Genomic DNA, 54818 nt, shown 5'->3' on the forward strand with positions numbered 1-54818 from the left:
GTCGTACCGCTCCTCAGCAACCAGATCGAGGGCGGGCGTACGCCGATGCCGGGGGTCGGGAAGCTCGAGGAGATGGGCTACGCGATGGCGATCTTCTCCCTTGGCGTGGGATTCGCCGCCGCCAAGGGGATGAAGGACTTTCTCGAGACGCTCGCGGCCAAGGGTGACACCAGCGCCATGGCGGAGGACATGGTCGCCTTCGAGGACTTCAACCGGTTGGTCGGCCTCGACAAGCATGCCGAACTCGAGCGTCATTACGAGCGGTCGGGCTGAGGCATGGCCCACCCCCACCGCTGAGGGCTGTGGTCACAGCCCCATCGGTGAGGGGTTGTCGGCCGCCCCGACTCAACCCTGCGCCGCCTGGCGCTCCATGACGGTGGGGAGGATGCGGGGAGCGGGTATGGCGTTCGCACCGTCGGCGGCCAGAAGCATCGCCGCCTCCGCGAGCTCGGCATCCGTTGCCGGGGGAACGACCAGCAGCGCGACGTGGTAGCGGTCGGCGCAGCTGGCGGTGAGGAGGCCGTCCGGCTGAGTAGTGAACCAGCCGAGCCGGATCGACCGACCCGCGACGCGCAGCCGATTAGGCCGGCCATCCCAACCCGTGAGGCCGAGCATGATGCACGTGACGGGGGCACCGCGTTGCTCGTCGACAGCGAGGATCAGCGCGGGCAACTCCGCGAGCGGATCAGTTGATCGTGGCCACCAGGCACCGTGGAGGGTGGCGCTGCGCGACAGGCTCGGACCCCATCGCAGGCGGGGTTCCAGCGGTGCCGGTGACGAAGTCCCGGACCTACGGTCGCCAGCGGTGAAAGTCACGGATGCTCCTTCGCCATGGCCGCGCGGCGGCGACCGGTGTCGCCCCCCAGCGGGGCGGGTTGTGGAACCAACGCATCTGCACGGATGCCCTGGGCCCTGCCTGTTGCTGTGACGCCGCCAGGGGCGCCCTCGTGCCAGCGTGAGGCGTGGGTCGTACCTGAACCGAGGTTGTGCAGTCTGGGTCGGGGGTGGGGCCGACAAACCTGTGGCCGTCCTGACGCGGAACGCCAGGGCGGTGTGGCTGGGTAGCCTGAGAGTTCGATGTCGTTGTTCCGGATACTGTGACCCTACGCCGTAACTTGGTTTGGTGGCGTGCCCCGCGGTCGTGACCTCGGCACCCAACCGTCCGCGGCGGGCCTCATCACCCCCCGGTCGGAGCTCGAGTCCGCCCGCCCAACCACCTCTGACCTGCGGCGATAGCGCCTCGTGCAGCACCCGGGTGTCCGTTGGTCCTCTCTCATGATGCGAGTTGGTCCCTACTCGTCTGCGTGAGGATCGGCGCCGCGACTCCGACCACCCATCGGAGGCGGGTGGCCGAGTCCGGCCGTATCACCTGGATCCCGCGTAGGCGGGTTGACCCGGCGCGGGCGAGCTGCCTTAATGACCAATTACATAACCGGGTTTCATAATTGGCATGGAGTTCCCCTGTCCATACAGGATCCGGCCGGGGCGGCCGTGCGACGGGCCAACGCGGCCGCCTGCCTGGCGGTGCTGCGGGACCAGGAACGCCCGCTGACCATTGCCGAACTCGCGGTCGCGACCCGGCTCGCGCGACCGACCGTCGACGCGGTGATCGGTGATCTGCTCGAGACGGGTCCGGTTCGGCCGGCTCGACCGCAGCGCAGCCCGGGAGCTGGTCGTCCGGCACGGGCGTACACGTTCACCGCCGGCGCCGGACGGGTCGCCGGGATCGACATCGGCAGCGGCAGCGTCCGGGTCCGGATCGCCGACCTGGCCGGCGAGATCGTCGGTCGGGCGGAGGCGATCGTGCCCGCCGGAATCGACGGCTCCGGTCGGCTCCGGGTCGTTCGCGGCGCTGTCCGTCAGGCGATCCGAGCCTCGGGGGCAGACCCCGCCGACCTGCGCGCCGCCGGCATCGGCGTACCCGGCATCCTCGATCACGACGGCCGGATCACCCAGAGCCTGGCCGTGCCGGACTGGATCGGTGTCGACCCGGCCGAGCGTCTCTCGGCGTCCTGGGGTTGCCCGGTGCTGGTCGAGAACGACATCAAGCTGGCCGCCCTGGCCGAGCAACGGCTCCGGGCCGAGCCGGCCACGGGCGCCAGACCCGGATCCGACGCGACTTCGGACGACGACCTGATCTTCCTTCAGATCGGCCACCGGATCTCGGCGGCGTTGATCATGAACGGCGCGATCCTGCAGGGCCAGCACCGGTTGGCCGGCGAGCTGGGAAGCCTGCGCGGGATGCGCTGGACCGAGTCCTCCAAGCGCGGCCGGCTGCACTGGCGCGCCGGACGCACCGGGCAGCAAGTGTTCGCCCGGGCCCGGGAGGGTGATCGGCGGGCCGCGGCTGAGATCACCGAATTCTGCGCCGAGATCGCGCCGCAGATCGCCATCATCGCGTTGACCGTGGACCCGGCGTTGATCGTCATCGGTGGCGGACTCTCCCGGGCCGGCGACGACCTGGTCGCCCCGTTGACCGAAGCCGTTCATCACATGTTGATGGCCGACGGCAAGCCGGTGATCACCACCTCGCTGCTGAAGTCCAACGGCACCCTCTGCGGCGCCCTCGGTTCCACCTTCGAGACTCACTCGGCCCAGATTCTGGGCGTTCCCCGCGTTCCCCCTCGTTGGCATCGCTGGCCCGGCACCTTCGACGGCCCGCTGCCCGACGCACTCGTATCCGACGCACCGGCTGTACCCGACCGATCGACGAAAAGGATGTCCAGATGAAGTTCGGATTCAGCTCCTACAGCTTCAATCAGCGGCTCAGCACAGGGGCGATGACCCTGTTCGACGTGATCGACTGGATCGCTGACAGCGAGGGCGAGCACCTCGAACTCGCTTCGATCTATCCGGGCGCGGACAGCCCGGTACCCAATGTCGACTCCGACCCGGCGTTCGTCGACAAGGTCGTCGAACACGCGGGCAACCGCGGGGTCACGCTGTCCAACATCGCGATCGGCGCGAGTTTCCTTGGCGACGACGCCGAGAACGCGGCCGAGGTGGAGCGGGTCAAGGCCCATGTCGATCTTGCCGAACGGCTGGGCATCCACTTGATGCGGCACGACGTGGTCCGGCACGGCGGCATCGAAGGTGACGACACGCCGGTGTTCGAGGCGGCGCTCCCGAAGATCGTCAAGGCCAGCAAGGAGATCGCGCAGTACGCGGCGACCAAGGGCATCACCACCAGCCTGGAGAACCACGGCTTCTTCGTCCAGAGCAGCGACCGGGTACGCCGGATCGTGCATGCCGTCGACGAGCCCAACTTCAAGACCACGCTGGACATCGGGAACTTCCTCTGCGTCGACGAGGACCCGACGGCCGCGGTTCCGGCCAACCTGCCGTACGCCATGATCGTCCACTTCAAGGACTTCTACGTCCGGCCGGCGGGCCGCAACCCGGGTGAGGGCTGGTTCCGCAGCCGGGGCGGCAAGTTCCTGCGTGGCGCGATCGTCGGCAACGGCGACCTGGACACCTGGAGCGTCGCGAAGTCGATCAAGGAATCCGGCTACGACGGTTTCGCCTCGATCGAGTTCGAGGGTCACGAGGACTGCCTGATCGGCTGCAGCCGCGGTATCGCCAACGCCAAGCGCATCTACAACGAAGCCTGAAACAGAACAATCACCCGAGGAGATTCATGCAGCAGGTCAAGATCGGCGTTGTGGGTACCGGAGGCATCGCCGGTTGTCATCTCAAGGCCTACCAGGGCAACCCGCGCGCCGAACTGGTCGCGGTCTGCGACATCAACGCCGACCGCGCCACCGCGACGGCCCAGCAGTGGGGAGCCAGCCGGTCCTACAGCGACCCGGCGGAACTGTTCGCCGACCCCGACGTCGACGCGGTGAGCATCTGCACCTGGAACAACACCCACGCCGAACTGGCAATCGCCGCGGTCGAGGCTGGCAAACACGTCCTGGTGGAGAAGCCGATGAGCCGCACCTACGCTGAGGCGCAGCGGCTCGAGGATGTGGTGAACGCGCACGACCGGGTCGTCCAGGTCGGTTTCGTCCGACGGCACTCCGCCAACTGCCGCGTACTGAAGTCGTTCATCGACGGCGGAGATCTTGGTGAGATCTACTACGCCAAGGCCAGCTGCATTCGACGGATGGGCAACCCGGGTGGCTGGTTCGCCAACAAGGCGATCTCCGGCGGCGGGCCGTTGATCGACATCGGCGTGCACGTGATCGACCTGTGCTGGTACCTGATGGGGACCCCCCGGGTCACCTCGGTCAGCGCCAACACCTACGAGAAGCTGGGCAACCGGTCCAACATCACCACCCTGCCGCGGTACAAGGTGGCCGACTACGACCCGACGAAGAACGACGTCGAGGACATGGCCAATGCCTTGATCAGGTTCGACAACGGGGCGTCGTTGATCATGGACACGTCCTTCTCGCTGCACGCGCCGGACGACTCGCTCGTGGTTTCGGTCTACGGGGACAAGGGCGGGGCGGACCTCGAGCCGAAACTGCAGATCGCGTCTGAGAGGCACGAGACGCTCCTGAAGGTGACGCCGCAGATCGGGTTCGAGGGGTTCGACCTCGACGACGGCTTCAGCCACGAGATCGAGAACTTCGTTGCAGCCTGTCTGGGTGAGGCCGAGAGCATCGCACCGGCCTGGCAGGGCGCGGAGATGATGAAGATCCTGGACGGCGTCTACACCTCCGCCGCCCAGGGCAAGGAGGTCCAGATCTAGCGCGGGACCGACCCTCTCGATGCTGGTGCGTTCACGTCCATGTCCGTGACCTGACCGTCGACCGGGGCTCGTCTCAGGAGCCAGCCATAACGCACAGGGGAGTCCAGGGATGATCGCAGCGAGGATTCGTGAGAGCGTCGGCGCGGGGAAGACCCGCCTGGTCGTCGCGGTGGCCGCGGCCGCCTTCGTGGCGGCGGCGTCACCGGCATCCGCGTCGACCGACGACGGATTCGCAGCGGTGACAACACCCGCATCCGCTGACGGGGTCAACTGCGGAGCGGCTTTCTTCATCGATTATGGTCCGGGCGCCGAGGGCGGTGGAGACAACGATGATTACGTCTACATCGTTGATGCCTGCGGCGACTCTCATGGCGTCAAGGCGTGGGCATGGAACGGCAGCAAGTTGCTTGGTTCGAAGTATCTCGGCACCGGCGCGTCGACGCACACAGTCTGGGACCCGTTCCCCAACGTCGTCCCGGGTGAACTGGTGGGCCTGAAAGTCTGTCTCGTCGACGGCAGCAACGATCAGACTCCCTTCCAGTGCGGAACGGCCTCGCACAGAAGCGTCGACGGATGATCCAAGCCGCCCCTGCGGCAGCCAGCGTAGGGGCGGGTTAGACCGGCGGCGCGGGAGGGACCAGTCGACGACCGGCGGACGAGGGTGGCGGTCAGCCCGCCACCCTCGTTTGCCGAGGCGCCGTCAGCAGTACGGCGGCGCCGAGCCGACGTTCGACACGTACCGCGCGGCGACCCACTGACCACCGCTGTCGCCGGTGAGTTGGTACCAGCGGGAGTTGCCGTCGATCACCTGGCTGTCGACCTTGCAGACCAGGGGCAGGAGTGTGCCCTGCGGTGCCGACGACACTGTCGCGTTGGCTGTGTTCGGGCCGCTGCGGATATTCAGGAACGACAGGGCCCGTCCTTCGTACTCCCGTCCGTCGCCGCAGAACCGCGGCGCCGGCCCGATGTTGGCGACGTAACGCGCCGTCACCCACCTCCCGGTGGACAGCTTGTACCAGCGTGTGTTGCCGTCCACGGACGGCCCGAACACCTTGCACTGAATGTTGACCGTCGCCCCAGAGCGGAGCGTGCCCACGTCGGCAGCGGCCGACGTCGGCGCACTCCGGACGTTGAGCGTCGCGGTGACCCTGCCCTGGTAGGTCGTCGCTGCGTGAGCCTGCGGCGCGACGGCCAACATGCCCGCCGACAGCACGATCGTCGACGCGGCCGCGACGACGACCCCACCGACGCGGCGGTTCGTCACTTGGAGGTGGGCTCGCCCGCGTAGGGCTGCCACGCGCTCGCGGATGTGGACACCAAGCCGCCTGCGGCGGGCGCTGGCGGTGATACCGATGCGATGACTCAACATGCGCCTCTCCCCGAATGATCGCCGTACTTCGGCTCTGTGCAGACGCCTGAAAGTGCAAGAGCCCCCGTGGCTGGGTGGGAATGTCGCACTGAGTGTAGTTCGGATGACGTATCGCCTAACCATATTTTGGTCATAGATACAGTCGATCTGAGTTATTGGCCGCCGGATGCCTGCCGAGCAGATCAACGAAGGTGTGGCGACCAGTCGGCTCCTGCATGAATGGAGATCTTGTTCGCGTGCAGGTGGTGTGTCGCGGATCGAACCGACCAGGCTTCCGACTCGTCCACCTTCACGTCGCCGGCCTGTGTCGTGAGCCGCTCCGACGAATGCGCTGCGAGATAACGCCCCAGGCCGCCGCGACCGGGCGCGTCCATGTCCACCAGTAGGCGATTCCGGTCGCCAGGGACCCGACGAACGCCGCGACCGGGTGACCCCACAGCAGTTCGAGTGCCTGCCAGTGGATGACGTAGATGTACAGCGACGCCGCCGCGAGCACCTGGACGATCGGCACGAGAGCGGCCGGGAGGCGGGTCACCGGTCGCCAGAGCATGAGCAGGACGAACGCGATCGTGAGGCCGTCGCGGGTGAGGTGCTCATCCGGCCCGAGCAGCTACGCCTCGGCGATCCGGCCGCGTCCGCGTGCGTCGCCGAGGTGACGCGTACCGCGTTCGACGGCCACGACGCACTCGTCGAGCTGCGCCTCGAGGCCCACGCGGGCGGCGACGCCAACGTCTGCGCCCGCACCCTGGGTGGTGAGACCCCGCCGGTCGGGTCGCGTGTCGTTGGCGAGCCGCACGTCATCGGCATCCACGATGCCCCTGCTCGGTGAGCCAGCAAGAATCGGACGCACACAAGGTGACATTCGTCATCGCGCCGACCACATCGCGGCCAGTTCCTCCACCAGCCGTCGAAGCGGGAGGCAGGTGGCGTCGAGCTCCGTGTCGACGTCGAGGCCTGCGGCCGCGTCCTCGGCGTGCAGCCGCTCGAACTCCGCGGCTGTCAGGTGTACCGGCCGGGTCGCTGCCCGCCGCCGGGCTTCCTCCGGACTGACCCGCAGGCGTACGACCAGGCATCCGGGCAGCAACTCCCGGTAGACCGCGAGCGTCCGCGCCGTCACGACGTCGGCGACCACGGTCGAGAAACCCGCCGCGCCCAACTGTCGCGCCAGCAGGCAGGCGTTGCGGACGCCGAGCAGTTGCTGGCGGATTCCTTCCGGACCGTGCCAGGGAGCCGCGTGCCCGGCGACGACGAGGTGCCGGATGTCGTCCACGTCGACGTACGCCCCCTGCCGCAGCGACGCGGCCAACGCGCGGCCGGCCGTCGTCTTGCCCACAGCCGGCGGCCCGGTCAGCACCAACGGAACCCGCACCCGGTCGACTGTGCCAGAAACCGACCGACCGACCGACAGCCTGCGGCGAGCGAGCTCGCGAGCGGCGCCTACGCGGCGGGACGCGTACGCGAACCGGAGGTCGAGCGTCTGCTCTGGGTGGTCTGGGTCAGCTGTCGCCGGATGGTGGGTTGGAGGAGGGCGAGTGTCGCCGCGGTCAGTGCGCACGCGGTCCAGAGGGTGGCGGGGCCCGAAGCGGCGAGGAGCTGGATTCCGACGAGTGGTGCGATGGTGCCGGCAACGCCCCAGCTGACGCCGTAGGCGGCGAGGTAACGAGCACGGAGATGCTCGGGGGCCACGGAGGCGACGATGGCTTGAGTGTGGCCGAGCAGGATGAGTTGGCCCAGGCTCCAGAGCGCGGCGGCCCCCACGAAGGTCGACAGGCTCCTGGCGAAGCCGTTGGCGAGCAGTCCGGCGCCGAGGAGGGCATAACCGAGCGTCATCACGCGGAAGGTGTCGAGTCCGCGCAGCATGCGGGCGCGTAGGAGTCGCTGCCCGACCACCAGGGTGATCGCGGAGGCGCTGAGCACGATCCCGGCGGACGAGGCCGGTAGGTCGCGTTGGAGCAGCGTGAGGGGGAGTGTCGTTGTCAGCTGCAGATAGAGGACGGCGAACGCCGTTCCGGTGGCCAGCAGGATCAGGAGCCGCTGATCGCGCCAGGGGGACCCTCCGACTTCGGGGACTCGTTCGGGTTCGGTCTTCGGGGTCCGGGTGTGACGCGGGAGAGCCGCGGCGATGAGTGCGGCGCAGGCGAGACAGGTGGCTGCGTCGATCGCGAAGAGCCAGCGCAGGTTCCAGTGGCTGACGAGGGAGGCGAGCAGGCCCGCGGCCACGGCCGCGGTCCCCATCACGGCGCCGAAGAGGATGTACGCGGCGGGGCGGTTGGCCGGCTGGGTGAGGTCGGCGACGACGGCCTGGCTGGGTGGCTCGTAGATCTCGAACATCAGTCCCAGGAGGGCGACCGCCGCGACCGCCGACCAGAGGTCCTGCGCGAGCGCGATCAGGATCTGTGCGATGGCGCATCCGACCAGCCCGATCACGATCGTGCGCTTCCGTCCGAGGCGGTCCGCGAGCTGGCCGCCGACCAGTCGGGAGGGGATCGTGGCCACCCCGAACAGCGCGAGCACGAGGCTGGCGACGGGGAGGCTCGCGCCGAGCTCGACGGTCAGCACCACAGCGAGGAAGGGGAGGGTGAACGCACCGAGCTGGTTCACCGCGCGGGCGATCGCGAGCAGGCGAACGGCGGGCGGCAATCCAAGCCACGAGGTCGGTGGGTGGGACCTCCTCCCGGCGTGACTGGTCAACGGTCTATGGTTGGTCACGACGAGGGAGCCTAACGAGTGAGGGAGTGACTGGTCAATTGAAGTTCGATAGTCATATCCTCGTGGTGCTGACCGCCGCCGCCCAGCTCGTCAACCGCCTGACGCCTGGTCACTGCGGCGGTGCGGAGGTGGCCGCTCCCCGAGGTGCCGCACAGGTGAACGCCGTCGCCACCGCCCTCGCCGATGCGCTCGGCGAGGAGAGACCGCCGGACGTGACCGCCTCGGACGCTCGTGGCCTCGCCGACGTCGCGGCGAGGATGCGAGTGGTGTTCGAGGCGGCGAGCTCAGGTGCCACGGACCTGGCGGCCACGACGGTCAACGCGTTGCTGCTCGAGACCAGGGCGCGTCCGCAGCTCGATCGCACCGACCTCGGTTGGAACCTGCACTTCCACGGCGCCAAGGACACCCTCGCCACCGGATGGGCGGCCGGGTGCGCGGCGGGCCTCGCCGTCGCGCTCGGCAGCGACCTGGCCGGCAGACTCGGCGTGTGTGCCGCGGCGGCCTGCGACCGGGTCTTCGTCGACACCTCACGCAACGGCACCCGCAGGTTCTGCTCGCCCCAGTGCCAGAGCCGCGTCAAGGCGGCAGCGCACCGAGCCCGGCAGGCTGACCGGGTCTGATCGTTCACCACGGGCCCGGCTACTCGTCCGGTGCTGGCCTGCTCCTGCCGTGGCCGACTCTTTCACCTGTCTTTACACGCGTTCGACCCCGCACCACACTCGTGCGGGGCGCGCGGAGAGGCTTCCATGTGCCGGCTGCTGACGGAGTTTCGAGGGGGCGGGTCGAGTCATGTCCACGGTGCCTACACGTCGTCGACTCATAACCGTCCTGGTCGGACTCGTCGCCGTGATCATCGGCTTGGCGCCGGCCGCTGCCGCGCACGCCGAACGGGCCGACACCAAAGCGGCCGACGGTCCGACCGCGGTGGCGCGAGCACGCGTCGCGGCCGACGTGTTGATGTCCTCCTACGATCCGGTGAAGGCGTGGTTCCCTTCCAGCTGGTGGAACTCGGCCGTCGCGCTTCAGACCATCGGCGACTACATGCAGCGGACGGGCGACCGGCGCTACCTGCCGCAGTTGGACAACACGTTCGAGAAGGACAAGGGCGAGTTCCCGGCGGGGGAGTTGTCCGGCGATGAGCTGTGGGGCAACTTCACCAGTCGCGCCATCGACGACTCCGAATGGTGGGGCCTGACCTGGATCCAGGCCTACGACCTCACCGGTGATCACAAGTACCTCGACATGGCGGTGAAGATCGCCGAGTTCGCCCACGACTACTGGGATCCGAGCACCTGCGGTGGCGGCGTCTGGTGGAGCGCGGAGAAGACGTACAAGAACGCGGTGACCAACGGACTGTTCATCCGGCTGACCGCCGAACTGCACAACCGCATCCCCGGTGACGAGCGCTGGCTGGCCCGGTCGCAGTCCGCGTGGGACTGGTTCGTCGCCAGCGGCATGATCAACTCCTCGGGGCTGGTCAACGACGGCTTGAACGACGACTGTCAGAGCAACGGGCAGACCGTGTGGACCTACAACCAGGGGCTGGCCATCGGCTCGGCGCTCGAGTTGTGGCGGGCGACCGGCGACCCGCAACTGCTGAGCACGGCGCGTCGGCTCGCCGATGCGGCGATCGATGGGGGACTGACCACCGACGGCGTACTGACCGAGGCCTGTGACGCGCTTGATCGGACCTGCGACGACAACGCCAAGCAGTTCAAGGGGATCTTCCTGCGCTACCTGATGGATCTGGCCGACGTCACCCATGCTGACCATTACCAGGCGTTCGTGATCGGGCAGGCCGCGACCATCTGGGAGCAGGATCACGACGCCGCCGATCGTCTCGGTACGCGCTGGGCCGGCGGCACCAGCACCGAGCACCCCAACGTGTTCGACTGGCGTACCCAGGCCAGTGCACTGAGCGCCTTGCTCGCCGTGGTTCCGGTGCCGGCGCCGATGCGCTCGTTGGCGGCGACCACCTCACCGGCCCAGCCGGTCGTCATGCCCGCAAAGAGCGGCGCCACCAAGGTCAGGATCACCATCGGGGTGTCGGCCACCGGTCCGGCTTCGCGGCCGGTGACTGCCCGGGTGAGAGTCAAGGCGCCGGACGGTTGGACCGTCTCGCCCAGCACCGGGAAGGTCATCCTGCGCCCGCGGGGCAGCGAGCCGGTCAACGGCACGTTCCCGGTGGAGGTGACGGTCCCGGCGACTGCCGAGGACGGTCACCACGACGTGTCGGCAATGGTCGTCGCCGACCCGGGGGTGTCCTTCAGTACACGGTCCGACGTGCTCGTCTCGCACAAGATCGACTTCGACACCGGCACGTCCGAGGAGACGCCGTGGCTGTGGGACGCCGACGGCTCCCAGAGCAACGGCATCCAGAACCGCTTCGCCGACGGCAACCACTACTTCGTCTACAGGTTCCCGTTCCCGGCTGAGACCGTCACGGCCCGGTCCACCCTCACCATCGACAACGAGTACGTCGTCGAGGCCAGCCCCGACGGTGAGCACTGGACCATCGTCTCGAAGGAGGACCAGCGCGTCACCGACGGCAGCAACAAGGCCGACCAGGCGATCGACCTGACTCCCTACCTCGGTCAGGACAAGGCGGTCTATCTGCGGGTGTCGGACGCCTTCCCCGAAGACGGCTGGGGCGGCCGCGTCTACCACGTCACCGCCGACACCACCGAGTAGGCCGAGGCCCCCCGGGCGGCCGCACCGGCCCTGTCAGGGGAGGAAGACCGTGCCGCTTCTTCTGAAGGACTCCATCACTGCCTCGTTGAATCGTTCCTCTCCCCAAGGCTCCTGATGGACGCCCCGTTGAGGTTCGTCGCCGTGCTCCAGGAACACTTCCTCACTTCCTCCAGCCGGGGTGTAGAAGAAGAGGAGCTTCGCGGGTTCGAGCACCGTGTTGACGAAACGGTGGCGGGTGTTCGGAGGTACGAAGAAGATGTCGCCGGCATGACCGGCAAAGGTGGTGTCACCGTCCAGAAACTCAAGCTCGCCGGACACCAGGTAGAACGTCTCGCTCTGCTTGTCGTGCGTGTGGGCTACGGAGCCACCGCCCGGAGGTACCCATGCCTCCACGAAACCGATGGCGCCGTTCGTCTGGTTGGCCCTCAGCTTCATGGTGTAGAGGTCGGCTCCGAACCATCTGGCAGGCCCTTCGCCCGTGGGTACGTACACACCGCCTCGGTGGGTGTATCGAGGGTCGTCGTGTCCGACGTTGTCGAAGAGAGTCACGAGACTGCGCCTTCTGTTCGAATGGATTCTGTGAGCGGCGGCGCCTGCCGCCACCGTCATTCAAAGAACGAGGTCAGTTCACGTACGAGATCATCCGGCCGCTCCTCCGCCAGATAGTGACCAGCGCCCTGGAACTCGACGAAACGGGGATCCTTCACTCTGCCTTTGAGTGCGGCGGTCATGAAGTCGTAGTACATCCCACCGAGCACGAGGAACGGAATGTCGAGTTCGGGGTATTCGGCAGCGTCCTCGATGTCTTGCTGGATCGTCTTGTACCATCCGTTTCCCGCCCGAATGGCGGCCGGTGAATCGTAGGCCGTCGCGTACAGGGAGCGGGTCTCCTCGCTGAAAGCGCTCGGGTCGGACTCGTACTCGATCAGCCAGTCCAGGAGGACCCGGAAGCGTCCAGCGAGTAGGTCCTCGGGGAGTTGGTCGACGTGGTTGAAGGGGAACCACCACATGTTCGGCACGCCTTCTCGCGGCATGAGGCGCATGTCGTTGAAGAGTTCAGTGGGATGGAACCCCTCCCAGAGGGCGACTTTGCGGGTCACCTCGGGATGGTTGGCGGCAAGGCTGTAGGCGACCATCGCGCCGATGTCCTCGCCTGCAAGGTTGACCGAACCAAGGTCCAGAGAACGGACAAGTCCGTGAATGTCGGCAGCCATGGTCTTCTTGTCGTATCCCGAATCGGGTTTGTCGGAATCACCCATACCGCGAAGATCCACGGCGATGACCCGGTGTCGTTCAGAAAGTGCCGGCATCATCTTGTGGAACTGCCACCACGTTCGTGGCCAGCCAGGCAACAGCACCAACGGGTCGCCTTGGCCGCCAACCACATAGTGCAGACGTATTCCGTTCACATCAGCGAAATGATCTGTGAATCCGTCGATCCGCATCCAAAGGCCCCGATCGATGCATGACAGAACGTGGCGCTCACAGCTTGCCCTTGCACGGCGCCATCGCGGACCTGATCAGCGCAGGGCTTGGCATCGGTCTCGTCCCCGCCGCCGGGTGCGCCACGGCGCGCGGCGACAGTCCGGCGAACCCCAAGAGTAACGCCGATGACCGGCCCGCGGGGTGGGCGCGACACGCCTCGGGTCCTGGCCACCCTCGTAGGGCGGCCTGGGTCACACCTGGCCGGGTGAAGCTTGCCGGCGTTGCGCCATGGCCGAGATGTGCGCGCTGTGCCGCGCCACCTGACATCCGGAGGTGCTGTGTCGTCGTACCAGTGAGAAGCCAAGGTTCCGCATCGAACGGATGGGATGGGTAGCGATGCCTACGCAGCGCGAGGTAGACGAAGCCAGGATCAGGCAGCAGGTCGGCCTGATAGTCGAGGGACTTCGAGCCAAGGATCTCGAGGGTTTGAAGCAGCTCTACGCGACGGACGTGGTGTCCTTCGACGTCGAACCGCCGCTGCAGCATGTGGGGATAGAGGCGAAACTGAAGAACTGGGCGAAGGCGTTCACGTTCTTCCAGGAGATGTCCTACGAGGTCCGCGACCTGACGCTCACCGTGGGCGATGAGGTCGCTTTCGGGCACTGCTTCGGTCGGCTCAGCGGCACGCTGAAGAACGGTACGGCGACGAGTGGTATGTGGGTCCGGGTCACTTTCTGCTTCCAGAAGATCGACGGCAGTTGGTTGATCGCGCACGACCAGGTCTCCGTGCCGTTCGACATGCCGAGCGGCAAGGGAGTGACCGACCTCGAGCCCTGACGAGCCACGGAAGTTTCGCGATGCCGCCCGGTGGTGCACTTCAGCCAGTAGCAAGCCGTTATCCCCGCACGGTCCGCCTGCGCGACCTCGCGGCGGACCTCTCCTCGGGGAGGACCGACAGTAGCGCAAGGATTGCGGCCTTGTTCGCGTGTCTTTCATCTCGGGTTGCAGTCGTACCTGTTGCCTTGGGCCGACTCCACTCCGGAAGATCCACCATCGCCCGCCAGTCGTTCCCCGAGGACGGCTGGCCGGGCGTCATTCCGGCCCGATCATCGTGAATGAGGAGAGATGAAGACGAGGAAAGCGCTGCGCCGGCTCGTCGTCCTCGCCGACCTGCTCGACATGCACGCCTACTTCAGCCCGGTGCAGGAAGACTCCTCGCAGGGCGAGGGGCTGCCGCGCTGCCAGATCGGTAACGCGGTGTTCTCGCGGTACCCGATCCTCGAGGCGGACTGCGAGATCCTGCCCTGGACGCTGGACTATCAGCGCGGAGTGCAGGACCTGTTGGTCAACGTTCGTGGCGCACCTCTGCGGATCTACAACACCCATTTGCAGAACAACCCCACCAGCCCCCAGGCGAAGCAGGACCGCACCGACCAGGTACGCGCGATCCTGGCCTGTGCGGGCGAACTCGAAGAACCCACGGTTCTCACCGGCGACCTCAACTCCAACCCTGACTGGAGCGAGATCCAGCCGCTGTTCGGTGTGTTCGGGACAGTTGGGTTGCCGGCGGCGACGGTGGGCCCGGGTACACGCTGGACGGTCGGCGCATCGACTACGTGTTGCACTCGAGCGACATCGGGGTGCGGCGTACGCAGGTTGTACCTGTCGTCCCCAGCGACCACGAGCAGGTTGTCAGCGACCTTCTGCTGCCTGCCCGACAGCGCGGGCGGCACTGACCCGATTCGACCGAACCGGTGCGTCCGGCGCGCCTGGAGGAAATCGGTATCCGGGGCAGCGCCGTTGTGGCTATCCTCCGGCGGGTGACTGGGAATGTGGGCGTGGCGGATCTGCGGTTGGTCGACTGGGGCACGGCGGCGGCTGAGGAGCGTCATCGGATCCTGGCCCGGGGCGGCGACCACGCAGGTGTGGGCGAGGGCCTGCGCTCGGCGATCGCGGACATCGTGGAGGACGTCCGCAGCCGTGGGGACGCCGCCCTGGTCGACGCGCTCGGCGGGTTCGACAAGATGAACCTGCCCGTCGAGGGGCTGCGGGTGAGCGAGGAGGAGTTCGACGCCGCCCGCGCCGCGGTGAGCGAACCTCTGGTGGAGGCGATCCGCACCTCGATCGCACAGGTACGGGCATTCAACGAGTTGATCGTGCAGCGTGCATCCTGGACGGCGCGGCCCAGGCCGGGGTTGGTCGTCGGCGAGCAGGCCGCGGCGATCCCCTCGGTCGGGCTGTATGTCCCCTCCGGCAAGGGCTCCTTCCCGTCTGTGCTGATCCAGATCGCCACGCCCGCGGTGGTCGCCGGTGTGGATCGGATCGTGGTGATGGTCGCGCCGGTGCCCGGCGGCGCCGGCCAAGTCGACCCGGCGACTCTGGTCGCCGCGCGGGAACTCGGGCTCACCGAGGTGTACCGCAGTAACGGCCCGGCCGGGATCGCCGCCCTGGCCAGTGGCACGGAGACGGTGGCCAAGGTGCGGAAGATCGTCGGCCCTGGCTCGCCCGCGGTGACCTGCGCACAGCTGGAGGTTCAGCGGCTGGGTTGCGTGGTGGAGGTCGGCTTCGGCCCCACCGACGCCCTGATCGTGGCAGACGACAGCGCCGACCTGCGCTGGCTGGCCGCCGACCTGATCAACGAGGCCGAGCACGGAGCGGACTCCTCCGCGGTCCTGGTCTCTACCTCCCGCGCCGTACTGGAAGGCGTCCGCGAACACGTCGCACAGCAGGTGGCCGAACTGCCCGAGCCGCGCCGTACGTATGCGAGGACGTCGATCGCGGTCAACGGCGGCCTGGTGTTCGCCAGTAGCCGCGAGGAGGCGATGGAGGTGGCCAACGCGTACGCACCGGAGCACTTGCAACTGGCCGTCGCCGACCCCGAGGAGTGGCTGCCGCTCGCGCGCTACGCGGGCACGGTCCTGCTCGGGCAGTGGACCACCTTCGCGGCTTCCAACTTCGCTATCGGTACCCCTGCCACGCTGCCGACCACCGGGTTCGCGCAGGTCTCCAGCGGCGTGACGGCCAGCACCTATCTGGTCCGGGCGGCGGTCGCACACGTGGACGAGAGCGAGTTCCGGCGGTTGGCCCCGGTGGTGACGGCACTGGCCCACCACGAAGGCTTTCCGGCGCACGCCGCGACTGTGACCGTCCGCCAACCCGACAACGCGTAAAAAGGAGAGCCGGCCGGCCGGCGTTCAGGCGCGGGCCGTGGCCGGTGTCGATGGCCGCAAACCACGGGTTGACGGCCGGGGCGTTCGAGATCGGCTTCTGCCGGCGACCGAACATGGAACGCGGTCTTCGCCGCCGGCCTTCGGACCTGGTGTCGGACCGGCTCCGCCGGCCGGTTCGCCACGCTGGGCGCCGGCCAGCCCTCGTGGCGGCCGTTGCACCACCGATATGCCCACGACGAGAATCGTGAGCCAGCTGATCCCGATCGCCCAGGCGGCCAGTACGTCAGACAGGTAGTGAACGCCGAGGTAGACGCGGGAGCTGCTGACGCCGAGGGCGAGCAGCGCCGCTCCCGACCACAGGGCCATGCGTCCTCCTCGGCTCCGCACGGTCGCCGTCGCCATGAAGGCGATCACGCCGAACGTGACGACGGCGCCCGCGGCGTGCCCGGAGGGGAACGAGTAGCCGGACGCGGCCTCGATCGCCACCGAGGAGGACGGACGTTCCCGGTCCACGAGGTTCTTGACGACGTTGACCAGGACACGCACACCGCCGTACGCGACCAGGGCGATCAGAATCGGTTGGAGGCTCCGGCCGCGCCAGGCCAGGAGGCACCCCGCGACGGCGACGATCACCGCGAGGACGTTCGGCGCGCCGATCTCCGTCAGACCCAGGAACACGTCGCTCATCCCGGTGTGACGATTCGCGGCGACGAGCCCTGTGACATCCCGGTCGAAGAAGGTGATGCCGTCGGCTTCGGTGACGTCGTCGAGCAGCCGAGCGAAGCTCGCGATGCAGACGAGGAGGACAAGGACGCCCAGTGCGACGGTCCGGTGCACCGTGGTCGCCGCGAGACCGCGTAACCGCGCCAGCCAGTTCGACTGGCCCGAGGTGGGCGGTTCGGCGGATCGATTGCGCATCTGGGCCCTCCGGCGAACGGAAGGCGCGCACACAGCCACTCGACCGGCCGGACGTCCGTTCGATCACCTCCTTCCCGGCGGGCGCACGGGCTACACCGGTGGGCCCCAACGCCGTCGGCGTCGGCGCTCGATGAGGGTCAGTGTCGGCGCGTCGCTCGGCGCAGGCTCAGCGTCAGGAGAAGGACGAGCGCCACCGGGAGCACCCACCATGCCGGTACGCCCGCCGTGGACATCCCGAAGGTGAGTCCGAGGGCGACGACGACGCCGAGAGCGACGCGCCAGTCGTCGCCGACGAGGAAGTCGTACCAGAACAGTCCGAACATGCGGAGTCTGGCGATCATGTCTGCGCCTCGATCCTTGAGTCATGGGAGGTCGCCGCACCCTTGTCGGTCCGTCGTTGCCGGCGCAGCAGAGCCACCAGGGCGAGCGAGACGAGGGCGATCGCGGGAATGAGCACCAGCAGCGCGGCGTCGCCGCCGGGCCAGTCCGCCCGGGCGCCCTCCGCGCCCCAGAACGCTCCGAAGCCGGTGAGCATCACCCCGACGACGAACTTCATGGTGTTCTCGGGCACTCGTGCCAGCGGGGCGCGCACGGCCACGCCCGCGACGACCACGACGAGGATGGCCGCGACCGCGGCGACGGCGGCCAGCGGCACGTCGTGCTGGTTGCTGCCGAAGGTGAGGGCGATGAAGGCGACCTCGAGGCCTTCGAGGAGCACCGCCTTGAACGACAGGGTGAAGGCGTACCAGTCCGAGACCCCGAAGCGGCCGCCGGTCGGTGCGCTGCGCGCGGCCGCGAGCTCGGTGCGGAAGATCTCGTCCTCGTCGTGCAAGGCCTTGTAGCCGCTGGCCCGCAGGATCGCCTTGCGCAGCCACTGCAGGCCGAAGATCAGCAGGATGGCGCCCACGATCAACCGCAGGCCGCCCAACGGCAGCGCGGAGACGGCGGGACCGAGCGCGGCCACGATGACGGCGAGCACACCGACGCCCGCCCCTACTCCGAGCAGGGCGGAGCGCCAGCCCCTCGCGGTGCCGGCGGCCAACACGATCGTGGTCGCCTCGACGGCTTCGACCACACAGGCAAGGAAGACGGCGACGAACAGCGCGCTGGCACTCATGAACGATGATCTCCTGTCGCGCGCGGAGGTGGACGAACGTTCAGCGGCGAGCGTAACAGCCGTTACTCCCACGGTGACAGTGGAGCCGGGGAGGCATGGTCGACGTGCGGGACGAACGCGACAAAGCACGCTCGGCAGAGTGCCGTCCGGGCACGGAGGCTCAGTCCGGTTTCGACCGCCTCTCTAGACTTCGAGGCATGGCCCGCCGCACCGCGAAGACCGCCGCCGCCGACCCAGCGCCCACCGACACAGCGTCGTCCGGGTCGAAGGCGTCCGATCCGAAAGCGCGCGACACGAAGGCACCCGGCTGGCTCGTGTTGGTCTACCGCATCCCCTCAGAGCCGACCCGGTTGCGTGCGACGGTCTGGCGCAGACTCAAGGGACTGGGCGCGATCTATCTGCAGAACTCCGTCGCCGCGCTACCAGCCGGAACCGCGTCCGAGCGGGCGCTGCGCAAGTTGCGCCACGAGATCCTCGAGATGTCAGGCACCGCGGTGCTGATGTCCTGTACCACCCTCCTCGGCGAGGCGGACGTCCTCGCTGCCTTCCAGGCGGCGCGCGACGACGAGTACGAAGAGATCGTCGACAAGTGCCAGGACTTCCTGGCCGGCATCGAGAAGGAGTTCACAGCCGAGCACTTCACCTTCGCCGAGCTCGAGGAGAACGAGGTCGACCACCAGAAGCTGGTCAACTGGCTGGCGAAGGTCGTGGCTCGAGACGCCTTCGGTGCGCCCGGACGGGCTGACGCCGACGAGGCGCTGGCGAGGTGTGGGGAAGAGCTCGAACGCTACGCGGCGCGCGTCTACGCCGAAGAGACCGATGGGCACTAGGGTGCGGCTCCCGAATCCCGCCTGACTCGCGATACCCCGCATCCACCCGTGCGAAGAAAATCCGCATCGTCGTGAACCGGTAGCCGCCCGAACGCAACAGAGAAGGCGATGGACGACGACGAGCTGGTCCGTGCCGTGGCGGGTGGCGACGACGGGGCGTTGCGGGAGCTGTTCTCCCGGCATGCGCCGTGGTTGGCTGCCCGGCTGCGTACCGTCCTGCCCGCCGGCGATGTGGAGGACGTACTTCAGGAGACCTTCGTGGCGGTGTGGCGGGGTGCCTCGGGTTACCGGTCGGAGGGTGCCGGCGGCTGGTTGTGGGGGATCGCGCGTCGACAGGCGGCGTTGTGGCTGCGGCGGCGAGGCCGACCCGAACGGCTTCTACCCGCCTTGGTGGCGGCCGGTGAAGGGCTGTCGCTGGACCCGACGGAAGCCGCCCTGTCCCGGGTGGAGCTCGCCGACGCGGTCGAGGCGCTGGGACCGGAGGGCAGCCCGCAACGGGAGACCTGGCGGCTGATGTACGTCGAGGACCGGCCGGTGGCTGAGGTGGCCGAGCTGATGGGCGTACCGCAGGGAACGGTGAAGAGCCGCGCCCACAAGGTCCGCCGGCTGATGCGGGCGGCGCTGCGACGCCACGACCCGATGCCTGAGGGAGGTAGGCGATGACCAGCGACGATGCGATGGGGGCCGACCGCGCCGCGGCACAGCGGGGCCCGGCGCCGCCCGACGTCGACCTGGACCGGGTCTGGGTCGCGGTGGCCGGCGAGGTGTGGCGTCGCCGGCCGGGCCCGGTGGAGCGGCTGGCCGGACGGCTGCTCAGTTCGCCGGGCCTGGCTCGGGCGTTGGTGACCACGCCGTCGCTGCTGCTCGCGTGGGTCCTCGCCGCCGGGGTGGTGCTGCTGGCCGGGATGCTGGCCACGCTGGGGACCGGGACGCCGTACGTGGCCCTTCTCGCGCCGGCGGTGGCCGCGGCGGGTATCGCCTACGCGTACGGACCGGGGATCGACCCGGCCTGGGAACTCTCGTCCAGCGCCGCGGTCAGTGATCGGATGGTGCTGCTGGTCCGGGCGCTGGCGGTGTTCGGCCTGAACACGGCGTTCGGGCTGGCCGCCTCGGCCGCGTCCGGTGTCGCCGCCGCGGTCACGCTCGGCTGGCTGCTCCCGATGACCGCGGTGTGCGCGTTGGCGCTGGCCACGGCGACGGTCGCCCGGTCGGCGAACGTCGGTGTGGCGGCCGGTGCGGCCAGCTGGGCGATCACGGTTCTGGCCGGCCAGGCGCTCACCGGGCAGATCAGCGCCGCCGTGACGACCTCGGTTCTGTGGCTTCCCTATCTGGCGTTCGCCGGTTGCTGCGCGGCGATCGTGCTCTACTCGACCCGGATTCCGAGAGGAACCCCATGAACGTCACGACCACTGATCTGACCCGCAGGTTCGGCCGGACGATGGCCGTGGCCGGCGTGACCCTGGACGTCGGCCCCGGCGTGCTCGGGCTGCTCGGCCCGAACGGGGCAGGCAAGACCTCCTTGCTGCGGATGCTGGCGACGGTGATCCCACCGTCCTCGGGCCGGATGGCGTTGCTCGGTCGTGATCCGGGCGTCCACGGGCAGCGCCGGCAGATCCGGCGCCGACTCGGCTACGTGCCACAGAACCTGGGCTTCTACCCGGGGTTCACGGTCGTGGAGTTCGTCGAGTACTTCGCCCTGATGAAGGAGATGCCCGCGCCGGAGGTACACCGCGCGGTCGCGGCCGCGGTCGAACGCGTCGGCCTGGGTGACAAGGCGAAGGCGAAGCTGCGGACCCTCTCCGGAGGGATGCTGCGCCGGGTGGGGATCGCGCAGGCGATCGTGAACGAGCCCGAACTCCTGTTGCTGGACGAGCCGACCGCGGGGCTTGATCCCGCGCAGCGGGTGGCCTTCCGGGCCCTGCTGCGCGAACTCGGTCAGCACGCCACCGTCATCGTCAGCACGCACCTGGTCGAGGACGTCGGCGCCGCCTGCACCCAGGTCGCCCTGATGGACCGGGGAAGGATCGCCTTCCGCGGCACGCCGGAGGAGTTGGCCGCGCGCGGTGTCGGAACCTCGGCGGCGGGAGATGCCCCGCTGGAGCGCGGATACAGCGCGGTACTCGCCGAGGTGGACGCATGACCGCCGCGCCCGTCATGCCGGTTCCCACCCGGCCGGGCCGGACGTCGCACGTGCCGCTGGCGGCGGCCGGTCGACTGCTGCGGTTGGAGCTGCGCCGCAACGTGATGCTGTGGATGCTGCCGATCGTGGTCGCGCTGTTCTGGTTGATCACGTACCGGCCGGCCATGGCGTACCCGCCGATGTGGAACGTCCGCGCGATGACCATGCAGACCACCGCCGTGGCGGTCTTCGTGCCCATCGTGGTCGGTGCCTCCGGCTGGCTGGGCTCGCGCGAAGCCCGCCACGGCATGACCGACCTGCTGTCCGGCGCCTCCCGGCCGCGGTGGGCCCGCCAGCTCGCCACCTGGGCCGCGACCACCTGCTGGGCCCTGGTCGCGTACCTGGGCTGCGTGGCTGTTCTGTACGTCGTCACCGCTCGGCAGGGGGCCTGGGGTGGGCCGCTGTGGTGGCCGGTCGCCGTCGGCGCCGCGAGCCTGCCCGCGTTCTCCGCGCTCGGATTCGCCGCCGGCGCGCTGCGCCCCAGCCGGTTCACCGCGCCGCTGGTCGCCGTCGCCGCGTTCCTCGCGCTCCAACTCGCCGCGCAGCTCATCCAGGGCGACCATTCACCCTGGCAGGTGTCCCCGCTGGTGGCCGGGCCGTGGGAGATCGGTCCCGACCAGGGCGTCGCCACCTTCTACCGGTACCTGCCCGACCTGCCGATCGTCCAGCTGATCCTCCTCGCCGGCCTCACCGCGGCGCTGCTCGGCGTCCTGGGCCTGCCCGCCGGCTCCGGCGGCCGGTGGCTACGCCGCTCCGCAGCCGCCCTCACGGCGGCCGGCGTGCTGGCCGCCACCACCGCGACCGCGCTGGCTGGCACCGGCCGGCTCGACCCCGGCGGCATGATCGCCATCCCGGCCCTGCACAACCCGGCGAACGACCGTCCCGTTCCCTACACACCCACGTGCAGTGACACCCTCATCCCGGTCTGTCTGCACCCCGCCTACAGCGTGTACCTGCCCACGGTGACAGCCGTACTCGAACCGGTACTCGGCGAACTGGCCGGCCTGCCGGGCGCGCCGGTCCGCATCGACCAAAGCCCCGCGCTCTACCGGCAGGGGCCGGGCAACGGTGTCGCCATCAGCAGATCCGGCCCGGCCATGACCGGCACACCGCCGACGCTCCACATCCTGCTCCCCATCACGCTGGCGGGTTCGGTCACCGCGGACGGACTGGCCACCGAGCTGCGAACGAACACCGCGCGCGACGTCCTCAACAACGTCATCGCAGGCGAGCGCCGCGAGACGACCGACGCGCAACAGGCGGTTGCCGAGGCTCTCCTCAGGACCGGCACCCTCACACCCGGTACCCCGACCGCCATCGCGGCGCGACGGTTCGCCGCGCTGCCGCCCGCCACCCGACACGCGTGGCTCACGCGGCACGTGGCCGCGCTGCGGGCCGGCCAGATCACTCTCGCGGAGTTGCCATGACCGCGGCCGCGGCCGGAGAGCCGCCGGCAGAATCCGCACGTGCCGTACTCCGCCTGGTGCGGCTGCACCTGACCAGCCGTCGCGTCCCGGTGGCCCTGGCCGCGATCGTCGCCTGCGCCGTCGCGCTACGGGTCGCGCTGCACTGGCAGTGGAACGCCTACGGTGCCCTCCAACTCCCGCTGATTCTCGAGACCGGGTGCGCCGCCGCCGTCACGGTCACTGCGGCCAGCCCGTTCGGCGAACCGGAACGCGCTACCGGCCGATGGCTGCCACTCCTTCGACTGGGAACCGCTCTGGCGCTGACGGCCGTCGCGGCCGGGGTGTTGGCCGTCGCGGGAATCGGCGCCGACCTCGCCGGCGGCACCCTCGACGTGGTGCGCAACCTCGCCGGGCTCACCGGCATCGGGCTGCTGTGCGCCGCACTCCTCGGCGGTGCGCTCGCCTGGACCGCACCCACCGCCTACCTCATGGTCGCCGTCTACGCCCTGTACACGCAGTGGCACGGACCTGCTCTCACCACGCCCTGGATCTGGCCCGCCCGACCCTCACACGACCTCGGTGCGGCGCTCTGTGCCGGACTGGTGTTCCTCACCGGCATGGCCGCCGTCGCCGTACGTGGGGCCCGCGACGCCACCACCGAACGGCTGTGACGACCTCGCCACTCCCAGGCTGAACCGGCGGCGGGTGGGCGTACCGGGTGGCGCAGGGAAGGCAGGAAGTCCTTCCGAGGAAGGGTCCATCGTGGCGTGGCCACGCCCCTCCGTCGTGCCTACTGTGCGGAAGTTGGGGGACGTGTGTGCGGGGGGACACGCGCTCTCGTTGAGCGCGGGTAGCCGGGTGTCATCGGGAGGTACGCCGACGGACGGGGGGCGAGACCACCATGCCCGGCGACCTGGCCATACTCTCGACAGCCGCCTCCGCCGTTCCACGGTCAGCGTTCCCTCCACTCGCGGCCGGCTTCTTCGGCCTGGGGGTCGGTTGCCTCGTCTACGGCCCGCAGGAGTTGTTCAGATTCCCGCGACGGTCGCCGGAGTCAGACCGCACGATGGGCCTGTGGGACATCTGGGTTCCGGGCTTCCTGCAGACGTTCGCCGGCGTGCTGCTCTTCGTCGGCCTGGACCTTCTCGACGCCTTCGGCCAGTACGCCGAGCGTCCGCTCTACATGGCCGCGCTCGCCTTGGTCGCTTATGGCCTGCACTGGGTGGTGCTCGGCAGGACGCGGTTCCTTGGCGCCGATCCCCAGCCCCACGGGCTGGTGGCGATTCCGTTCGGGGTCCTCTCAGCGGTCGAGCGCGGTGATCTTCGCGGTGGCCGGCGACTGGCCCGTCACCGTCATGTTCGTCGGCCTCACGCTCGTCTGCGTCCACCTTCGTAGCGAGCCTGGATCTGCGCCGTTCGGTCATGTTCACCCGGCTGCTCGGCGCGGTTCGCATCCTGACCGGGATCTGGCTGATGTACCTGACCTGTGCGACTGTGCTCGACCTCGAACTCCGTCCAGGTGTCCCGACGTAGCCGTCCGCGGGGCGCCGACCTGGACGGTCAGCGACGGTCGTCGCCCAGGTCGAAGCGATGCTCCTAGATGATCTCGAGGTTGGCCATCATGCCCATGTCCTCGTGTTCGGCGTTGTGGCAGTGGAAGAGGTAACGGCCGTGGTAGCCGTCGAAACGGGTGATGATCTCAGCGGCTTCGCCCGGCCGTAGGGAGATGGTGTCCTTGAGTCCCGCATCGTGCGGCAGCGGCGCGCGGCCGCTGCGCGAGAGCACCCGGAAGCCGACCAGATGCAGGTGGACGGGATGGTGGACGTCGGCGACCAGCCGCCACACTTCGACATCACCGAGACGTACGGTGACATCGGTGCGGGCGGGATCGAACGGTTGCCCGCCGATCAGCCATCCGTGACCGCCGCGCATCCGCCCGGCGCGGAAGGAGAAATCTCGCACCCGGGCCGCGTCCGACCGGCGCCAGGTCGGCAGATCGTGCGCGAGGACACGTGGGACGCGGCTGTGATCGGCAGCCCTGCGCGCGACCCGGAACGCCATCACGTCGCGGGTGTGCCCGGAGCCCAGCCGGTTGAGGATCCGGACGCTGCTACCGACAGGGACACCCGCGAAGTCGACGATCACGTCGTACCGTTCGGCCGGGGCGATCGGCAGGAACCGGTGGGTGACCGGTGCCGCCAGCAGTCCCTGGTCGGCGCCGACCTGGACGAGATCGAGCCGGCGCCCGTCGTCGGTGACCGCCTCGAGTTCGTAGTGCCGGGCGTTCGACGCGTTCAGGATGCGCAGTCGGTAGCGAGCGGCGTCGACCTCGTGCACGGGCCACGGGGCGCCGTTGACCAGGATCACGTCACCGAGGACTCCGCTGAGATAGGCCTCGCGCACGCCCGGCTGTTCTCGCAGGCTGGGGTCCAGAGCGGGGTAGCAAAGGTTGCCGTCGCGGGTGAACGCACGGTCCGCGATCATGAGCGGAAGCTCGCGCGGCCCGGCGGGAAGGCCGAGCGCGTCCTCGGCGTCGTCGCGCACGATCTGCAGCCCGGCGAGTCCCCGCCAGATCGCTGGCGCGGTGAAGTCCATCCGGTGGTCGTGATACCAGAGCAGCGTCGGTCGCTGGTCCATCGGGAACGAGTAGTCCCGCGTCAGTCTCGTGACCACAGCTCGCGGATCGTGCATCTCGTGCGCGCCGCTCATCCCGTGCATGCCCGTCATCTGCTGCGTGCCGCTCATCCCGTGGGCGGGGTCCTGCCAGCCCTGAGGCAGGACGAGGTCGGTCGGGTACCCGTCGGAGGCCGGCGTGCTCCGCCCGCCGTGCAGATGCACGACCGTCGGCACCGGCAGCTCGTTGCGATGCGTCACGGTGATCGGGCGGCCGCGGCGCGACTCGATCGTCGGCCCCGGGAACGTTCCCTCGTAGGTCCACATCGGCGTCCTGACACCGGGCAGGATCTCCAGCTTCGCCTGGCGCTGTGTCATCTCGTACCGGTCGACGCCACCCGAGGTGCTGACCGGCTTCAGCACGGAGGGAAGCGGCAACGGCGTCCGGAACGCGGGCGGCAGCGGCACGGCGCTGCGCAATTCGGTGCCGGTGACCGACGGTCTGCGGGACAGCGTCGCCGCGGTCGACAAACCGACGGCCGCCATCAGCCCGAGCGCGCCGCCGATACCCAGCACCTGGCGCCTGTTCAGTGTTGGCTCACGCATCCTCTTCCTCCTCGAGCGAGGCCGGTCGGCGCCAAACGGCGATGAACAGCACGACGAGCCCGACGATGGTCAGCACGCCCAGCGGAAGGTGCAACCACAGCGCCCCGTCCATCCCCGCGAGGTACTGCACCGTCTCGGCGACCACCAGGACCAGCGTGGCGAGGAACGGCCACGCCTGACGCGACCGGACCCAGACCACGATCGCCGCGATCACCTGCAGATAGCCGATGGAGGTGACGACGTTCGCGCCGGCCGCATGCCAGCGCAGGCCGTCGAAGTCACCGCTCAGATACACGCCGGCGAACACGGGCTGGCCGAGGATCGCGACCACATGCGCGCTGACGAGGGCCCGCATCACCCACCCGGTGACCATGAGGCGTTCTCCTTACTCTCGATTCGCCTCCAGACGCTATGACCGCTGAGCTATCTTGTCTAAGATCAATATTGTTATGACGTTATGCATGCGGAGGTGTGATGGAACTGAACTCGCTCAGGCAGTTCCTGGTGGTGGCGCGGTTGGAGCACCTCAGCCGGGCTGCCGATGAGCTCCACATCGCCCAGCCGTCACTGAGCCGCACCATCGCGCGGTTGGAGAGCGAACTCGGCACGCCACTGTTCGATCGGAGCGGCCGGCTCCGCCTGAACGACACGGGCAAGCTCTTCCGCGATCACGTCGAACGTTCCCTCGGCGAACTCGAGGCCGGACGACGCGCCGTCGCCGAGGCCACCAGCGTGGGCCTGGGCACCGTGAGACTGGCGTCGGAAACCTTCCTCACTCTCACCGGCCCGCTGGCGGCCTACAAGCGAGCCCATCCCTCCATCGAGATCGAACTCCACTGGTCCCTGGCCGAGGACATGGCCCGTCGGCTGCGGGCCCAGGACGTCGACCTGTGTGTCGCCTCGCAGCCGATCCACGCAGAAGGCCTGGAGTCGATGCAGCTGTTCGAGGAGGCCGTGGGGGTCGGCGTGCCACTCGCTCACCCGTTCGCGAGCCGGACGTCGGTGAGCATCGACGAACTCGCCGACCAGCCCTTCATCACGGCCCGCAAGGGACACTGGCTACGCCGGCTGCTCGACCGGCTCTTCGCCGCGAGAGACCTCACACCGAAGATCGTCTGCGAAAGCGACGAGCACAGTGCCATCGCGGACCTGATCAGCGCGGGACTCGGCATCGGTCTCGTCCCCGGCTTCGCCCGCCACAGCGCCACGCGTGCCCCGGTCGCATGGATCGCCGTCGACAGCCCCGACTGCCGTCGCAGGGTCACCCTGCACTGGGGCGCCGACAGTCACCTGTCAACCGCCGCTCGCCTGATGCGCACCACGATCACCGGCTGGGACTGGACCGCCCCCGAGCCCAACGGCAGGGCTGCTGGGCGTTCTCAGTAACGGCGGCAGGTTGGTTCAGCTGCCCCAGATGGCGGCTAGTACGCGCAGGAAGTTCCGGCCAAGGATCCCGTCGATCTCAGCCGGAGTGAACCCGCGGGATGCCAGTGCCGGCGCGATGTTGCGGGCGTGATGCAGCCATTCCAGACCCGCCGGCCACACCCAGGGCGGACGCGGATAGTAGCGCTCGTCGTAGCCGAAGAAGTCGTACTCCTCTTCACTCTCGTCGGCGAAGTCCAGTCCCAGCCCCACATGCTCGGGCCCGACGAGTTCGGCGATGTGGACCGCGTGGTCGACCAACTGCTCCAGGGAGGGTTTCCCGGTGGCGGTGATGAACTACTGGAACGCGCACAACCCGATCACCCCGCCTGTGGCGGCGATCGCGGCGATCAGCTCGTCCGGCAGGTTGCGGGGGCTGTCACACACGGCACGGGCGTTCGCATGTGAGGCGATCACCGGGCGGCTACTTCGCTCAACCGCGTCCAACGCGGTGCGCACGCCGACATGTGCGACGTCCACCGCGACCCGGTGTTCGTTCATCCGGTCCACCAGCATCCCGCCGTAACGACTCAGCCCGGCGTCTCCCGGCTCGCAACAGCCGTCCCCGGCCTGGGTGCGGTAGTTGTAGGTCAGCTGCATCACCCGAACGCCCAACCGTGCGAACACGCCGACCAGTCCGGGATCACCAGCCAACGGCTCGGTCCCCTGGAAGTGCAGCACCACCGCCGTCTGCCCCGCCCCTTTCGCCGCGAGGATCTCAGCGGTGCTCGTCACCACCCGCGCCGGATGCCGCGGGTCATCGTGAACACCCAACCACTGACCGACACGGGTCACCGCCGCCGCGGTGCCCTCCAGGGAGGCGACCGTGGCGAACACCGCGTCCACACCGCCCGCGACCAGTTCCTCGTGCTCGCTACGTAGCGACCAGGGCGTCACCGACGGCGCCGCCGCGACCAGACAGAGCGAATCAGAATGGGCGCGCGAGACAACCGTGTCGACCATCAACGTCCCTTCTCCTACCGATGGGGTTCCTCAAGCGTTCGGCCCATGTGGTCGAGCGGGTCAGTGACGGGTGAGCAGCACCGTCGCGGTGGCCGTCACCAGGATCCCGACACTGACCCCCGCCAGAATGCCGCGTCCGACCGCCTTGGAGCGGTGCTGTCCCGCCTGCTGTCCCAGCAGGGCTGGCACCACGACGCAACCCACCACGGCCACGACGCCGAGCACCGCAAAACCGTAGTGCGGGCCCGAGCAGGAGACGGAATCGGGGGCGCAGGTCCGGAACGGACCGCCGACGCCGGAGGAGTCGTTGCGTGCCAGTGACAGCGGAACGACCAGCAGTTGGATCAGGCTGAGGGGGAGCAGCACCACCGACGCCACCACGGTGGTGAGCAGGCCGCGAACCGGGCGGGCCCAACCGGCTGGACGTCGCTCGCCGCGATCCGGCTCGCCGCGATCCGGCTCGCCGCGATCCGGCTCGGTGGCGGCGCTGGTCGTCGGTCCCATGGTCGCTCCGAGGATCCTCGATGGACAGCTCGTCTGTCGACTCGGTGTGGCGCCCGTCACTCGCCGGGCGCGAGGGTGTGGGCGAGCAGCCGGGCGGTGTCCGCGATCAGGCCGTTGTCGGCCGGGACGCCCTCGACCTCGCTGGTGGACATGACGGACAGGACGAGCGTCGTACCCTTCGGCGTCCACACGATGCCGATGTCGTTCACGGTGCCGTAGCCGCCGTTGCCGGTCTTGTCGCCGAGTACCCAGTCGTCCGGCAGGCCCGCCCGGAAGCGCGGGCCGCTCGTGGTGTTCACCTTCAGCCAGGACACCAGCTGGTCACGATGGAACGGTTTCAACGCGTCCCCCAGGACGAGGCGTGCGTAGTCGCGGCCGATCGCCTCCGGCGTGGTGGTGTCCCGCACGTCACCGGGGACCCCCTCGCTCATGTCCGGCTCGTAGCGGTCCAACCGGGTGTACGCGTCGCCGAGGGAACGACAGAACCTCGTGAACCCGCGGGGGCCATCGGTGGCGCGCAGCAGCACGTTGGTCGCCGCATTGTCGCTGTGGGACGTCGCCGCCATGCAGAGGTCTCGGACGGCCATTCCGATGCCGACGTAGTGCTCGGTCACCACGGACCAGTCGACCAGGTCGTCCTCGGTGTAGTGGAGGACGCGCTCGAGGTATTCGCCGTTGTGGTCGTAGTCGCGCATCACGTGGGCCGCGAGCAGTCCCTTGAACGTCGAGCACATCGCGAACCGCTCGCCGCTGCGGTACCTGACGGTCTCGCCGGTCCGTACGTTGCGCGCGTAGACGCCGACCCGTGCCGCGTACCGCTGCTCGAGCTCCCGGAGCCCTCTGGCGACGTCGGGGTCCGGCGTCACCGAACGCCTGAGGTCGGGGTCCGGCGTCGCGGTGGCCACCGGAGGGTCCGTGACGGCGGCGGCACCCGGGACGAGCACGCTGACGCCCGTGACGGCCAGGCCCGTCTTGAGCAGCGAGCGTCGGGACACAGGTGAGGTCGAAGGCATTTGGTGCTCCAGTCATCGCGGGGAGTGACGGCTGTACGCGAGCCAACCAGCTCACCAGCACTCATGTCCAAGAGCTACCGGTGAACCATCTATGCGTATCTGATATGAGTCAGGTGTGGATCTGCTCGCGCACCTCGAGACATTCGTCGCCGTCGCCCAGGAGCGGAGCTTCTCCCGTGCCGCGGAGCTTCTCGGCATCGCACAGCCGCTGCTCAGTCGGCGTATCAAGACCCTCGAGCAGGAGCTCGGCAGCGAACTCTTCGACCGGTCCAGGCGACAGATCGAGATCACCAGGTTCGGCAGTCTCCTGCTCCCGCACGCGCAGGACGTACTGCGTAGGGCGGAGCAGCTGCGGAGCGTGGCCAGGTCCGCCCAGACGTCCGCCGTCCAGGTGCTCGGCGTACCACCGGACTGCGACGCGCCGGCCCTGGCCAGGGTCATCCGCACCGCTGCCGAGCGCGGGGTCGTCGTGAGCGTGCAGGACCTGCCGGCGCAGGCTCGTGCCGACGCGCTGGCCGATGGAACGCTGACGCTCGCACTGGTCCGCGTCCCCGCGGGCGCCGCGCCGCTCGCCGTACCACTCGGCCTGGCCGCGGCGACGCCGTTCGGCAGGCGCACCGTCCACCTGGAGAGCCTCCGACCCCGACGGGGCACGGCGTCCGGTGCCGAGCCGGCACTGCTCGTCACCCCGGAGGACGACCTGCCACAGTTCGTCGAGCACCTGCGCAGGGCGGTCGCGCGGGCCGGCCTGCCGGAGGGACGGGTCAGGGTCGCGTCGTCGACGGCGGCGGCACTCGCCGAGACGCTCGCCGGGACCGGGCTGCTGCTCTGCACCGAGGAGTTCGCGAGACGAAACCAGGTTCCCTGGGCGCTCCTGTCCGGCGTTCCGCTGCGCAGGGGCTACCAGTTGGCTCCCGAAGCGCCCGACTGGCTGCTCCCGTTGCTCGGCGCCGCGGTCGGGAGCGTGCCCGACCGCCGCCAGGACGCCGACGACGCCCGCGTTCGACTGGCCGTGCACGCATGAGCGAACGCCAGCCCGCCTACGTCGCCAGCTCGCCGGAACTGCTCCCGCTCGCCGAGTCCGTCGCGACCGGCTGGCGACGGCTGGGCGTCCGGGGGCACCTGCTCGCGAGGAACGTCGACACCGGGGAGCAGCTCGGGTTCGACGTCGCCACACCGGTGCCGATGGCGTCCGTCGCGAAGGTGCCGCTCGGGCTCGCCGTGCTCGAACGCACCGCGACCGGTGGGCTCGACGCTGCCCGGCAGATCACCATCGACCCGGTGGACGGCAGCTTCGGGTCGACCGGGATCGCGGCCTACCGTCATCCCGCGACCGTCGCCGTCGGCGACCTCGTCTACCAGATGCTCTCGGTGAGCGACAACGCCGCCGCGGACACGCTCCTCGACCTGGTGGGCGTCGACGGTATGCAGCAGAGTCTGCGTGAGTGGGGTTGCACGGGCATCCAGTTCAGGCACCGGATGCAACGGATGTACGACTGCGCCGCCGGAGTCGCGGGCGACGACTTCGGCCTGGCCATGGAGCTCGCCATCACCTCCGAGAGCACCGGCCACCACGTGATCGAGACCCTCGACCCCGCACAGGGCAACGTCGCCAGCGCGGCAGCGCTCGTCGACCTGCTCCAGTGGGTGTGGCTCGACCAGATCGCCGTCCCGGCGGCGACGGCCGAACTGCGCCGGCTGATGTCGCTGCAGGTGTTCACCTTCCGGTTGTCGGCCGACCTGCGGTCGGACACGGTGCGGGTGAGCGGCAAGACCGGGTCGTTCCTCCACCTGCGGCACGAGATCGGCATGGTCGAGGCGGAGTCCGGCGACCGAGTGGCGATCGCCGCCCTTACCCGGTCGACCCGCCGGGCGAAGGTCGCGCACGATGTCGACCTGGCCATCGGTGCCGCGGCCCGTTCGGCGTTCGAGGCCTTACGCCGCTGAGCTCTGCCGACCGAGTCGACCTCCGCAGAGGGCTCGCTAGCCTCTGAGCATGGTCGAGATCTCGATGTCCGCCCCTCGCATGGACCCTTCGTTGACGACCGAGCGGCTACGGCTGCACACCTTCGGACTCGACGATGCCGCAGACCTGCATGAGATCTTCGGTGATGCGGCGACCTTCACGATTGGTAGCGGCCCTTTCGGGCATGTCGATCAGACGCGAGCGTGGATCGAGCGTCGGATGGAGACGTGCCGCGAGCATGGCCTGTGTTGGTACGGACTGCGACAGAACTCGACGGGCCGCCTCTGTGCGGCCGGCCAATCTGGGCTCCCGGCGTATCCTGGAGAAGATCGGAATGACCCTCGACCACTGCGAGGAGGACCACAAGGGAACCCTGCTCTTCCTGTCTCGTACGTTCAGCACCGTCAGTGCTTAGCCACGCCCTGGACGCCGGTGCGGTGTGAGGTGCACGATGTGCCCGCGGTGGTCGACAGGACCTGGTCTGGAGGCGGCGGTGGCGCACCTTCTTCGTGACAGCGATGCGATGACGATCACGATCGGTTGTCCCGAGTTGCTCAATGGCAGGGAGGGGCGCCGCGTGCTCGCCGCGTTCTATGGCGAGTTGCTCGGCTTGCGGGCCTTCGAACCGTACGGCTGGCTGAAGCTTGCCAGGAGACCTCCCGACAGCGACTACGTCGCCGGACGTACGACCGACGGCGGCAGCAAGCTGCAGTTGGCGCTCGACGGTGACGGCTGGTCGGACCAATGTCCGCCCCGCTGGCCTGATCCGGAGTATCCGCAGCAGATGCACCTCGACATCTTCGTGCCGGACGCTCAGGCTGCCGACAAGCTCGTGACAGGCATGGGCGCAGCACTCCTGGCAGACCAGGGAGACTTCCGGACCTACGCCGATCCCGCCGGGCACCCGTTCTGTCTCTATCCACACCCGGTCGCCGCCTCCGAAGGGCCGGTGGTGGGCCGCCTGGTGTTCGACTGCTTCAGCCCACGCGCGTTGGCGAGTTTCTACGAGGGCTTCCTCGGCGTGCAGAAGCGGCTCGAGGACTCTCCGGGATGGGTCGTCATCGACCTGGACGACGATGATCTGCCGAATCTGGCGTTCCAGCACGCACAGTTCCGCGCTGCCCGGTGGCCCGACCCCGCGTATCCGGCACAACTGCATGTCGACTATCGGTTCCCCGACGGACACCGGGCCGCGATGGCACGTGCCGAACGACTCGGTGCGATCCACGTGCCAGTGCGCGAGGTGACCTACGCCGACCCTGCCGGCCATCCCTTCTGTCTCTGAACCCACTCGTTGGTCACCGCTACGCCGAGAGCCCGGGAGGCCGCACATGGCGCACGCGCGATTGCAGGCGGCCTTCTTCGACCTGTACGAGACTCTGATCACCGAGTTCGATCCGGACTGGCGTCCCGAGCAGACGCCTGCGGAGCGCCTCGGTGTTCAGGGCGAGGTCTTCGACAGAGTGTGGCGGTCTCGCAAAGCCGCGCGGATGACGCAGGCAGTGGACTACAGGGATGTGGTGCGCGAGGTCTGTCAGGCCGCTGGCATCGTGATCGACGCGAGGATCGAGGCTGTCATCGAGGACCTGTACTCGGAGCGACTCGCGGCGAAGGCCAAGCCACTGTTGGTAGTGGAGCGACCGGTGCTCGACTCGCTGCGCGAGCTTGGAGTGATGGGTCTGAGACTTGGCCTGATCAGGAATTGCTCTGTCGAGGAAGTCGCAGCCTGGGATCAGAGCCCGTTGGCGTCACTCTTCGATGATGTCGTCTTCTCCTACAGAGTGGGGTATGCCAAGCCTGACCGCGCCATCTATCTGATGGCCTGCCACAAGCTGCAGGTCCTGCCGAAGCGGAGTGCTTTCGTTGGGGATGGCGGAAGCGATGAGCTGTCGGGCGCCGCTCGAGTGGGAATGAGGCCCTACTGCGCGCGATGGTTCGTGGACAGGTGGCCCACCTGGCGGAGACGCCGAAGTGACGAGACGAACCCGGGGGTCCGGAATCTGTCCAGTCTCAGCGAGCTTACGACCCTCCAGCCACGGATGACGTGACCGTCCGGTCGGACGTCGGTGCGCTGCTCGGGGTGGGGTTAGCGACGTAGTTCCTCGATCAGTTGTTCCGCCCACGTGACGTGGCCGCGCGTCCAGCCGAGGTCTTCGCCCCAGGCTGCCTCGACGACGCAGATGTGGAAGCGATAGAACTTCAACATCCGCTGGGCATGATCAGTTTCGTACGGGCTTCGCTCGAAGTAGCGGGCGTGCAGCGTCGGCTGTAGTTGACCGGGTCGCGGGTCGTCGGCGGGGCCGCCGCCCACGAAGCGTACGAGGTCATACAACGGGTCGCCGACGAGAGCTGCGCCCCAGTCGACGATCGCTGTGACCGCGCCGGTCTCGGGATCGACGAAGGTCTCCCCGTCGCCGAGGTCGGCGTGCAGCAGGACTGCGGGCGCACGATCAAGATCGGTGGCGAACTCGTCGCAGAGCTGCCGTACGCGCGACACGAAAGCCGCCGACACCAAGCTGTGTTGCCCCAATGCCTCGATGGCGTCCTCTACGGTTTGCCGCTGCCACTGGGACCACGAGTCGAAGGTGCCGCGTTGCCCATCGGCGGTAAGGGGACCAAAGCCTGGTAGATCGACCTTGTGGAGCCGTGCGTAGCACTCGGCAAGGTCGTCCAGGGTCCTCCCGATGGTAGGCGCCGTACGGCCGACGTCCTGCAGTGGTTGCCCGGACGCGGCTCGCGTCATCATCCAGCGACCGCCGGGCAGTTGCTCATCGGCCCCACAGGCCAGCACCTCGACCGTGGGTATCCCGGCGGCGCGCACGTGCTCCATCACGGTGGCTTCGGCGTGCACGTTCTGATTGGCACCCGCTTTGATGAACACGGTCAGGTCGTCATCGATGGTTGCCTCGACGACGACGGTTGGCCCCCAGGTCCACGGCGCTTGCGTGAAGACGGGCTTGGCGCCTAATACGTCCGCAATCAGCGCAGCGGCACGATGATGAGCCGGCGACATCTCCACGTGATCACATTAGGACGGGCGTCAACTCGTTTCGCCGGGTGGGAGAGATCCCCTGCCCGCGAACCTCCTTGCCGACGTGGCCGGGCCGCCGCCGGGTCGCCAGCTTCGAGTGGTGCGCTGTCAGGGGCGCAGATCCAGGTGGGGTTCGATGTCGCTGTGGGGGACCAGGTCCCAGTCCTCGAGCGAGGCACGCAACTGCTCGGCCGCGTCGATGTTGAGGGGTCCGCTGGTCCACGCGGCGTATGGGAGATTGAGGAAACGGCCCTGCCTGACTGCTTCGAGGTCACGCGTGGCGGGGTTCGACCTCAGAACCTTGACCTTCTGGTCGAAGGTCTGCCCCGGGTAGTCGACAAAGGCGATCGCGTCCGGCCGGGCACGCGCCACCCGCTCCCAGGAGACCGTTGTCCAGGTGTTCTTGACGTCCCCGACCGCGTTGCGGGCTCCGGCCGCCTCGATGATTCCTTGCGGTCCGCCGAACGCTCCGCTGGAGAAGGGTTGGGTGGTCCCACTGTCGAAGAGGAACACCGTGGGAGGCTTGTTGGCCTTGGGCGCCTGTTCGAGCGCGGCAAGGCGCTCGTCGAGATCCCTGATCTTCTCGGTCGCCTCCGTGTCGTGGCCGGTGATCTTGCCGAGGTTACCCAGATCGGTACGCAGTGCTTCCCACGGTGGAAGGGTTCCACGGGAGTCGCCGTCTGCCTGACGGCAGGACTCGGTGAGCACGTAGGCGGCGATTCCCTGATCCGCGAGACTGTCGGGAGTGAGGTTGTCCTCCTCCTTGTAGCCGTAGTTCCAGCCCGCGACCACGACATCGGGCCGGGTCGCGATGATGTTCTCCCGGGTGGGGTAGGTGTCCGTGGCGACGTGGAGCGAGTCGACCGTCTGTTTGCCATAGGCCGTACCGAGGGCCCTCTTGTCGTCGCCGAGGCTGCTGATCCCGGCCACGTTCTTCGCGGCACCGATGGCCAGCACCATCGAGATCATGTTGCCGTCGTTGACGTAGAGCCGCTTCGCGGGAGTGGGGAAGCTGACCTTCTTGCCGCAGTTGGTCACCGTGACGGAGGTGTCACCTCCCTCTGGCTGGTCGGCGGCCGGGGTGGCCGAGCCGGTCGCGCCGCAAGAGGCGAGGGCGAACATGGAGGCGAGGGCGACGACGACGCGACGAGGTGTCGCGTGGCGCCGGCGACCAGGACGTGCGTCGCGGAGCGCGAAGGTCATCTGTGGTCCTCTCGTGCTTGGTGGGTACGTGGTTCTGGTGCCTTGCCTGAAACGGAGGCGGCCGTCAAGGCGGGCATGCCTGGTCCGAGGACGAGATGCTCACGACCGGTCGCCGGGTCGGCCAGCCTGGTGGCGTCGATCTCGAAGACGCGCGTGACGACGTCTGGTTCGAGCGCCTGTCGTGGCGGCCCCAGGACGTGGAGGGTGCCCTTGTGCAGGACCGCGACCTCGTCGAAGTGGGCGGCTGCCATCGAGAGGTCGTGCATGGCCGCCAGCACGGTTCGTCCGGTCGCGCGAAGTGTCTGGAGCAGCTGCACCTGGTGGCGGACGTCGAGATGGTTGGTGGGTTCGTCGAGTACGAGGAGGTCGCACTCCTGAGCCAGACCGCGTGCGAGCAGGACCCGGCGTCGTTCTCCACCGGAGAGTTGGTCGCATGGGCGGTCGAGCACGTGGACGAGACCGACGGCATCCAGTGCTCGTACGACGGTGTCGCGTTCCGTCACAGTGTCGCGCAGGGCCCACGGCGGACGGTACGGAACACGGCCCAACGCCACCATCTCGCCCACCAGCAGTTCGCCGGGTGGCTGCTCCTCCTGCGGGACGTAGGCCACTCTGCGCGCTCGCTCCCTCGTGCGCAGAGCATGGAGGTCCTGTCCGTGTACGAACACGCGGCCCGCCGCCGGGGCCTGGAGTCCGACGAGGGTGCGCAGCAGAGTGGACTTTCCTGAGCCGTTGACACCGACGAGTGCCATCATCTGGCCCTGGGCCAGGTCGAGGTCCACGTCGCTCAGGAGGATGCGTCCCGCGATGGCGCAGCTCAGGCCTTCGGTTCGCAGGTGGCTCACACGTCCCTCCCGAACCGGTACTGGTGACGCCCCAGTAGGACCAGGAAGACCGGCGCACCCACCAGGCCGGTGACGACACTGAGTGGCACCTCCTGCGGCGCGACCAGGGAGCGGGCGGCGATGTCGACCCAGACCAGGAACAACGCGCCCCCCAACGCGCCGACCGGGAGGAGTACGCGGTGGCGCGGCCCGACGAGCAACCGTGCGAGGTGGGGTACGACGAGTCCGACGAACCCGATTCCGCCCGAGACCGCGACCAGCACTCCGACCAGCACCGAGGTCAGAACGAAGAGCCCGATCCTCAGGCCACGGATCGGAATGCCCAACGCCGCGGCGATGTCGGAGCCGGTCGCGAGGGCATCGAGCCAGCTGTGGAGTCCGAGGAGCAGGACGGAGGCGGTGAGGACCACGACCAGTGGAGGCACCAACTGGGGCCAGACCGAGCCGGAAAGGGAGCCGAGCAACCAGAACAGGACCGACTGGGTGGCCCGGGGTTCGTCGCCGACGAAGACCAGGAAGCTCGAGACCGACGAGAACGCCGACGACATCACGACGCCCGTCAGGACCAGTCGTAGCGGTGTGAGGCCTCCCTGGGCCATCGAGATGCCAAAGACCAGGAGCACGGCCACCAGCGCGCCGACGAGCGCACCGGTCGAAAGTGCCCACACTCCAAGCCCGGACAGGGCGCCGAGCAGGATGACGAGCGTCGCTCCGACGCCCGCTCCGGACGACACACCGAGCAGGTACGGATCAGCGAGGGGGTTGCGGACGAGTGTCTGCATGGCAGTGCCGGCCAGGGCGAGTCCTGCGCCGACGAGGGCGGCCATCAGCACGCGGGGTGCGCGAAGGTCCCAGACGATCGTGTCGTACACGGGATCCGGGCCCGGCCTTCCCGACAGGCGGGCCTGCAGGACCTCCACGACGCCACGGAGCGTCAGATGTTCGGACCCGAACGCCAACGAGATCACCATCGAGACGACGACCAACACCGCCAGGGTCGCCGCCAGCGGCAGAAAGGGGATCCGTCGGGCGACACCCCGACGAGGTCCGGCCCCGGACACGGCCTCAGGTGTGGCCCTGCCCTCGTCGACCAGGTGACGCTCAACCACGGCCCACCACCACGCGCAGATCCGACGCCTGGTCGCGGGACGCGGCCGCCGCGACCAGCCGAGGCCAACGTTCCTCACGCGGGATGTCCGGGCAGGAGGAGCACGCAGCGTGGCCCGTGCCCAGGCGGATCAGGCAACACGTGCGACGCTCGTGGACAAGGGCGGATGTCTGGGGGAGTCCGATCTCGGTGAACGTGACCGTACGGTCGGGATCTGGCCAGGCCCCCGCGCGCAGGAAGCGTTCGGCGACGTCACGAACCCGAACCCGATCCTCCGGGACCGCGCGACGGTGCAGGGACGCGAACGCTCCCGCACGGGATGCCGCCACACACCCATAGGCCAGTCGCGCGGTGATTCGGGTGGCAGACCTGGCGGCCTCCACGATGGGGCCGAAGTGCCCTGTCAACAGCGCGTTGGCGGACCCCTCGACGTCCATCGGCTCTCCGGGTGCGGTCGAGGTCCACACCTCGACCGGGGCCAGCAGGCCGACATCGAGGGTGTGGCCGTTCTCGTCGAGGCGCATCCACCAGCGCTCGTGGGCCAGCGGGGGCAGGTGGCCGGTCTGGACCCATGCGCCGAGCACCGCCAGCACCAGCCGTCCGGCGTAGTGCTGGCCGAGCACCGCCAGCACCAGCCGTCCGGCGTAGTGCTGGAGTCCGCAGGCACCGCCCACCGGCAGGTGCGGTGTTTCGAGGCCCGCGCTGTAGGCCGCGGCCAGCCGCTCCCAGAAGGGCGCCTCGGTCAGCCGTGGCACCGGCCACCATCCGGCCAGAACGCCGGACTCGTCGTCGGACACTTCGCGGGGTGGGGGCTCGTGCAGCAGGCGCAGCGGCGCGCTGGTAGGGGGAGACTGCAACCGGGCGAGGGCGGCACGCACTCGCTCCGGGACATGCTCATCCACGAAATCTCTTCTCACTCAGGGGCTCAATCGCGAAGCCCCGAACGGCCATACCAGGGAGTCAGCCGGTCTTCGGACTCGGGTTCGTCCTGACGGGACGCCTTCCCAGGCCGGGCCGGCCCAGTGGCGTTGTGTCCCGTCAGTCACCCTCACCGCTGCGCGACAGTTCCGGACTCTCACCGGATTCCCGCACACCCGTGGGTGCTCGCTGACTCGGGCGACAACTTAGCACGAGGCACCGGGCAGCCCGCCGGATCGACGCAACGACACGTTGCGTCCGGATCAGTGATCCATGACCGCTTGCTTGAACGCCGTGGCCGGCTTGAATGCCGGGACGTCGCTCGCGGCGATCTGGAGAGCCTCTCCCGTCTGGGGGTTGTGGCCCGAGCGCGCTGCGCGGTGCCGAGCCTCGAAGGTGCCGAAGCCGGGCAGGCTGACCTTCTCGCGTTTCGCGACGGCGCTGATGACGGCGTCCAGCGCGGCGCCGACGGCGGCGTCGGCCTGAGCAGGGGTGAGCTCGGCTTCGCGGGCGACGGTGTCGGCGAGGTCCTTGCGGTTCATGTCCTTCTCCTTGGTTGCTGTCGGGACTCCACTCTGCCATACTGAAAACGATTCCCATTACCGATTGGAGCGTTTGGTGTGAAACACGGCATCCACCCTCAGCACGCCGAGGTCGCGTTCCGTGATCGGGCGACCGGTCGCGTGTTCGTCACTTGGTCGTCGCTGGTCGGCGACGCCCTCGACCCCATGGAGGTCGGGGGCTACGGGAGGAGGGCATGAGGACCCCACTCGTCGTCGTGACCGGAGTGGACCCATCCGCGGTCGACAACGCGATGTTGGGCCTGTCGTGGGACCTTCCCCGCGCGGTCGCGGTTCGCCACCTCGTCGACCCTGGCTCGCAGGTGCTCACCCGGATCGTGAGCCACGCCGGCGGCGTCCTGGAGCGCGAAGAGGTTCCGCTGGAGCATGCGTGCGTGACCTGCGCTCTGCGCGAGGACATCGTGCCCACCCTGGAGCGCTTCGGACGGGACAGCCGCTGGAGCAGCATCGTGGCGGCGCTGCCGACCGCCACCGAGGCGACTCAGCTCGGCCGCATCCTCGCCAGCGACCACCGGCTCGCGCGCCACCTGCGCCTGAGCGGCATCGTCACCACCCTCGCGACGCAGCGCCTGGCCGAGGACCTGCTGGGCGACGACCTGCTGCGCGAGCGTGGTTGGCACACCAATCCCGGCGACGACCGTGGAGTGGGTGAGGTCTCCTGCGCGCAGATCGAGTACGCAGATGTCCTCGTTCTCGCCGACGACCCGGGGACGGAAGCCACGGACCTCATCCGGACGCTCGCACGGCCGGACATCCAGCTGGTCATCGGCTTCGACCAGCTCGACGGCGGCGAGCTCATCGCCCGGCGTCACCAGCACAAGCGCGCCACCGCCTGGTACTCCCCGGAACTCGAGGCCGAGCTATCAGCGCTCGGCAGGAGCCATGCCTGGCGTCTGGACCTGTCCTCACCACGACCGTTCCATCCCGAGCGGCTGCTGGACCAGATCGAGCGCCTCGGCACCGGTCGGCACCGTTCGCGGGGGTGCTTCTGGGTGCCGACCCGTCCCGGCGCGGCGCTGGAGTGGTCCGGCGCTGGCGGCCAGCTCAGCATCGGCAGCTACCGCGGTCGGAGTCGACGTACGCCGCTGACTCGGCTGCTCTTCACCGGCCTCGGCTCGGCACCCGCTGAGCTCCTCACTGCCTTCGAGGACATTCTCCTGACCCCGACCGAGGCGCTTGTGGACCAGCGCAACTGGAACGTCCTGGAAGACGGCCTCGAACCCTGGCTCGGAGACATTCGCGAGGTCGCCTGACGCGGCTTCCGCATGCCGCCGAACTCTGCCACCGAAGGAATCCCCGATGTCACGCATCTGCCAAGTCACCGGCGCCACCCCTGGCTTCGGTCACCACGTCTCGCACTCCCACCGGCGCACCAATCGCCGCTAGCCCAGATCATCGCGCGGGACGGAAAGGTCTGATGGCCAAGAAGTCGAAGATCCTGGCCAACGAGCGTCGCAAGCAGACTGTCGCCCGATACGCCAGCCGGCGAGCCGCCTTGACCTACGGGCCATGGCCCACCGCGGAGAACTTCCCGGGGTCACCACGTCGTCCTGGTGACCAATGACCGACAAGGAGGGCCTCCATGCGACCTCTCGTCCCGGTGGTGGCGCTCACCGGGCATCTCGGGGCGGGCAAGACCACCTTGCTGAACCACCTGCTGCGGCAGCCGGGCGCCCGCATCGGCGTCGTGGTCAACGATTTCGGTGACATCAACGTCGACGCCGCGCTGGTGAGCGGACAGGTGGACGAGCCGGCGTCGATCGCCGGCGGATGCCTGTGCTGCCTGGTCGATGACGATGCGCTCGACCAGGCACTGGAGAAACTGAGCCGACCCAGGCTGGGGCTGGACGTCGTCATCGTCGAGGCGAGCGGGATCGCCGAACCCTTGGCTCTGGCCACCCTGATCCGGTTCAGCGGAGCGGAGTGCACTCGGCCAGCCGGTCTCATCGACGTCATCGATGCGGTCGAGTACTTCCATACCGTCGACACCGGCGAGGTGGTCCCGGCGAGGTTCGCGGCGGCCTCGCTCGTCGTGATCAACAAGTGCGACCGGCTGCCCATCGCCGACCGCGAGACAGCCCTCGCACGTATCGAGCAACGCGTCCGGGAGGTCAATCCGGGCGTCCACATCGTCCGCACGTCGGGTGGCCGGATCGATCCGGGCCTGCTGTTCGACGTCGCATCGACGCTGGACTCTCCCGAGGAACTCCCGTTTCCTGCCGCGCATCGTGAAGAGCACCCACCCGGCGGGCACCAGCACGCGGCGGCAGCGACCATCCAGTCTCCCGGTCCCGTGGACCCCGGACGTCTTGTCGACCTGCTGGAGGACCCGCCGGGGGGTGCCTACCGGATCAAGGGGCGCGTGGCCGTGCGGTCCAGCCGTGGCGTGCGTGGATACGTCGTGAACCTCGTCGGCAGGTCCATCCACATCGTGAGCGCCGCCGTGAGCACCGCCGACAGTGAACTCGTCGCCGTCGGTCTGGACCTCGACGTCGACACTGCACGTCGACGTCTCGAGCACGCGCTGGCGCCCGTGGGCATCGCCCGGGCAGCCGGATACCGGCGGCTCCAGCAGTACCGCAGACTCAGCATGTAGGTCGTCGCCAGGAGTACTCCGCAGCCGGTGACGTGGAGGGCGTGGTGCGGGCCGAATCCGGCACTTTGCGGCAGTGCCACACCGTAGCCTGACGTCGTCAGGATGGGTCTGACCACCGAGACGACGACAAGGAGCCCTTCCATGATCAGGGTGGCTGACATCCGTGGCTACGCGATGGCGCTGCCGGACGTCGTGGAACAGCCACACTTCCGGCTGCCCGGCTTCCGGGTCGCGGACAAGCTCCTCGTTCATCTGGAGAAGGGCGACGCGCACGCGATCCTGTGTGTCGGCCAGGTGGAGGCCAAGACGGCAGCCACGGAGCAGCCGGAGGTCTATGAGGAGGTGTGGCGGCAGAACGGCCAGATCTTCGTCGGCCTTCGCGTCGACCTGGCAAAGGTCACCAAGAAGCGCATGCAGGAACTCATCGAGCTCGCATGGCGCCACCGGGCCCCGAAGCGGCTGGTCGCCGAGTACGACAGCCGCTGACGCGCCGACGCCGTCCACTCTCGGGTTGGGCGCAGGCGTGGCCCTTGGGCACGGCGACGAGTCCGGCGGTCGTTGCCGGTCCAAGAGGGAAAGGGAAGGAGAAGCGATGAACCAGTCCACTGCGGAGCGGGTCCTGAGCAGGCTCGGATCCTTGGTAGGGGAGTGGCAGCTGGAGGCGATCGGCCCGGACGGTCAGTCCTGGCCGGGAGAGGCCAGAGCGACGATCGAGTGGCACGACTCCGGCGCGCACATAGTCCAGCGGTCGCAGGCGGACGTGCCGGAGGCCCCTGACAGCATCTCGATCATCGGGTGCGACGGCGCTGCCGGCACCTACTACCAGCTCTACTCCGACGACCGTGGGGTCTGCCGAGTCTATGAGATGAGCATCACCGAGTCGGAGTGGAAGCTGTGGCGGAAGGGCGAGGACATGGCGCAGCGATTCACCGCCACCTTCGAGGACGGCGGTGACACCATTCGCGGTCGGTGGGAGATCGCCGAGGCACAGGAGAGCTTCCGCACGGACTTCGACCTGATCTACCGACGGATCAAGTGACCGGTCGCGGACGCTGCTCGGGTGCTCAGGCCGCTCGGACGCTCAGGTTGCGTTGTTGTCAGTGCATGTAGAGGCCGCCGTCGACATTCACCGTCTGCCCCGGAGATGAATCCGGCCTCGTCTGACAACAGGAGCACGAGCGTGGCGGCAACGTCCTGCGGAACGCCGACCCGGTTGACGACGAGGTCCTTGGCCAGGTCGGCCTTCCGTTCGGACGTGAGCGGGCCGCCCATGATGTCGGTGTCGATGGGTCCGGGAGCCACGGCGTTGACGGTGATGCCGTACGGCCCGCCGGCCACGTTGGCGAGCCCGCCGATCGGTGGCAGGGCGGGGCAATGCCACCTTCCGTTGACCACCATCGTCGCCTGCCTGCCTACAACTCCGTCAGCGTCAACTCGGCTGGTAGTCGGCTCCTGGCTTCCAGTCGCCGAACACGTAGTCGTCCTCGGACACCTTCGCCCCGGACGACTTGGCCTTCGTGATGGCCTGTTCCCGGTCGGCCTCGCTGGCGTCGCTCAGCTTCTTCAGATCGTTGCGCAGGTTCTTGATCGATCCGCCGAGATAGCCCTGGACGATGTTGCCCACGTGGGGGGTGATCGGCTTGCGTGAAGCGTCGACCTTGGCGACGTCGGGATTCTTCACGATCGCCTGTGGCATCAGGAAGACGTTCTCCTTGCAGAACGTCACCGCCTTCTTGTACGCGTCGATCGCGTCTGAGTTGGCGACCAGATCCAGGTTCAGCGGTGGCTGGTCCATCGCCGCGATCATGCCCTGCTGGTACTCCTCCGACATGAACGACCCGATGAGCTTGGACGCCGCCTCCGGGTTGCCACTATCGGCAGCGACGAAGTAGGCGGCGCCTGGTCGGCCACGGTAGGTCCATGGGTCGGTCCCGGCGGTGGGCACCAGGATCGGACCCGACGCGATCTTGTCGACGAAGGTGGGGACGAGTGCCTTGGATCCGCCGGCGCACCAGATGCCGTCGATGAAGATTCCGACCGCTCCGGCCGCGTACCGCGTCCGCGCATCCACGACGCTGAAGTTGTTGGTCCCTGGGAGCATGAACTTCGAGTCGTACAGTTCCTTGAGGAACTCGATCACCGTGACATAGCTGTCATCGTGGTAGGCGTACTCCCCAGTGGCGAACCTCAGCCCCTGGTAGCCAGGGAAACCTGCCGCCTGCGCCATGTCGTCGACCTGGTCCCGCACGCGTCCGCCGTCGGCTCCCAACGCCAGGGTCATCGGTTTGACCCCGGCCGACGCCAGCTTCCGGCAGGCATCCTTGAATCCGGTGTAGTCGGTCGGGGGACTGTCCGGGTCGAGCCCGGCCGTGGTGAGGTGATCCTTGTTCATCCAGACCAGGGTCGAACTCTGCCGGAAGCTGAAGAGCGGGAAGCCGTACAGCTTCTTGTCGAGGCTGGTGATCCCCTCGGTCAGGGTGTTCTGGGGGATCTTCGCCATCGTCTCTTCGGGCAGGCGCAGCTCGTGGACCCACTTGCCGCTCACCAGGGCCGACAACGGTAGTCCGATGACGTTGGAGTAGACGTCCGGCATCTTGTTCGCCTGATGGGCCAGCTGGAATGCCTGCGGTGCCTTGGACGCGTCGTAGTAGGTGTGCGTGACGTTCGAGCCCAATGTCGAGGACTGCTTCCCCGCCCAGTCGTCGTTCAGCTTCTGGAACGAGCTGAAGTGGTCCCACCAGTCCAGGGCGCCGGACGCCTTGCCGCCCGACGATCCGCCGGAGCCGCTTGTCTCGTCCGAGCTTCCGCAGCCGGCCGCGAGACCGGCCGCGGTCAGTGCCGATGCGCCCAGGAAGCCGCGGCGCGTCAGTCTAGTCATGATCGATCCACTCCCTTGTGTTGATGACCAGCCCGTGTGTGGAGAAAGGAGTCAGGACTTCACCGCCCCCGAGATGCCCTCCACGAAGTAGCGCTGCAGGAAGATGAAGAGCACGACGACGGGGAGGATCGAGATCACACCGGCCGCGGCCATGCCGGTCCAGTCCGTTGCGGTCTCGCCGACGAAGGCCTGCATGCCCACACTGACGGTCCGGAGTTCTGGCCGGCTGAAGGAGAAGACCAACGGCAGGAAGAAGGAGTTCCAGGTCGTGATGAAGGTCAGCACGGCGACGGTCGCGGTGACCGGCATGGCCAGCGGCAGCATGACCGAGAAGAAGGTCCGTACGAAGCCCGCGCCGTCGACCACGGCGGCCTCTTCGAGTTCTCGTGGGATCTTTCTGAAGTAGCCGTAGTAGATGAGGATCGCCGACACGTACGCGGCACCGCTCAGGGCGAGGATCATCCCGGACAACGAATCGAGCAGGCCGAGTTCCATGGAGACCCTGACGACCGGGATGATCGTGTAGCCCGTCGGCACGAACAGGGTCGCGACGAGGACGCCCATGAAGATCCTGGAACCCCTGAACCGATAACGGGCCAGCACGTAACCGCAGGTCGCGCATCTGACGGTGACGATCACGACGGTGACCAGCGTGACGATGACGGTGTTGATGAGATAGCGGCCGAAGTGTGCGTCGTTCCAGGCGCGGGCGTAGTTGCTCCAGACGGGATCGCTCGGAAGGAGGTTGAGGCCTCCGGCGAACATCTCCATGTTGTCCTTGAGCGACGCCGACACCATCCATACGAACGGGAAGACCCACAGCGCCGCCGTTCCGACCAGGAACGCCGCACCGATCCACCAGGGCAGGCGCCGCATGATCCGCTGCCGTCGTGGGGTGTGCGCGACGCGGGCCGCGGCGGTCTGTGTGCTCATGGGTTAGTTCTCCTCATCCGGCGGGCGGCGTAGACGCCCCAGAGTTGGATGGCTCCGACGATGGCGACGAGCAGTCCGAAGAGCACCGCGGCTGCCGAGGCGTGTCCCAGTTGGGGGATGGAGGCGGCGAAGGCCCACCGGTAGATGTAGATCTCGATGATCTCGGTGTGGAAGTAGGGCCCGCCACCGGTCAACGTGTACATCAGGTCGAAGTTGTGGAACGTCTCCTCGACGGTGAGCACCGTGATGATGATCAGGAACGGCTTCAACAGCGGCAGAGTGATGTGGAAGAAGATCTGCCGAGCACTCGCCCCGTCGATTCGGGCCGCCTCGTAGATCTCCTGTGGGATCGTCTGCAGCGCCGCCAGCCAGTAGATCATCGTGACGCCGAAGAACTTCCAGACGTAGAGCGCAGCGGCGGTGGGAAGCGCGGTGCTCTGGTCGCCGAGGAAGTCGATCCCGCCCAGACCGAAGGTCTGAAGCGCACTGTTGATCGGCCCACTGGCCGGATCGAGAACGAACCGCATCACCACGCCGATGATCGCCGTGGTGGTGACCACAGGTATGAAGAATGCCGAACGCAGTACGCCGACGAGCGGAAGCTTGGGCGAGTTCAGGACGATGGCCAGCAGCAGGCTGAGCAACACCCGCGCCGGCACCACCAACAGCATGAACAGCAGCGTGATCTTGAACGAGTTCAGGAAGAACGGGTCGCGGAGGACCTGCTCGTAGTTCTGCAGTCCGACGAAGCGCTGGTCCGCATCGAATCCGTTCCACTCCACCAGCGAGTACCAGTAGCTGGCGATGATCGGGTAGATCGTGTAGATGCCGTAGAGCACCACCGTGGGCAGCAGGAAGATCCAGATCCAGGTCGTCCGCTTCCAGCCGCGGCCGGAGGGCACGTGATCATCCACGGTCGAGGCGCGCGTCGCCCTCTTCGACTCGCGCCGGGTGAACGGTACCGATCTGATCGTCATTGGCCACGCCCGCTCTTAGTCGCTGCCCGCTACCGGGTCTGGCTGATGGAGAAGGTTCGCGGATCGCTCCCCATCCGATGGCCGCTCAGCCGATGGGCTCCAGGATCAGCAGCGACGCGGCCGGTAGCGGAAGGGAGATGTCGAGTGAGAGGAGACCGGATTCGGCCTCGACCGTGCTGGCGGGCTCGAACTCCTCAAGCCCCTGCCGTGCGGTGATCTCGGCGAGTTGTTCGCCGGTCGGATCCTGCGGCGAGCCGAGCAACTTCCATCGGGTGTGGGAGTTGCTGTGGTCGGCGTCGATCCGAAAGTGACGTACGCGGAAGGTCCCGCCTGCCACGTTGCGTACGGTCAGGCTGACCGCCGTCTCCTGCTCGCTCGTTTGGTACTGGTCGTCGATGTGGCGCCACACCAGGACCGCCACAGTCCCGTTGTCGGCGCGGGAGGCCAACGCGTCGATTTCTTCGGGCATGCTGCTGCCGTCGGTCTCGTCCAGTTCAGCGACGTCCCAGGCCACGTCAGAGGTCGCGCGGATCCGCTCGGTGCCCAGGAGTGAGAGCATCCGGTAGGCGTTCAGCAGTGGCTTCTCGATCCCGCCCGCGGTGAGGAAGGATCGGGTGCCCTCGAAGTACCGCTCGCCCTCGAAGTAGAAGCTCCACGAGGTCGCCCGCTTGACCTGGACGAGCTCGCTCGCGTTCAGGTCGAGGATCTTCTTCATCAGCTTGACCTGGAACACGGGGTAGTACTCGGTGTTCTGGAACTCGTAGTTGCGGTTGTCGTAGCGGCCGAAATGGGCCGGGACCGCGGCATCACACTCGTCCACGATCGCCGGGAGATCCCGATACTGCTCGTACTCGGCGATGGCCCGGTTGAAGGCACGCAGGTCGTACAGCATCTTCGTGGACGACGGGTTCAGCCGCTCCGTGGGCAGGCTGTCGAGCGGGCGGTACTCCCGGGTCGGGAAGCGGCTGCCCTTGGTGTGGTAGGAGATGAAGTCCAGGGGCTCGTTCCGGCTCGAGGTGTAGTCGAGGAAGCCCTTGAGGAAGTTCAGGCCGCCGCTGGTCACCGTCGGGCCGCCGACCTTGGCGTTCGGGATCACGTTGCGGACGGCTCGTACGGTGACGGTGTACAGCTCGTTGAACTGCGCCGGGGTGCCCCGCCAGTAACTGATGTCCGGCTCGTTCCACAGTTCCCACAGCCAGGCGTTGACCTCGGCTTCGCCGTAGCGCTCCAGGCAGTGGCGCGCGTGCGCCTCGATCAGGCCGGCCCACTTGTCGTAGTCGCGGGGCGGGTAGCCCCATGTGCCGGCCTCGTATGAGGTGTAGACGGTGGGGCTCGGCGTGACCGTCAGTTCGGCCGCCTCCGGCGGCAGCAGGTCGCGCGGTGTGAAGCCGAGTTCGACGAGCACGTGGTGACCGGCGCCGACGATCGCGTCATAGGCCTGGTCGACGATGGTGAAGTCGTAGTACGGGTGTCCGTCGGCGTCCTCGTGGTAGACGTTGCCGGAACCCCAGTGCGGTATGCCGAAGCCGCTGCCCGAGCAGAAGACGTAGTGCGGGCGCACGTGGTAGCCGCCGCCGGAGAAGTCGGCGAACGTCCGCAGCAAGCGTTTGCCGGTCGGCGTGTAAGTCCAGTTGATTTCGTCGTAGCCGAAGCTTTCCCAGACCCGGGTGAGGGGTCCTTGGCCCGCGGAGGCATCCACGTCGACCCGCGCCAGCGAGACGTGCGGCGCATCGGGATCGCTGGGAGCCGCGGGAGGGAAAGGCCCGAGCGAGACTCGGCCGACGTGAGCGGTGGACGTTTCTGTGCTCATAGCCCTGGATCAGCCTCTCGTCCTGGTAGGGAGGCACTTCCTTGTAAGGCACGACAACGCCTCGCAGCCAAGGGGAGAGAACCCCCGTCGACCCCGGACCGCGGTGAGCGTCGGGCGACGAGTGTCCCGCGGCAGCAAGGACACTGTCAATGACAAACTGTTTACAATTTACGGGCCGAGATGGCTCCACTAGAGTCGCTTTGCTGGAACGTCGGAACTCGAGGAGGTGGCCACGTAATGCCCGAAGAGGGCATCGTCTCGCCGCTGCCGTCACAGCGCGCTCTCGGCGACCTTGTCACCGACGTGCTGCGCGAGATGATCACCGGTGGGAGGTTCCAGCCCGGCCAGCACCTCAGGGAGTCCCAGTTGGCCGACGCCCTCAGGGTGAGCCGTGGCCCCATCCGGCAGGCCCTCGCGCGTCTCGAAGTGGAAGGCCACGTCGAACTGCGTCGCCATCGGGGCGCCTTCGTGAGCACGCTGACCAAGGCCGATGTCGAGGAGGTTCACACCCTCCGCGGCGCCATCGAACGGCTCGCCGCCAGCCGGGCCTGTACCCGCATGCAGGGCAAGGGATTCGCGGAGATGGACGCCGTGCTCGAACAGATGAAGCTCGTCGACACCAAGCCCGACCCCGAGGACGCGGCGCTGCTCGACCTACGGTTCCACGACATCATCTACGCCTACTGCGACCACGTCCGTGTGCAGCGGGTCTGGGCGTCCATCCGTGGTCAGATCATGGTCTTCCTCCGTGCCCGCAACGCCAGCTTCCCGGACTTCCTCGAGGTGGGTCACATCGAGCACCTGGAGCTGCGCAACGCGCTGGCGCTGGGCGACCCGCAGGCTGCCCAGGACGCGATCGACAAGCACATCAGCGGAGCCTACGAGCGGTTGAAGCGACTCAACCTGCCCAACCAGTGACGTGACCTGAGCTCAGGACAGCACGCGGTAGGTCACGTGGGTGACCGAGCTCGCCGCACGCGACGTCACCTGCTCGAGTTTCAGCGGCGGGACGCCGTTGAACAGCCGCGTGCCGGCGCCGAGCGTGAGCGGCGAGATGTGCAACCGCAGCTCGTCGATCAGGCCGGCGGCGAGGTACTGGTTGATGGTGGTCGCACCGCCCTGGATCGCGACATCGCCGTCGCCGGCCGCCTCGCGCGCCTGCTCCAGTGCCGACTTGATTCCGTCGGTGACGAAGAAGTAGGTGGTGCCGCCGCCCATCGGCTGCGGCTCGCGCGCGTGGTGGGTCAGTACGAAGACCGGAGCGTGGTACGGCGGATCATCGCCCCACCAGCCGTTCCACGGCCGATCCCATTCGCCACGCACCGGGCCGAACATGTTGCGCCCCATGATGAATGCTCTGGCGGCGGTCATCTTGTCGACCTCGGCCCGGTGCTCCTCGGGGTCGGCGTACCAGGCGTGCAGGTTGTCGCCCCAGCCGTCGCCGCCGTCGTCACCGAAGGGGCGTTCCTCGCTCTGGTTGAGCCCGGCGGAGTACCCGTCGGCCGAGATCGTGAGGTCGCAGACCACCCTGCCCATACTCATTACTCTCTCCTCCTCGGGGCGACCTGCCGTCGCCTTCGCGGTGAGCCTTCTGTCGAGCGTCCGCGTGAAACAGACACGGCATGACGCCTCGTGCCAATCCTGCAGGACTGACATCGAGCCGCGGTGGCTCGACACGGGTCGGTGACTCTGCGGAACGAGATCCGGCAGAGCCTCGAAGGCAGAACCCAGGGCAGCGAGTAGCCCTTGGATCCGGGCACCACCTCAGACGACTGACCGCGGGGGTGGGGGAGAATGCCGGGGTTGACTCGACGACGACGCTCGGAGCAAGGGGTAGGGATGACCACTGAGGAGTTGGTCGGACGGGTGCGCGAGCTGGAGGGTGATCTGCTGGAGCTGGTCAGCCAGCTGATCGCGATCGACAGCCAGATTCCGCCGTACGGGGACGAGCGAGCGATCGTCGGGTTTCTGCAGAGCTACTTCGCCGAGCACGGCCTCGGCAGCGGGACTGTGCTGGCCAAGGATCCGGTCCGACCGAATCTCGTCCTCAGGATGGAAGGTGACCCGTCCGGGCCGACGCTCGGGCTGTGCGGACACGTCGACACCAAGCCGGTGGGTGCCGCCGCCGACCAGTGGAGGACCGATCCGTTCAGCGTGACCCACGTGGACGGGATGTTGTACGGCCTGGGCACCAGCGACATGAAGGCCGCCGTGGCGGCGATGATCATCGCCGCTCGAGCGGGCCGGGACGTCGGTGCGTTCACTGGCGGCTCGCTGGAGCTGGTCCTTGTCGCCGACGAGGAAGCCGGCGCGACCTACGGCGCGCAGTGGCTGGCACCGCAGCTTCGGCACCTGGACGCGTGCCTCATCGGCGAGCCGTCAGGCTGGGAGCGCGACTGGCAGGGGCTGCATCTCGTCTCGCGTGGCCTGAGCTGCTTCCGGATCCGGGTCGCAGGCACCCAGCGGCACAGCAGCCTGTCCGACCGACTGCCGTCGACCAACGCCTGCCTGGAGATGGCCCGGCTGATGACGGAGATGGGCGAGGAGCTGAGCCTGACCTATCCAGGACAGGTGTTCGCCGACCTACGGCCGACCGTGAACACCGGGGTGCTGGTCGACGGCGGGGTGTCCTTCGGCGTGGTGCCGGGTGAGGCGAGCTTCGGCTGTGAGGTTCGGGCCGTACCCGGGATGAGCGTCGAGCAACTTGCCGCCGATGTGCGGGGGTGGCTCGACAAGGCGCACGCCGACTGGGGCGTCGAAGCCACCCTCACCTTCGAGCCGGGACTGACCTGGATCGACCCGTCGGAGGTGGCCGCGGACGCGGCGGTCGTTCAGGCTGCGCAGGCCGGCTGCACGATCGCCCTCGAGAGCCCGCCGCCACTTTCGTTCTTTCCCGGTACGACTGACGCGCCGTGGTTCACCGCTCAGGGCATCCCCACGATTCCCTCCCTCGGGCCCGGGATCCTCACCTACTGCCATGGCCCGAACGAGGCGGTCAGTGTCCGGTCGGTCAAGGAAGCGGCGGCGGTGTACGCCCACACCGCCGCGGCCTTCTTCGCCGGTGCGCGCGACGTCGATGGCGCCGAGTGCTGACCGTTTCTGGCGGCTAGTGGACACGGCGGGCCAACGAGCCAAGGATCCGCGGTAACCGGGGAGTGCGGAACCTGCCGACGAGGAGGCCAGCCATGGAGCGCCGCGTACGACGGTCTGCGGTGAGCCGGAGGAACCTGCTGCGCACGACCGGGACGGTGTTGCTGGTGACGGCAACGACCGGATGTGACCTTCTCTCCACCGATCCCGACGCCAGGAAGGGCGGTCAGGGCGCGCAGGGTACGTCGGGCGCGTCGAGTGCGTCCGCGAAGGAAGCGCCTGCCCTGACCAGGCAGGTCGAGGCGGGGAAGCTTCCGCCACTCGCGAACCGGATACCCAAGGCGCCGCTCGTCGTTTCACCCACCGAGCGCACCGGTAGCTACGGAGGCATGTGGCGGTCCGCGCTGCTCGGCCCTTCGGACACCTCCTGGCTCAGCCGCACGGTGGGCTATGAAACCCTGCTGCGTTGGGATGTCGGCTGGACGAAATCGATCCCGAACGTCGCGGAGTCGTTCCAGGCATCGCCGGACGGCCGAGAGTTCACCTTCAAGCTGCGCGCGGGCATGCGGTGGTCTGACGGCAAACCCTTCACCGCTGCCGACATCGTCTTCGCCTTCGAGAGGCTTGGCGACGCCGACCTCTATCCGGCAGGACTCCCGCTCTACCTGATGACCAGCAAGGGCGCGCCAACAGTCAGCCAGGACGACGAGCAGACCGTGCGCTTCAGGTTTCCCGAGCCGTCCGGGCTGTTGCTGGACAACCTGTCCTTCCAGGGCGCGCTCACGGCGATGCCACAGCACTACCTCCAGCAGTTCCACCAGAAGTCCAACCCCGGGGCCGATGCGCTGGCCAAGAAGGAGAAGTTCCAGGACTGGGTCGCGCTGTTCCTGGCCCGGGCGGATCGCTGGTCCAATCAGGACCTTCCGACGCTGTGCGCGTGGAAGGTCGTGAACCCCTTGGGTAAGGGCAACCAGGTCATCGTGGAGCGCAATCCCTACTACTGGAAGACCGACCCCGACGGTCGGCAGCTCCCCTATCTGGACAGGGTGGTCTTCGACGTCATCAGCGATTCCTCGGTCCTCTTGTTGAAGGCGACCAACGGCGAGTTCGACATGCACACGAGGCACATCAACACCTCGCCCAACAAGCCGGTGCTGGCCCGCGGACGTACCAAAGGCCACTACCACTTCGTCGACATCCAACCCTGCTTCGAGAACCAGATGGTGATCGCGTTGAACCTGACGCATGAGGACCCGGAGCTTCGGAAGGTCTTCCGGAACAAGGAGTTTCGGATCGGACTGTCCCATGCGATCAACCGGCAGGAGCTCGTCAACGCCGTCTTCCAGCGGCAGGGCAAGGCCTGGCAGGCCGCGCCGCGCAGGGAGTCGCCGTTCTATGACGAGGGGTTCGCCAACCAGTACACCGACTACGACGAGGCGAAGGCCAACGAGATCCTGGACCAGGCCGGCTACGCCCGGCGTGACGCGGAGGGCTTCCGGCTTCGCCCGGACGGCACCCGGATCGCGTTCGCGGTCGAGGTTGCCTCGCCAGCCCTGATTCCGTACTGGCCGGACGCGATGGAGATGATCCGCCTCTACTGGCAGAAGGTCGGTATCAAGATGTCAGTGAAGTCGGAGGACAGGTCGCTCTTCTACGAACGCAAGGCAGCGAACAAGCCGGACGCCACGGTGTGGACAGGCTCGGCCGGGCGTGAGTTCGACGTACTCCTCGATCCGAGGTGGTACTTCCCGTTCAACGACGAGTCCAACTTCGCCATCCCGTGGGCCGCGTGGTTCACCAGCCGTGGCAAGGAGGGTGAGCGTCCACCCGAGCGCACTCAGCAACAGATGGCGCTCTACCGGGAGTTGCAGCACACGCCTGACCAGGCGGGCCGCTATCGGCTGATGAAGGAGATCCTCGGCATCGCCAAGGAGGAGTTCTACGCGATCGGCACGGTCCTGGAAGAGCAAGGCTATGGAATCGTGAATGATCGGATGCGAAACGTCGCCAAGTCCATACCGGAGTCGCACATCTACAACACGCCCGCGCCGACGAACCCGGAGCAGTACTTCCTGACCCCATGAGTGTGGGTCTGACCGGCCCTGAAGGCGGTGCCCCTAGACGCGCTGGGCAAGAAGAACGCGCGTCTTGTGGTGAGCGCGGATGGTGCCACCGAGCTCTTCGATCGTCGTACGGAGCGCCTGCACCAAGGGCGTGAGGCGCTCGGCTCCGAGCCGCTGATGATCGCTGATGGTTGTCACGAGGCCCACCCAGTCCTCGCCGCGGAAGCTGCGTTCCCACTGGTAGGTCCTCAGCTCGACCGACGAGAACGCGGAGCTTTGTTCGAAGGGGTCGTCGCTGGAAGGGTGGACCCGCTGGGCGTTCTCCGCGGGTCGCCACACCTGCGTGACTTCGGGCGCGTACCTGCGGTAGATCGGATCGAACGCGGCGCTGACGTCCTCGCTCAGGACCGTCGCGGTCCAGAACCGTGCGATCGTCCCGCCCACGTTCAGTACCTCGGCCGCCTTGGCCGTCCCGCGGCTGGGGTCGATCCAGTGCCATGCGTCACCGCAGGTGACGAGGTCGAAGGTGCGTCCCGCCGGGTCCCAGGTCTCGAAGGCGGCGACCTGCACCTCGAGGCCATGAGCACGAGCGACCTGCGCCATCCGCTCGTCCACCTCGACACCGAGGACGCAGAGGCCACGCTCGGCGAGGGCCGTGGCTGCCTTGCCGGTGCCACATCCGACATCGAGAACCTTCACCGGCCGCGGGCCAGCCAGATCGTCGATGAGTTCGCGGGGGTACGTCAGCCGGTAGCGGTCGTAGTGCTCAGCCACCGAGCCGAACGACCCGGCCCGCTCGCGATCGAGATGAAGCTCCTGAGGTGCGTTCGGCATGGGCACACGCTACTGGTGAGTCACCCCCTCTGGTCTGCGCAGGCGACCGGCCACTGCTCGTCCAACTTGTACCGTGTGGCGGTGGACGTGTTGGGAATCGATGTCGAGAACTCCTTGGTTCGTCGCTGGACGGGGTGGCTGGCGCCGGCGTGTCAACCGTTCTTCCTGACCGCGGCCGAGGTTGTGGACCTCGGTCTCACGCCTGACCGCCCTGGACGCGACGAGGACCAGAACGGCGACCGGCCGCTCGGGCCGCGGTACGGCGACCTGACCGCCGAGCAGCGCGACACCTACGAGGTCTGGAACCTTCCCGATGACCTGGAGGTCGTGTGGCTGGACGAGCAGGGGTTTCAT

Annotated in this window: 59 protein-coding genes, 3 pseudogenes and 1 riboswitch (2 of these 63 only partly in view); of the genes and pseudogenes, 33 read left to right on the forward strand and 29 right to left on the reverse strand. The window is 68.1% G+C overall.

Features of this window, described 5'->3' with window-relative positions; all coding sequences use genetic code 11:
• Window positions 1-273: pseudogene (locus HEB94_RS51210) on the forward strand (isocitrate lyase/PEP mutase family protein); it begins 541 nt to the left of the window's first position.
• Between the two features lie 72 nt (window positions 274-345).
• Here HEB94_RS51210 and HEB94_RS28015 read toward each other — a convergent pair.
• Complete coding sequence (locus HEB94_RS28015) at window positions 346-816, reverse strand: DUF5994 family protein (protein WP_192752659.1); 471 nt, start codon at window positions 814-816, stop codon at window positions 346-348.
• Between the two features lie 600 nt (window positions 817-1416).
• Between HEB94_RS28015 and HEB94_RS28020 the strand changes: the two genes are divergently transcribed.
• From HEB94_RS28020 to HEB94_RS28035, 4 genes are all read left to right on the forward strand, one after another.
• Window positions 1417-2730: an ROK family protein gene (locus HEB94_RS28020; RefSeq protein ID WP_192752660.1), complete on the forward strand. Its 1314-nt coding sequence runs from the start codon at window positions 1417-1419 to the stop codon at window positions 2728-2730.
• Entirely contained in the window at window positions 2727-3611 is an 885-nt protein-coding gene (locus HEB94_RS28025; protein WP_192752661.1) for a sugar phosphate isomerase/epimerase family protein, read from the forward strand. The genes HEB94_RS28020 and HEB94_RS28025 overlap by 4 nt, the downstream gene beginning before the upstream one ends.
• Before the next feature lie 26 nt (window positions 3612-3637).
• A complete protein-coding gene (locus HEB94_RS28030) occupies window positions 3638-4696 on the forward strand; it encodes a Gfo/Idh/MocA family protein (protein WP_192752662.1) in 1059 nt (352 codons plus the stop codon).
• A gap of 109 nt (window positions 4697-4805) precedes the next feature.
• Entirely contained in the window at window positions 4806-5273 is a 468-nt protein-coding gene (locus HEB94_RS28035; protein ID WP_192752663.1) for a hypothetical protein, read from the forward strand.
• A 123-nt stretch (window positions 5274-5396) separates the two neighbouring features.
• Here HEB94_RS28035 and HEB94_RS28040 read toward each other — a convergent pair whose 3' ends face one another.
• Together HEB94_RS28040 and HEB94_RS28045 are read right to left on the reverse strand one after the other, a co-directional pair.
• Window positions 5397-6065, reverse strand: a complete 669-nt coding sequence (locus HEB94_RS28040) for an SH3 domain-containing protein (RefSeq protein ID WP_192752664.1) — start codon at window positions 6063-6065, stop codon at window positions 5397-5399.
• Window positions 6066-6354: 289 nt separating this feature from the next.
• Window positions 6355-6615 carry a hypothetical protein gene (locus HEB94_RS28045; protein ID WP_192757209.1) on the reverse strand — a complete coding sequence of 87 codons (261 nt, stop codon included), beginning with the start codon at window positions 6613-6615 and terminating at the stop codon, window positions 6355-6357.
• A 39-nt stretch (window positions 6616-6654) separates the two neighbouring features.
• On the opposite strand from HEB94_RS28045, the gene HEB94_RS28050 reads away from it, so the two are divergent.
• On the forward strand, window positions 6655-6894 hold the full coding sequence (locus HEB94_RS28050) for a TOBE domain-containing protein (RefSeq protein WP_337918031.1): 240 nt from the start codon (window positions 6655-6657) through the stop codon (window positions 6892-6894).
• A 36-nt stretch (window positions 6895-6930) separates the two neighbouring features.
• On the opposite strand, the gene HEB94_RS28055 is transcribed toward HEB94_RS28050, so the two are convergent.
• Both HEB94_RS28055 and HEB94_RS28060 read right to left on the reverse strand, forming a co-directional pair.
• Entirely contained in the window at window positions 6931-7434 is a 504-nt protein-coding gene (locus HEB94_RS28055; RefSeq protein WP_192752665.1) for an ATP-binding protein, read from the reverse strand.
• Window positions 7435-7502: 68 nt separating this feature from the next.
• Window positions 7503-8705, reverse strand: coding sequence for an MFS transporter (locus HEB94_RS28060; protein WP_238361649.1), 1203 nt, complete (start codon window positions 8703-8705; stop codon window positions 7503-7505).
• Between the two features lie 95 nt (window positions 8706-8800).
• Here HEB94_RS28060 and HEB94_RS28065 point away from each other — a divergent pair, with 95 nt between their 5' ends.
• Window positions 8801-9394, forward strand: a complete 594-nt coding sequence (locus HEB94_RS28065) for a CGNR zinc finger domain-containing protein (RefSeq protein WP_192752667.1) — start codon at window positions 8801-8803, stop codon at window positions 9392-9394.
• A gap of 169 nt (window positions 9395-9563) precedes the next feature.
• Window positions 9564-11465, forward strand: a complete 1902-nt coding sequence (locus tag HEB94_RS28070; RefSeq protein ID WP_192752668.1) for a glycoside hydrolase family 76 protein — start codon at window positions 9564-9566, stop codon at window positions 11463-11465.
• Window positions 11466-11498: 33 nt separating this feature from the next.
• Here HEB94_RS28070 and HEB94_RS28075 read toward each other — a convergent pair whose 3' ends face one another.
• Together HEB94_RS28075 and HEB94_RS28080 are read right to left on the reverse strand one after the other, a co-directional pair.
• On the reverse strand, window positions 11499-12074 hold the full coding sequence (locus tag HEB94_RS28075; protein WP_192752669.1) for a cupin domain-containing protein: 576 nt from the start codon (window positions 12072-12074) through the stop codon (window positions 11499-11501).
• Complete coding sequence (locus HEB94_RS28080; RefSeq protein WP_192752670.1) at window positions 12071-12910, reverse strand: alpha/beta fold hydrolase; 840 nt, start codon at window positions 12908-12910, stop codon at window positions 12071-12073. The genes HEB94_RS28075 and HEB94_RS28080 overlap by 4 nt, the downstream gene beginning before the upstream one ends.
• A gap of 376 nt (window positions 12911-13286) precedes the next feature.
• Between HEB94_RS28080 and HEB94_RS28085 the strand changes: the two genes are divergently transcribed.
• The 3 genes from HEB94_RS28085 (at window position 13287) to hisD (ending at window position 16060) form a co-directional block, all read left to right on the forward strand.
• A complete protein-coding gene (locus HEB94_RS28085) occupies window positions 13287-13727 on the forward strand; it encodes a YybH family protein (RefSeq protein ID WP_192752671.1) in 441 nt (146 codons plus the stop codon).
• Window positions 13728-14015: 288 nt separating this feature from the next.
• Window positions 14016-14714 carry an endonuclease/exonuclease/phosphatase family protein gene (locus HEB94_RS28090; protein WP_192752672.1) on the forward strand — a complete coding sequence of 233 codons (699 nt, stop codon included), beginning with the start codon at window positions 14016-14018 and terminating at the stop codon, window positions 14712-14714.
• Window positions 14711-16060 (forward strand): histidinol dehydrogenase, encoded by a 1350-nt coding sequence (hisD, locus tag HEB94_RS28095; protein ID WP_192752673.1) that lies wholly within the window; start codon window positions 14711-14713, stop codon window positions 16058-16060. The genes HEB94_RS28090 and hisD overlap by 4 nt, the downstream gene beginning before the upstream one ends.
• Before the next feature lie 24 nt (window positions 16061-16084).
• On the opposite strand, the gene HEB94_RS28100 is transcribed toward hisD, so the two are convergent.
• From HEB94_RS28100 to HEB94_RS28110, 3 genes are all read right to left on the reverse strand, one after another.
• The gene (locus tag HEB94_RS28100; protein ID WP_192752674.1) at window positions 16085-16978 is read right to left on the reverse strand and encodes a phosphatase PAP2 family protein; all 894 of its coding nucleotides are present in this window, start codon (window positions 16976-16978) and stop codon (window positions 16085-16087) included.
• A 137-nt stretch (window positions 16979-17115) separates the two neighbouring features.
• Entirely contained in the window at window positions 17116-17319 is a 204-nt protein-coding gene (locus HEB94_RS28105; RefSeq protein WP_192752675.1) for a hypothetical protein, read from the reverse strand.
• Window positions 17316-18095 (reverse strand): COG4280 domain-containing protein, encoded by a 780-nt coding sequence (locus HEB94_RS28110; RefSeq protein ID WP_192752676.1) that lies wholly within the window; start codon window positions 18093-18095, stop codon window positions 17316-17318. The genes HEB94_RS28105 and HEB94_RS28110 overlap by 4 nt, the downstream gene beginning before the upstream one ends.
• 95 nt (window positions 18096-18190) lie before the next feature.
• Here HEB94_RS28110 and HEB94_RS28115 point away from each other — a divergent pair, with 95 nt between their 5' ends.
• The 7 genes from HEB94_RS28115 (at window position 18191) to HEB94_RS28145 (ending at window position 23906) form a co-directional block, all read left to right on the forward strand.
• Window positions 18191-18925, forward strand: coding sequence for a Chromate resistance protein ChrB (locus HEB94_RS28115; RefSeq protein ID WP_202896590.1), 735 nt, complete (start codon window positions 18191-18193; stop codon window positions 18923-18925).
• Window positions 18926-19033: 108 nt separating this feature from the next.
• Window positions 19034-19588, forward strand: coding sequence for an RNA polymerase sigma factor (locus HEB94_RS28120; RefSeq protein ID WP_192752677.1), 555 nt, complete (start codon window positions 19034-19036; stop codon window positions 19586-19588).
• Window positions 19585-20322: a hypothetical protein gene (locus HEB94_RS28125; RefSeq protein ID WP_192752678.1), complete on the forward strand. Its 738-nt coding sequence runs from the start codon at window positions 19585-19587 to the stop codon at window positions 20320-20322. The genes HEB94_RS28120 and HEB94_RS28125 overlap by 4 nt, the downstream gene beginning before the upstream one ends.
• Window positions 20319-21065: an ABC transporter ATP-binding protein gene (locus tag HEB94_RS28130; RefSeq protein WP_192752679.1), complete on the forward strand. Its 747-nt coding sequence runs from the start codon at window positions 20319-20321 to the stop codon at window positions 21063-21065. Before HEB94_RS28125 ends, HEB94_RS28130 begins: the two co-directional genes overlap by 4 nt.
• A complete protein-coding gene (locus HEB94_RS28135; protein WP_192752680.1) occupies window positions 21062-22531 on the forward strand; it encodes a hypothetical protein in 1470 nt (489 codons plus the stop codon). The genes HEB94_RS28130 and HEB94_RS28135 overlap by 4 nt, the downstream gene beginning before the upstream one ends.
• Window positions 22528-23181 (forward strand): hypothetical protein, encoded by a 654-nt coding sequence (locus HEB94_RS28140; protein ID WP_192752681.1) that lies wholly within the window; start codon window positions 22528-22530, stop codon window positions 23179-23181. Before HEB94_RS28135 ends, HEB94_RS28140 begins: the two co-directional genes overlap by 4 nt.
• 230 nt (window positions 23182-23411) lie before the next feature.
• On the forward strand, window positions 23412-23906 hold the full coding sequence (locus HEB94_RS28145) for a hypothetical protein (RefSeq protein WP_192752682.1): 495 nt from the start codon (window positions 23412-23414) through the stop codon (window positions 23904-23906).
• A 200-nt stretch (window positions 23907-24106) separates the two neighbouring features.
• Here HEB94_RS28145 and HEB94_RS28150 read toward each other — a convergent pair whose 3' ends face one another.
• Both HEB94_RS28150 and HEB94_RS28155 read right to left on the reverse strand, forming a co-directional pair.
• On the reverse strand, window positions 24107-25729 hold the full coding sequence (locus tag HEB94_RS28150) for a multicopper oxidase family protein (RefSeq protein ID WP_192752683.1): 1623 nt from the start codon (window positions 25727-25729) through the stop codon (window positions 24107-24109).
• Complete coding sequence (locus HEB94_RS28155) at window positions 25722-26102, reverse strand: hypothetical protein (RefSeq protein ID WP_192752684.1); 381 nt, start codon at window positions 26100-26102, stop codon at window positions 25722-25724. The genes HEB94_RS28150 and HEB94_RS28155 overlap by 8 nt, the downstream gene beginning before the upstream one ends.
• A gap of 101 nt (window positions 26103-26203) precedes the next feature.
• Between HEB94_RS28155 and HEB94_RS28160 the strand changes: the two genes are divergently transcribed.
• Window positions 26204-27115: a LysR family transcriptional regulator gene (locus HEB94_RS28160; protein WP_192752685.1), complete on the forward strand. Its 912-nt coding sequence runs from the start codon at window positions 26204-26206 to the stop codon at window positions 27113-27115.
• A gap of 15 nt (window positions 27116-27130) precedes the next feature.
• Here the strand turns inward: HEB94_RS28160 and HEB94_RS28170 are convergent.
• From HEB94_RS28170 to bla, 3 genes and pseudogenes are all read right to left on the reverse strand, one after another.
• Window positions 27131-28114, reverse strand: a pseudogene (locus HEB94_RS28170) (dipeptidase).
• Window positions 28115-28174: 60 nt separating this feature from the next.
• Entirely contained in the window at window positions 28175-28618 is a 444-nt protein-coding gene (locus tag HEB94_RS28175) for a hypothetical protein (RefSeq protein WP_192752688.1), read from the reverse strand.
• Window positions 28619-28674: 56 nt separating this feature from the next.
• On the reverse strand, window positions 28675-29631 hold the full coding sequence (gene bla / locus HEB94_RS28180) for a class A beta-lactamase (RefSeq protein ID WP_192752689.1): 957 nt from the start codon (window positions 29629-29631) through the stop codon (window positions 28675-28677).
• A gap of 115 nt (window positions 29632-29746) precedes the next feature.
• Between bla and HEB94_RS28185 the strand changes: the two genes are divergently transcribed.
• The gene (locus HEB94_RS28185) at window positions 29747-30655 is read left to right on the forward strand and encodes a LysR family transcriptional regulator (RefSeq protein WP_192752690.1); all 909 of its coding nucleotides are present in this window, start codon (window positions 29747-29749) and stop codon (window positions 30653-30655) included.
• Entirely contained in the window at window positions 30652-31578 is a 927-nt protein-coding gene (locus HEB94_RS28190) for a serine hydrolase (RefSeq protein ID WP_192752691.1), read from the forward strand. Before HEB94_RS28185 ends, HEB94_RS28190 begins: the two co-directional genes overlap by 4 nt.
• Before the next feature lie 106 nt (window positions 31579-31684).
• Here HEB94_RS28190 and HEB94_RS28195 read toward each other — a convergent pair whose 3' ends face one another.
• A complete protein-coding gene (locus tag HEB94_RS28195; RefSeq protein WP_192752692.1) occupies window positions 31685-31837 on the reverse strand; it encodes a hypothetical protein in 153 nt (50 codons plus the stop codon).
• A 283-nt stretch (window positions 31838-32120) separates the two neighbouring features.
• On the opposite strand from HEB94_RS28195, the gene HEB94_RS28200 reads away from it, so the two are divergent.
• Together HEB94_RS28200 and HEB94_RS28205 are read left to right on the forward strand one after the other, a co-directional pair.
• Window positions 32121-32882, forward strand: coding sequence for a VOC family protein (locus HEB94_RS28200; RefSeq protein WP_238361650.1), 762 nt, complete (start codon window positions 32121-32123; stop codon window positions 32880-32882).
• Window positions 32883-32928: 46 nt separating this feature from the next.
• Window positions 32929-33645: an HAD family hydrolase gene (locus HEB94_RS28205; protein WP_192752694.1), complete on the forward strand. Its 717-nt coding sequence runs from the start codon at window positions 32929-32931 to the stop codon at window positions 33643-33645.
• Window positions 33646-33683: 38 nt separating this feature from the next.
• Here the strand turns inward: HEB94_RS28205 and HEB94_RS28210 are convergent, their stop codons facing one another.
• From HEB94_RS28210 to HEB94_RS28235, 6 genes and pseudogenes are all read right to left on the reverse strand, one after another.
• Entirely contained in the window at window positions 33684-34610 is a 927-nt protein-coding gene (locus tag HEB94_RS28210; RefSeq protein ID WP_238362654.1) for a phosphotransferase family protein, read from the reverse strand.
• A gap of 126 nt (window positions 34611-34736) precedes the next feature.
• Window positions 34737-35831: an ABC transporter substrate-binding protein gene (locus HEB94_RS28215; protein WP_238361651.1), complete on the reverse strand. Its 1095-nt coding sequence runs from the start codon at window positions 35829-35831 to the stop codon at window positions 34737-34739.
• Entirely contained in the window at window positions 35828-36676 is an 849-nt protein-coding gene (locus HEB94_RS28220) for an ATP-binding cassette domain-containing protein (RefSeq protein WP_192752696.1), read from the reverse strand. Before HEB94_RS28220 ends, HEB94_RS28215 begins: the two co-directional genes overlap by 4 nt.
• Window positions 36673-37647, reverse strand: a complete 975-nt coding sequence (locus tag HEB94_RS28225) for a FecCD family ABC transporter permease (protein ID WP_192756712.1) — start codon at window positions 37645-37647, stop codon at window positions 36673-36675. The genes HEB94_RS28220 and HEB94_RS28225 overlap by 4 nt, the downstream gene beginning before the upstream one ends.
• A 130-nt stretch (window positions 37648-37777) precedes the next feature.
• On the reverse strand, window positions 37778-38686 hold the full coding sequence (locus tag HEB94_RS28230) for a hypothetical protein (protein ID WP_192752697.1): 909 nt from the start codon (window positions 38684-38686) through the stop codon (window positions 37778-37780).
• A 43-nt stretch (window positions 38687-38729) separates the two neighbouring features.
• A riboswitch (cobalamin riboswitch) is annotated at window positions 38730-38911 on the reverse strand.
• Between the two features lie 54 nt (window positions 38912-38965).
• Window positions 38966-39259: pseudogene (locus HEB94_RS28235) on the reverse strand (HU family DNA-binding protein); the annotation flags it as partial.
• Between the two features lie 63 nt (window positions 39260-39322).
• On the opposite strand from HEB94_RS28235, the gene HEB94_RS28240 reads away from it, so the two are divergent.
• The 6 genes from HEB94_RS28240 to HEB94_RS28270 all read left to right on the forward strand — a co-directional run bounded on the left by HEB94_RS28240 (window position 39323) and on the right by HEB94_RS28270 (window position 42918).
• Window positions 39323-39463 carry a 50S ribosomal protein L31 gene (locus HEB94_RS28240; RefSeq protein WP_192752699.1) on the forward strand — a complete coding sequence of 47 codons (141 nt, stop codon included), beginning with the start codon at window positions 39323-39325 and terminating at the stop codon, window positions 39461-39463.
• On the forward strand, window positions 39460-40536 hold the full coding sequence (locus tag HEB94_RS28245; RefSeq protein WP_192752700.1) for a GTP-binding protein: 1077 nt from the start codon (window positions 39460-39462) through the stop codon (window positions 40534-40536). The genes HEB94_RS28240 and HEB94_RS28245 overlap by 4 nt, the downstream gene beginning before the upstream one ends.
• A 46-nt stretch (window positions 40537-40582) precedes the next feature.
• The gene (locus HEB94_RS28250) at window positions 40583-40669 is read left to right on the forward strand and encodes a large ribosomal subunit protein bL28 (protein WP_192756713.1); all 87 of its coding nucleotides are present in this window, start codon (window positions 40583-40585) and stop codon (window positions 40667-40669) included.
• Between the two features lie 196 nt (window positions 40670-40865).
• Entirely contained in the window at window positions 40866-41879 is a 1014-nt protein-coding gene (locus HEB94_RS28260; protein WP_192752701.1) for a CobW family GTP-binding protein, read from the forward strand.
• Window positions 41880-42020: 141 nt separating this feature from the next.
• Window positions 42021-42365 carry an MmcQ/YjbR family DNA-binding protein gene (locus HEB94_RS28265; RefSeq protein WP_192752702.1) on the forward strand — a complete coding sequence of 115 codons (345 nt, stop codon included), beginning with the start codon at window positions 42021-42023 and terminating at the stop codon, window positions 42363-42365.
• Between the two features lie 106 nt (window positions 42366-42471).
• Window positions 42472-42918 carry a hypothetical protein gene (locus HEB94_RS28270; RefSeq protein WP_192752703.1) on the forward strand — a complete coding sequence of 149 codons (447 nt, stop codon included), beginning with the start codon at window positions 42472-42474 and terminating at the stop codon, window positions 42916-42918.
• Here HEB94_RS28270 and HEB94_RS28275 read toward each other — a convergent pair.
• The 5 genes from HEB94_RS28275 to HEB94_RS28295 all read right to left on the reverse strand — a co-directional run bounded on the left by HEB94_RS28275 (window position 42900) and on the right by HEB94_RS28295 (window position 48477).
• Window positions 42900-43277 (reverse strand): SDR family oxidoreductase, encoded by a 378-nt coding sequence (locus HEB94_RS28275; RefSeq protein WP_202896592.1) that lies wholly within the window; start codon window positions 43275-43277, stop codon window positions 42900-42902. The genes HEB94_RS28270 and HEB94_RS28275 overlap by 19 nt on opposite strands.
• A gap of 31 nt (window positions 43278-43308) precedes the next feature.
• Window positions 43309-44757, reverse strand: a complete 1449-nt coding sequence (locus tag HEB94_RS28280) for an ABC transporter substrate-binding protein (RefSeq protein WP_192752704.1) — start codon at window positions 44755-44757, stop codon at window positions 43309-43311.
• Between the two features lie 51 nt (window positions 44758-44808).
• Window positions 44809-45690, reverse strand: a complete 882-nt coding sequence (locus HEB94_RS28285) for a carbohydrate ABC transporter permease (protein ID WP_238361652.1) — start codon at window positions 45688-45690, stop codon at window positions 44809-44811.
• Window positions 45687-46667, reverse strand: a complete 981-nt coding sequence (locus HEB94_RS28290; RefSeq protein WP_192752705.1) for a carbohydrate ABC transporter permease — start codon at window positions 46665-46667, stop codon at window positions 45687-45689. Before HEB94_RS28290 ends, HEB94_RS28285 begins: the two co-directional genes overlap by 4 nt.
• 85 nt (window positions 46668-46752) lie before the next feature.
• A complete protein-coding gene (locus HEB94_RS28295; protein ID WP_192752706.1) occupies window positions 46753-48477 on the reverse strand; it encodes a GH39 family glycosyl hydrolase in 1725 nt (574 codons plus the stop codon).
• A gap of 237 nt (window positions 48478-48714) precedes the next feature.
• Here HEB94_RS28295 and HEB94_RS28300 point away from each other — a divergent pair, with 237 nt between their 5' ends.
• Window positions 48715-49395: a GntR family transcriptional regulator gene (locus HEB94_RS28300; protein WP_192752707.1), complete on the forward strand. Its 681-nt coding sequence runs from the start codon at window positions 48715-48717 to the stop codon at window positions 49393-49395.
• Window positions 49396-49407: 12 nt separating this feature from the next.
• Here HEB94_RS28300 and HEB94_RS28305 read toward each other — a convergent pair whose 3' ends face one another.
• Window positions 49408-50019 (reverse strand): dihydrofolate reductase family protein, encoded by a 612-nt coding sequence (locus HEB94_RS28305; protein ID WP_192752708.1) that lies wholly within the window; start codon window positions 50017-50019, stop codon window positions 49408-49410.
• Between the two features lie 297 nt (window positions 50020-50316).
• Here HEB94_RS28305 and HEB94_RS28310 point away from each other — a divergent pair, with 297 nt between their 5' ends.
• On the forward strand, window positions 50317-51570 hold the full coding sequence (locus HEB94_RS28310; protein ID WP_192752709.1) for a M20 family metallopeptidase: 1254 nt from the start codon (window positions 50317-50319) through the stop codon (window positions 51568-51570).
• A gap of 92 nt (window positions 51571-51662) precedes the next feature.
• Window positions 51663-53651, forward strand: coding sequence for an ABC transporter substrate-binding protein (locus HEB94_RS28315; RefSeq protein ID WP_192752710.1), 1989 nt, complete (start codon window positions 51663-51665; stop codon window positions 53649-53651).
• Window positions 53652-53684: 33 nt separating this feature from the next.
• On the opposite strand, the gene HEB94_RS28320 is transcribed toward HEB94_RS28315, so the two are convergent.
• The gene (locus HEB94_RS28320) at window positions 53685-54464 is read right to left on the reverse strand and encodes a class I SAM-dependent methyltransferase (protein WP_192752711.1); all 780 of its coding nucleotides are present in this window, start codon (window positions 54462-54464) and stop codon (window positions 53685-53687) included.
• Between the two features lie 81 nt (window positions 54465-54545).
• On the opposite strand from HEB94_RS28320, the gene HEB94_RS28325 reads away from it, so the two are divergent.
• On the forward strand, window positions 54546-54818 hold the beginning of the coding sequence (locus HEB94_RS28325; protein ID WP_192752712.1) for a hypothetical protein. It continues 675 nt past the right edge of the window; only the first 273 of its 948 coding nucleotides appear in the window; its start codon is at window positions 54546-54548; the stop codon falls past the right edge of the window.

Source organism: Actinopolymorpha pittospori, assembly GCF_014873875.1.
Classification (GTDB): Bacteria; Actinomycetota; Actinomycetes; order Propionibacteriales; family Actinopolymorphaceae; genus Actinopolymorpha; species Actinopolymorpha pittospori.

Bases quoted from the DNA above. Each gene is read 5' to 3' on its own strand.
- HEB94_RS28020 (WP_192752660.1), top strand. From the start codon at position 1,417: ATGACCAATTACATAACCGGGTTTCATAATTGGCATGGAGTTCCCCTG.
- HEB94_RS28025 (WP_192752661.1), top strand. From the start codon at position 2,727: ATGAAGTTCGGATTCAGCTCCTACAGCTTCAATCAGCGGCTCAGCACA.
- HEB94_RS28030 (WP_192752662.1), top strand. From the start codon at position 3,638: ATGCAGCAGGTCAAGATCGGCGTTGTGGGTACCGGAGGCATCGCCGGT.
- HEB94_RS28035 (WP_192752663.1), top strand. From the start codon at position 4,806: ATGATCGCAGCGAGGATTCGTGAGAGCGTCGGCGCGGGGAAGACCCGC.
- HEB94_RS28040 (WP_192752664.1), bottom strand. From the start codon at position 6,065: ATGTTGAGTCATCGCATCGGTATCACCGCCAGCGCCCGCCGCAGGCGG.
- HEB94_RS28045 (WP_192757209.1), bottom strand. From the start codon at position 6,615: ATGCTCTGGCGACCGGTGACCCGCCTCCCGGCCGCTCTCGTGCCGATC.
- HEB94_RS28070 (WP_192752668.1), top strand. From the start codon at position 9,564: ATGTCCACGGTGCCTACACGTCGTCGACTCATAACCGTCCTGGTCGGA.
- HEB94_RS28075 (WP_192752669.1), bottom strand. From the start codon at position 12,074: ATGACGGTGGCGGCAGGCGCCGCCGCTCACAGAATCCATTCGAACAGA.
- HEB94_RS28080 (WP_192752670.1), bottom strand. From the start codon at position 12,910: ATGCGGATCGACGGATTCACAGATCATTTCGCTGATGTGAACGGAATA.
- HEB94_RS28085 (WP_192752671.1), top strand. From the start codon at position 13,287: ATGCCTACGCAGCGCGAGGTAGACGAAGCCAGGATCAGGCAGCAGGTC.
- HEB94_RS28090 (WP_192752672.1), top strand. From the start codon at position 14,016: ATGAAGACGAGGAAAGCGCTGCGCCGGCTCGTCGTCCTCGCCGACCTG.
- HEB94_RS28100 (WP_192752674.1), bottom strand. From the start codon at position 16,978: ATGCGCAATCGATCCGCCGAACCGCCCACCTCGGGCCAGTCGAACTGG.
- HEB94_RS28105 (WP_192752675.1), bottom strand. From the start codon at position 17,319: ATGATCGCCAGACTCCGCATGTTCGGACTGTTCTGGTACGACTTCCTC.
- HEB94_RS28110 (WP_192752676.1), bottom strand. From the start codon at position 18,095: ATGAGTGCCAGCGCGCTGTTCGTCGCCGTCTTCCTTGCCTGTGTGGTC.
- HEB94_RS28115 (WP_202896590.1), top strand. From the start codon at position 18,191: ATGGTCGACGTGCGGGACGAACGCGACAAAGCACGCTCGGCAGAGTGC.
- HEB94_RS28120 (WP_192752677.1), top strand. From the start codon at position 19,034: ATGGACGACGACGAGCTGGTCCGTGCCGTGGCGGGTGGCGACGACGGG.
- HEB94_RS28125 (WP_192752678.1), top strand. From the start codon at position 19,585: ATGACCAGCGACGATGCGATGGGGGCCGACCGCGCCGCGGCACAGCGG.
- HEB94_RS28130 (WP_192752679.1), top strand. From the start codon at position 20,319: ATGAACGTCACGACCACTGATCTGACCCGCAGGTTCGGCCGGACGATG.
- HEB94_RS28135 (WP_192752680.1), top strand. From the start codon at position 21,062: ATGACCGCCGCGCCCGTCATGCCGGTTCCCACCCGGCCGGGCCGGACG.
- HEB94_RS28140 (WP_192752681.1), top strand. From the start codon at position 22,528: ATGACCGCGGCCGCGGCCGGAGAGCCGCCGGCAGAATCCGCACGTGCC.
- HEB94_RS28145 (WP_192752682.1), top strand. From the start codon at position 23,412: ATGCCCGGCGACCTGGCCATACTCTCGACAGCCGCCTCCGCCGTTCCA.
- HEB94_RS28150 (WP_192752683.1), bottom strand. From the start codon at position 25,729: ATGCGTGAGCCAACACTGAACAGGCGCCAGGTGCTGGGTATCGGCGGC.
- HEB94_RS28155 (WP_192752684.1), bottom strand. From the start codon at position 26,102: ATGGTCACCGGGTGGGTGATGCGGGCCCTCGTCAGCGCGCATGTGGTC.
- HEB94_RS28160 (WP_192752685.1), top strand. From the start codon at position 26,204: ATGGAACTGAACTCGCTCAGGCAGTTCCTGGTGGTGGCGCGGTTGGAG.
- HEB94_RS28175 (WP_192752688.1), bottom strand. From the start codon at position 28,618: ATGGGACCGACGACCAGCGCCGCCACCGAGCCGGATCGCGGCGAGCCG.
- bla (WP_192752689.1), bottom strand. From the start codon at position 29,631: ATGCCTTCGACCTCACCTGTGTCCCGACGCTCGCTGCTCAAGACGGGC.
- HEB94_RS28190 (WP_192752691.1), top strand. From the start codon at position 30,652: ATGAGCGAACGCCAGCCCGCCTACGTCGCCAGCTCGCCGGAACTGCTC.
- HEB94_RS28195 (WP_192752692.1), bottom strand. From the start codon at position 31,837: ATGCTCGCGGCACGTCTCCATCCGACGCTCGATCCACGCTCGCGTCTG.
- HEB94_RS28200 (WP_238361650.1), top strand. From the start codon at position 32,121: ATGACGATCACGATCGGTTGTCCCGAGTTGCTCAATGGCAGGGAGGGG.
- HEB94_RS28205 (WP_192752694.1), top strand. From the start codon at position 32,929: ATGGCGCACGCGCGATTGCAGGCGGCCTTCTTCGACCTGTACGAGACT.
- HEB94_RS28210 (WP_238362654.1), bottom strand. From the start codon at position 34,610: ATGTCGCCGGCTCATCATCGTGCCGCTGCGCTGATTGCGGACGTATTA.
- HEB94_RS28215 (WP_238361651.1), bottom strand. From the start codon at position 35,831: ATGACCTTCGCGCTCCGCGACGCACGTCCTGGTCGCCGGCGCCACGCG.
- HEB94_RS28225 (WP_192756712.1), bottom strand. From the start codon at position 37,647: ATGGTGATCTCGTTGGCGTTCGGGTCCGAACATCTGACGCTCCGTGGC.
- HEB94_RS28245 (WP_192752700.1), top strand. From the start codon at position 39,460: ATGAGGACCCCACTCGTCGTCGTGACCGGAGTGGACCCATCCGCGGTC.
- HEB94_RS28250 (WP_192756713.1), top strand. From the start codon at position 40,583: ATGTCACGCATCTGCCAAGTCACCGGCGCCACCCCTGGCTTCGGTCAC.
- HEB94_RS28260 (WP_192752701.1), top strand. From the start codon at position 40,866: ATGCGACCTCTCGTCCCGGTGGTGGCGCTCACCGGGCATCTCGGGGCG.
- HEB94_RS28265 (WP_192752702.1), top strand. From the start codon at position 42,021: ATGATCAGGGTGGCTGACATCCGTGGCTACGCGATGGCGCTGCCGGAC.
- HEB94_RS28270 (WP_192752703.1), top strand. From the start codon at position 42,472: ATGAACCAGTCCACTGCGGAGCGGGTCCTGAGCAGGCTCGGATCCTTG.
- HEB94_RS28275 (WP_202896592.1), bottom strand. From the start codon at position 43,277: ATGGTGGTCAACGGAAGGTGGCATTGCCCCGCCCTGCCACCGATCGGC.
- HEB94_RS28280 (WP_192752704.1), bottom strand. From the start codon at position 44,757: ATGACTAGACTGACGCGCCGCGGCTTCCTGGGCGCATCGGCACTGACC.
- HEB94_RS28285 (WP_238361652.1), bottom strand. From the start codon at position 45,690: ATGAGCACACAGACCGCCGCGGCCCGCGTCGCGCACACCCCACGACGG.
- HEB94_RS28290 (WP_192752705.1), bottom strand. From the start codon at position 46,667: ATGACGATCAGATCGGTACCGTTCACCCGGCGCGAGTCGAAGAGGGCG.
- HEB94_RS28295 (WP_192752706.1), bottom strand. From the start codon at position 48,477: ATGAGCACAGAAACGTCCACCGCTCACGTCGGCCGAGTCTCGCTCGGG.
- HEB94_RS28300 (WP_192752707.1), top strand. From the start codon at position 48,715: ATGCCCGAAGAGGGCATCGTCTCGCCGCTGCCGTCACAGCGCGCTCTC.
- HEB94_RS28305 (WP_192752708.1), bottom strand. From the start codon at position 50,019: ATGAGTATGGGCAGGGTGGTCTGCGACCTCACGATCTCGGCCGACGGG.
- HEB94_RS28310 (WP_192752709.1), top strand. From the start codon at position 50,317: ATGACCACTGAGGAGTTGGTCGGACGGGTGCGCGAGCTGGAGGGTGAT.
- HEB94_RS28315 (WP_192752710.1), top strand. From the start codon at position 51,663: ATGGAGCGCCGCGTACGACGGTCTGCGGTGAGCCGGAGGAACCTGCTG.
- HEB94_RS28320 (WP_192752711.1), bottom strand. From the start codon at position 54,464: ATGCCGAACGCACCTCAGGAGCTTCATCTCGATCGCGAGCGGGCCGGG.